Here is a 40,488-nt window from a genome sequence, read left to right as displayed (position 1 = left end):
AGCGCGCTTCCCTGACACGGAAGAGGTCACTGGTTCGATCCCAGTATCGCCCACGAGTTGCACGGGCCGTGTGTTCGCAGAAAGCGCGAACCGCGGCCCCTCGTCATATCTGCTCCGGGGGCCGAGCCCCCGGAAGCCCCGCATCACGGTGAGTGTGGCCCGTGGGTGGCTCGCGGTCACTGCTTCTGTGGTTTGCGGCTCTCGGGTGATGGTGTCGCCGGGGGTCAGCGGGTGGCTGCGGCCAGGAACATGGGGATTGCCAGCAGGAGCCGGTCGGTGGCGGCTCGGTGGTTCTGGTCGGCTGTCCACTGTTCGGCTTCGGCGGCGGTGATCGCGCCGGTGTCGTGGGCGGCGGTGGCGTGCTTGGCCAGCAGCAACCGCGCGGCGGCGTCAGTGCGGATCATGGTGTGCACCTCGAGCGTGACGTCGGTGAAGCCGCCGTCGAGCAGGAGGTTGCGGTAGGCGCGGGCGATCCGCGGGTGCGGGATCGTGTCGGCCCGCGCCGCGATGATCCGCCGGGTGAGCTCGCCCAGGCCGGAGTCGACGACCATGGTGTCCCAGTCCTGCCCGACCAGCACGATCCGCCCGCCCGGGGCCAGCACCCGCCGCGCCTCGGCGAGTGCCGACTCCGGATCGGGCAGGATGTGCAGGACCTTGTCGGCCCGATAACCGTGGGCCTCGCCGGCCGCCAGCGGCAGCTCAGCGGCGTCGGCGGCGCGGACGTCGGCCCCGGGGAACCGCTCGCGCGCCGCGGCCAGCATCACCGGGTCGAGGTCCACCCCGATCGCCCGGGCCCCGCGCTCGGCGAGTTCGGCCACCGCACGCCCGGTCCCGCATCCCACATCGAGCACCGTCGCGCCCGGGTTCAGCCCCAGCAGCTCGTAGCCGCGCTCCCGCAGCGCGACCGCGCCGGGCGTGCTCTCCGCCGCGTCGAGCGTCCGGATCAGCGTGGTGACATCGATGTGGTCACTGTGCGTCTTCATCATCCGCCCACTCTGCGACTTAAGGTCGACCTGAAGTCAACCGTCACGGAGGTGCGGTATGGAGTACACGATCGGCGAGCTGGCGGCCCGGTGCGGCGTGGCCACCCACGTGCTGCGCCACTGGGAGCAGGTGGGCCTGCTCGCCCCCGCGCGCCGGGTGGCGTCCCGCCGCGCCTACAGCGAGGCCGACCTCGCCCGGGTCGCTGAGATCCAGATCTGCAAGGACGCCGGCTTCACCCTCGACGAGATCCGCGACCTCTTCGCCGCACCCACCCTCGAGGAGCGCCGCGCCATCCTGCGCGCCCAGTTGACCCGGGTGCGGGAACACATCACCCGGTTGACCCTCTCCCGGACCCTTCTGGAGCACGGCCTGCGCTGCCGCCACGACGACCACCGGGCCTGCGCGCACTTCCAGGAGATGATCAGCGCCCGCCTCGGTGGCGTCCCCCTCACCGAAGCCCTCGACCATCCCTGAGCGGGCATGAGCCGCTCGTCGTCATGCTCAAGAGCGCCTATGACGCGTGGCGGGAGACCGAATTTCTTGCGCTGGTGGGTCAAGGAGCGTTGAGGACCCGGTGCTCGGACAGGTCGGGAAGGTATCTGGCTGCGGTGATGAAGTCGTTGTCATCGTGCAGGACCGTCAGACCGCCGACGGCGGCACAGGCGCAGATCAGGAGATCCACGCAGGACAGCGCTCGGTGTGCACCGGCTCGAAGCAGGCGGTACTGCGCCGAGTCCACCCATGACCATGCGCTCTTGGGTACCGTGACGTCGGGGTACAGGTCAGCGAACATCGCGGTCATTTCTTCGTACTCGTCCAGTCCGCGAGCCGAACGGCGGAACTCCGTGCGCTGCGGACGGCACGATCCGATGGCATGGTCCGAGATGACGTCAGCCCAGGCCTCGCGCAACGCATCGTCACGCAGGATCCGCCAGACCGCGGACGAGTCGATCAGATACTGAATCACTCGGTGGGTGCCTTACCGGCACGGTGCAGGTCCTGCCAACCTTCGTAGTCCCACCCCTGGGCAGCTGTCGCGTGATGATCGAGCGCCGCGATCCGCCGATGGCGGGCCGCGTACTCACGCAGAGCAAGGTTGACCGTTTCCTTCTTGGTCTTGGCCCCGGACAGCCGCATCGCCTCGGCGAGGGCCTCATCGTCCAGATCGATCTGAGTGATGGCCATCGGCATCCCCTTGTTGGTGATGTATGGACCTCTCAAACATTAGCAACATCACGGGGAGGCCGGAGCGGGGTTCAGGGGGCCAGGGCGTCGCGGAGGAAGGTGGCGGCGGCCAGGGCGTCGCGGAGGAAGGTGGCGGCCTGGGTGGTGGCGGCTCGGGCGGCGTGGGTGTCGCGCAGGGCCGCCAGGGTGGCGAAGTCGTGGATGGTCACCGCCGCGGCCAGGTTCCCGCCGGACGAGTCGCCGGCGATCGCGATCCGGCACGGGTCCAGCAGGTGGGCGGCGCCATCCTGCGCGCCCAGTTGGCCCGGGTGCGGGAACGCATCACCCGGTTGGCCCTCTCCCGGACCCTCCTGGAACACGGCCTGCGCTGCCGTCACGACGACCACCGGGCCTGCGCGCACTTAGCGCCTTTTCGGAACAAGCTTTTCGACGTACGGTATAACGTACAAGCCTGGAGGGTTCATGAAGGTCATCACTGCTTCAGATCTACGCGCCAACCTTGCGAACGTCTTCGACGCGATCGAGGACGACGCTGAACACCTGGTGGTCACTCGGAGCGGGCATGAGCCGCTCGTCGTCATGCTCAAGAGCGACTATGACGCGTGGCGGGAGACCGAATACCTGTCTCGTGGCGCCAATGGTCGTGAACTGCGTCGACGCATCGCGGACATGGAGGCAGGCGCGCAGGTCCAGCATGAGTTGGAGGACCTCGACGCCGGAGGCGTTGCGTGAAGCTCCTCTGGCACCCGCAGGCCTGGCAAGAGTACGTGAATCTGCAGGCGAGTGATCGAAAGATCCTTAAACGCGTCAACGCCCTCATCAGGGACATTCAGCGAGGTGGTGAGGGGGGTATCGGTAAGCCGGAACTCCTCAAGGGCGATCTGGCGGGCTGGGCGTCACGGCGCATCACCGAGGAACACCGGCTTGTGTACCGCGTCGTGGAGGCACGGGGGCAAGTAGAGATCCTGTCCTGTCGCTACCACTACGGCGACCGATAGCTGCTATGGGGCCGGCCAGGGCGTCGCGGAGGAAGGTGGCGGCCTGGGTGGTGGCGGCTCGGGCGGCGTGGGTGTCGCGCAGGGCCGCCAGGGTGGCGAAGTCGTGGATGGTGCCCTGGTAGCGGACCGCTGTCACCGGGACCCCGGCCGCGCGGAGCTTGGCGGCGTAGGCCTCGCCCTCGTCGCGCAGGACGTCCGCCTCGGCGACGATGACCAGGGCCGGGGGCAGGCCGGCGAGTTGTTCCGTGGTGGCCCGCAGCGGGGCCGCGGTGATCTCGGCCCGGGACGGGACGTCCGGGGCGTACTGGTCCCAGAACCAGGGCATGGTCTCGCGCCGCAGCCAGTGGCCCTCGGCGAACTGGTGGTACGAGTCGGTGTCGAACGTCGCGTCGGTGACCGGGTAGAGCAGGGCCTGCGCGGCCAGCGTCGGACCGGAGCGCTGCTTGGCCATGATGGTCACCGCCGCTGCCAGGTTCCCGCCGGACGAGTCGCCGGCGATCGCGATCCGGCACGGGTCCAGCAGGTGGGCGGCGCCGTGCACCGTCACCCACTCCAGCGTCGCGTAGATCTCCTCGACGGCGATCGGGTAGCGGGCCTCCGGGGCGCGGCTGTAGTCGACGAACACGATCGCGGCGCCGGACTGCACGGCCAGCTCCCGGACCAGGCGGTCGTGGGTGTCGGCGTCACCGGACACCCAGCCGCCGCCGTGGGCGTACAAAATAGCCGGAAGCGGACCTGTCGCGGCGGCCGGGCGAACGAGCCGGAGCCGGACCCGGCCGGACGGACCGCCGGTGATCGCGACGTCCGTGGTCGCGGCGACCGGCAGCGGCACGTCGTCGCCGGTCTGCGCCGCGGCGAAGGTCTTGCGGGCGAGCTCGATGCCGAGCTCGTGAAGGTACGGCGGCAGCGCGGTGTCCCGCGTGAACTGCTCGGCCGCGGGTTCCAGCACCGGCTTCGGATAGCTCATGACATCAGACTTCCGTCAGCGTCCCCCGCGCGTCGTCCGTCGAATGACTGCATCGCCGGCAGCTGCGTCCGGCGGGTCACTCCGAGGATCGGATATGCCCTGCTCAGATGGGTTCCGACGGTGCGCGCCGAGAGCCCGAGCCGGGCCGCGATCTGCGGGTTGGTCAGCCCCTGCGCGGCCAGCCCGACCACCTGACGCTGCTGCGGGGTGAGCCCGGCCGCCGGAGTGCCCGGCCGGGGCGGTGCGGCGGCCGCGGCCAGTTCCGCCTCGGCGCGGTCCCGCCAGGCGGCCAGCCCAGCCGCCGCGAACACGTCCCGGGCCGCGCGCAGCAGCGGACGGGACTCGGCGGGCCGCTGCCGCCGGCGCAGCCACTGTGCGTAGTCCATCCGGGTCAGCGCCCGCTCGAACGCCCACTGGTCGGTGCCCGGGTCGGCCAGCGCCAGCCGGAAGAACGTCTCGGCCGCCGGGTCCGGGCCGGCCAGCAGCGCCCGCGCCCGGTGCCAGACCGCGGTCAGGCGCGCCGAGCGCAAGGCCCGCACCCTCGGCTCGGCCGCCGCGACGAGCACGGCGATTTCTTCCGTACGATCGAGCCCCGCCGCGACGAGCGCCAGATCGGCAAGTGCCAGATCGGCGACCCGGTGGTGCGCCGGCCGGCCGTCCCGGTCGTAGTGCCGCCGCAGCCGGTGCCGGGCCAGGGCGTGCTGGCCACGGATCCCGGCGATCAGGCCCTGCGCGCGGTCCAGCCGCAGGTCGTGCAGCGCGTGCCGGCCCGGCTGCAGGGCGTCCCGGGCGTCGCCGAGACGGTCGGCGGCGTCCGGATCCTCCCGGAGCAGGGCCACCGCGGCCAGGGTGGCGAGCGCGCCGGCCGCGGTGTCCGACGTGGTCGTGCCGTGCCGGGCGGCGTCGCCGAACTCCAGGGTGCGCAGCGCCTCGGTCCGTGCCGCGTCCAGGTCTCCGGCGTCGAAGTGGGCCCAGGCGAGGGCGCCCAGCGCGATCGGGCGGATCAGGCCGCCGGGCGGGGCGAGCGCACCGGCCCGGGAGAGGTGGCCGACGGCCAGGGCGGTCTCGTGCCGGGCCACCGCGATCGTGCCGAGCAGGACGGCGCGCTCGTCGGGCGCCAGGTGGTCCGGCTGGTGCGGCCGCTGGTACGCGTTGATCAGCCGCTGCGCGTCACCGCCCGGGTCGGCGTCGTCGACCACCGCGCGCGCCCACACGGCGAGCGGGCCGGGTGCGCCCGGGATCAGGGCGCGTACCTCCTCCCGGATCTGGTCGTCGCCCCGCAGCCAGGCGACCCGGAGCAGCTGGCCGAGCCCGGTGGCGGCCAGCGAACGTGCCGGGGTCAGCTGCCGTTCCCAGGCCGGTTCGCCCGCCATCCGGGCCTGGTGGGCGGCGAGCCGGTGCCGGGCGTCGGCGAGCCCCGGTTCCGGGCTGCGGGCGGCGGCCAGCCCGAGCGCGTAGGCGGCGGCGCGCACCCGGCCGGCCCGGGTCAGGTCGGTGCCGGTGCGTTCCAGGTGCGCGGCGACGGACTCGTCGGGGGTGGGCTCGGCGCGGGCCAGGTGCCAGGCGCGGGCCGGATCGTCGTACCGGAGAAGGTCGGCGATCTCGCGCCGCGCGGCCCGGCGGCTGACCGAATCTGCCCGGTCGAGCACGGCGGCCCGGACCACCGGATGCCGGAAATGTCGCCCGGGGCGCAGCACGCCGCCGGTGATCAGTCCGGTCCAGAGCGCCGGGCTGATCGCGGCGGTCAGCGCCGCGGCGGTGTGCGGGCCCGGCGTCTCGGCGGCGACCGCGACCAGCAGCGCGGCCCGGAGGTGGCGCTCGTCGAGGGTGTCGACGGCCGGCGCGAGGGCGCGGCGCAGGCGGGGCGGGACCGGGAGCTCGGTGGCGGTCGGCGGGAGCTCGGCCGGCGGGGGGAGATGGCGGGCGAGTTCGGTGAGGGCGAGGGGGTTGCCGGCGGCCTGGGCGAGCAGCAGGCGGGCGGCGGGGTGGGCACGAGCGCCGGGGATGCCGGCGAGGAGGCGCTCGGCCTCGAGGCGGGTCAACCGTCCGATTCGGATCGTGACCGGGTTGCGGTCCGGCGCGGGGTCGGCGGTGGGTTGCGGTGGTGCCGCGGTTTGTCGGTCCGGCGCGGCCACTGCGGTGGGTTGCGGGAGTGCCGCGGCTTGTCGGTCCGGCGCGGCCACTGCGGTGGGTTGCGGGAGTGCCGCGGCTTTTCGGCCTGGCGCGGGGTCGGTGGTGGGCTGCGGTAGTGCCGCGGCCAGGAGGGGGATGTGGGTCTGTGCGGCGATCACGGTACGGGAGAGCGCGTCCAGGCGGTCCAGGTCGTCGACGCACCAGAGCTGTCGGCCCCGGGCGGCCAGGTGCTCGGCGAGCAGGGCGACCGCCTCGGGCAGCGGGGCTGGGGTCACGTCGGGGGCGTCCGCGCCGAACAGCCGGGCGAACGCGGCCGCGGCGGGCGGGGGGAGGGCGACGGTCTCCTGCTGTACCGGGTTGAGCAGGCGTTGCAGGCCGGCGCCGGGCAGGGACTCGTCGCCGGGCAGTGCGCGGACTGCGAGCACGGACATTCCGGTCGGCGCGTGCCGGCGGACGGCCTCGGCGAGGAGCGCGGAGCGGCCGGTGCCCCGTTCGCCGAGGACCAGGACCGAGCGGCCGTCGCACAGGGCGGCGGTGATCTCGGCCAGCTGTGCGGAACGCCCGATGAGGGGCACGGTCATGCCTGCCCGGCGACGCGGCCGGTCTCCTCGGCTGCGGTCATTTCCGGCGGTGCGCTGAAGGCGGCCTTTTCCGGCAGCGTGGTGAAGGCGGTCTTTTCCGGCGACGTGGCCTTTTCCGGCGACGTGGTCTTTTCCGGCAGCGTGGTGAAGGCGGTCCCTTCGGGTGGGGTGGTGAAGGCGGTGCGGAGGTAGTCGGTGATCTGGGTGATCGCGGTGCGGGCCGGTGAGGTCCAGCGCAGGGCGTCGAGCACCGCGAAGTCGTGGACCGCGCCGAGGTAGCGGGTGACCGTGACCGGCACACCGGCGGTCCGCAGGCGGTTGCCGAAGTCCTCGGACCGGTCCCGGGTCACGTCGGCCTCGGCGGTGATCAGCAGGGTCGGCGGGAGGCCGGTGGGGTCCGGGGTGCCGATCGGGTCGGCGAGGGCTTCACCGCGGGGGGCGTATTCGTGGCAGAGCCGCCGGACGTCGGCCAGGCGGAGGGCGGCGCCGGTGGCGAAGTCGGATGCGGAACGGTCGCCCGGTGCGGGACGGGCGATGGGGTAGAGCAGCACCTGGGCCACGAGCGGGGTGGGGCGGTCGAGCAGGGCCAGGGAGAGGGCCAGGGTGGCGCCCGCGCAGTCGCCGAGCAGGGCGATCCGGTGCGGGTCGCCGGGGATCGGGAGAGTGCCGGAGCGGATCGCGGCCAGGGTGGTGGCCAGTTGGGTGATCGCGACGGGGTAGCGGGCCTCGGGAACCCGGCTGTACTCCGGCATCACCACGATGGCGCCGGTCTCCCGGGACAGCGTGGTGGCCAGGCGGTGGTGACTGGACCAGCCGCCGAGGACCCAGCCGCCGCCGTGGGCGTACAAAATGATCGGTGCGGAGACCGCGCCGCGCGGGATCAACAGATGGACCGGCATGGCCTTGCGTCCGGTAGTGATCTCGATGACCCGGTGCTCGAGGTCGGCCGGGACCTCCGGCGGGGCCTGCATCAGGTCCAGCGCGAGGCGCGCGTCGTCCGGGCCCATCGCATAGAGGAACGGCGGGTGCAGGGCACCGTCCGCCAGCCGGCGAGTGGCATCGTCCATAACGGTCACGGGCACCTCATCGCGGTTGTGGATCATTGCTGGCGGTCCAGGGCGGTGACCAGGTCGCCGAGCTGGGTGCGGTTGGTGACGCCGAGCTGGGGGAAGAGCCGGTACAGGTGGGAGCCGACGGTGCGCGGGGACAGGAACAGGCGTTCGCCGATCTCGCGGTTGGTCAGCCCGTGCGCGGCCAGCCGGACGATCTGCTCCTGCTGGGCGGTCAGCGCGGCGAACCCGTCGCCCTCGGCCGGCGGCGCGGCGATCCGCAGGTCGGCGTGCACCCGGCTGGTCCAGGCCGCGGCGCGCAGCCGTTCGAACGTGTCCAGCGCGCCGACCAGCACGTCACGGGCCCGGGCCGGTTGCTGGGCGCGGCGCAGGCGGTCGGCGAACTCGACCGCGAGCACGGCCCGCTCGAACGGCCATCGATGCGTGCCGGGGTCGTCGAGCACCGCGGCGAGCCGCTCGGCGGAGGCGGCCGGATCCGGGATCAGGAGCGCGGCGGCCGCGGCGAGGCGGGCACGTCTGCGGCTGGTCAGCCAGGAATCGCCGGACGCCAGGAGCACCCGCTGGTAGATCGCCCGGGCCTCCGCCGGGTGGCCGGCGTGCCGGCCCGCGGTGATCAGATCCGGTAGCACCAGCATCTGCCACGGGTGCGGAATCTCTGCAGCGGCGCGGAGCGACAGGTAGGCCTCACGGTGGTTCCCGGCGGCCGCCGCGGCGACACCGCGGGCCCAGTGCAGGCGCAGTGCGAAGACCGGTTCGCGGTGCTCCGCATCGCCACCGGCCTGACCGAGAGCGATCGTCGTTGTCTCGGGAGTGCTGCGATCTCGGCCGAGGCCGATCACCGCGAGCTGGACCTGGGCGCCGATCCGGAGCACCGGGGCCTCGGCCATCACCGGGGAGGCGAGCAGCGGCACCAGCCACTGCTCCGCCTCGACCCAGCGGCCGGTGTCGATCAGTGCCCAGCAGGCGGCGCCGGGCGCGGCGAGGAATGCGCTGGCCGCGGTGCCGTCGATCGCGGCCTGCACCGCGGGCCCGAGCAGCCGCAGGGCGTGTTCCGGCTCGTCGCACAGCAGCGCTCCGGCGCCGGCCGACGCGGCCCGGCCGATCTCCGCGGGCGCGACAGGTTCGGGCACCGCCAGGATCGCCGCCCGGACGTCCTCGCCCGGCCGGGTCAGCGCCCGCGCCAGGAACCCGTCCCCGGAAGCGGCGGGCAGCGCGGCCCGCAGCGCGGCGAACAGCGGCCCGCGCCCGAGCAGAAACGCCGGAAAAGCGCTCGTCTCGACCAGCCCGCCCGGCACCGCACCGGCCGGCGGGGTGGCGTAGCCGGTGAGGGCTTCGGTGAGCAGGGCCGCGGCGTCGGGTACCCGGCCGTGCATGGTCAGGACCCAGGAGGTGAGGGAGGTCAGCGCGGCCCGCAGCTCCGGGTCCGGGTGGGGTGTCGCGCGGGCGCGGGCCAGGACGCCGGTGGCCCAGCGGATCCGGCCGACCGCCGCCGCGCGGCCGGCCGCCTCGAGCAGGACCGGGGCCCGGTCGGCGGGTGGGAGCAGGTCGGCGGCGCGTTCGAGCAGGCCGATGGCGGTCACCGCGGCCGCGCCGTTCAGCGGGCGGGCGGCGGCGATCAGTTCGGCGGCGAGGCCCGGGTCGGCGCCGTCGGCCGCCTCGGCCCGGTGCCACAGGGCGCGGCGCGGATCGGCGGTGACCTCGGCCAGCGTCCGGTGAGCCCGGCGGCGTGCGCCCGCACCGGCCGCGTCCAGCACCGCGAACTCGACGAGCGGATGCCGGAACCGGACCACCGCGTCGGTCACCGTGATCAGCCCGGCCGCCTCGGCGGGCTGCCAGTCCGCGGGGGTCAGCGAAGGCTCGGCCCGGGTCAGCACGGCGACGCTGCGCTCGCCGGCCGCCACCAGGGTCAGGGCCCGCCGCACGGTTTCCGGCAATTCCCGGACGCGACGAGCGAAGACCTGCGCGACGCCGCCCTCTTCACCTGCTCGGTCCTCCGGGAGGATCCCGCGGCCGTCGGTCGCGGTCGCCGCCACCGGGGTGGGGTCGGACAGGGCGCCGTACTCCCGCAGCGCCAGCGGATTGCCGGCCGCCCGCCGCAGGATCTCCCCGCGGGCCGAGCCGGTCGGTGCGCCCAGGCGGTCCAGCAGGTGGTCCGCCTCCCGGTCGGTCAGTGGGGGCACCGGGATCTGGCGCAGGAGTTCGGCGAGTTCGACCGGGAGGCGTTCGGTGCGGCTCGCGAACAGCGCCACCACCGGCAACTGCCGCCAGGTCAGCACCGAGGCCAGGGTGAGCAGCACGTCGAGGGTCTGCGGGTCGGACCGGTCCACGTCGTCGACCACCAGCACCAGCGGTCCGTCGCCGGCCAGCAGCGAGCAGGCGGCACAGACCGCGGAGCGCAACGCCAGCAGATCCACCGGTGCGGCCGGGGTCCGCGGGGTGAGGGCGGCGCGCAGGGCCCGGCGCTGCCCGCCCGGCAACTCGTCGAGATCGGCGCCGCCGAACAGCGCGCGGAGCACGGCGTACGGTTCCGCGCCCGCCTCGCCGGTCGCCCGGATCACCGGGAAACCCCGGTCCCCGGCGTACGAGACGAACCGCTCCACCAGCGTGGTCTTGCCGATCCCGGCGGCGCCCACGAGCAGCGCCCCGGTGCTCTCCGGCCGGTCCCGGTCCAGCAGCGTGAGCAACTCGGCCCACACCCCGGCCCGGCCGATCAGGCCCGGTGCGTCCCGGTCGAGATCCATCCCGCGTCCTCCCGGCCAGCCGACGATGGCCTGCCCAGTCTGCCCGCGCCCGCGGTGCGTCCCAAGCCGCAGTGACCCGTCCCACCAGGCCCGCAATCTGTGATTACCTGTCATATGAGCCGGTTCGACGTGGGGGTGACGGTTCACCAGGAACCCGGAGAACGGAGAAACCGATGCGTTACCTGATGCTCTCGAAGACCCAGGACAACCAGCCCGACGAGAAGCTCTTCACCGAGATGGCCGCGTTCATCGAGGAGATGACGGCGTCCGGGGTGCTGCTGGCCACCGGTGGCCTCGACGCGTCCGGCTTCAAGCTCACCTCGGCCGGTGACCAGGTGACGGTCACCGACGGCCCGTTCACCGAGGCCAAGGAGGCGATCGGCGGGTTCGCCCTGGTCGAGGTGCGCTCCCGGGAAGAGGCGATCGAAATCGGCCGCCGCTTCCTGGCGATCGTCGGTGACGGCGAGAGCCTGATCCACGAGGTCTTCAGCTGATCTGATGATCGACATCCGGGCCACGGTCGGCGTCGTCTGGAAGCAGGAGTCCGCGCGGATCATCGCGGCGCTCCTGCGGATGGTCCACGACGTCGGCCTGGCCGAGGAGCTCGCGCAGGACGCGCTGGTCGCGGCGATCGAGCAGTGGCCGGTCCAGGGCCTGCCGGACAACCCGGGCGCCTGGTTGACCACGATCGCCCGGCGCAAGGCCGTTGATCACCTGCGGCGTTCGAGCAGATTCGACGGTACGGACATGGAGCCGCCGGACAGCCCCGCGGCGTCGTCCGGTGACGACGTTCTGCGGCTGCTGTTCATCTCCTGTCACCCCGTACTGGAAAAGCCGGCCCGTGTGGCATTGACCCTGCGCGTGATCGGCGGCCTCAGCCCGGCCGAGATCGCGCGGGCCTTCCTGATCGGCGAATCGGCGATCGCGCAGCGGATCGCCGCGGCCAAACGCACCCTGGCCGATTCCGGCGTCGCTTACGGACTGCCGGACGGTCCCGAACTCGTCGGCCGGTTGTCGTCGGTGCTCGAGGTCGTGTACCTGATTTTCAACGAGGGTTACTCGGCCACGTCCGGCGACGACCTGATGCGTCCCGGCCTGTGCCTGGAGGCGCTGCGGCTGGGCCGGCTGCTCGCCACCTCGGCGCCGGACGATCCGGAGGTGCACGGGCTCGCCGCCCTGATGGAGATTCAGCAGTCCCGTGCGGCGACCCGGATCGGGCCCCGCGGCGAGCCGGTCCCGCTGCACGAACAGAACCGCGGGAAATGGGACCGCCTGCTGATCAACCGCGGTTTCGCGGCCATGTTGCGGGCCCGGTCGGCGGGTGCCGGGAAAGCGCCGGGACCCTACGTTCTGCAGGCGGCGATCGCGGTCTGTCACGCACAGGCGAGCACCGCCGCGGCAACCGACTGGGCCCGGATCGCGGTCCTCTACGACGCCTTGGCGCGACTGTCGCCGACCCCGGTGGTGCGACTGAACCGGGCGGTCGCGGTGGGGTTCGCCCGGGGTCCGGAGGCCGGGCTGGCCCTGGTCGACGAGCTGCGGGCCGACCCGGTGCTCCGTGACTACCACCTGCTGCCCGGGGTACGCGGGGACCTGCTGCTGCGGGTGGGCCGGGTGGCCGAGGCGCGCCGGGAGCTGGAACGTGCCGCGTCCCTGACCCGCAACGCCGCCGAACGTGACTTCCTCCGAGCCCGGGCGGAAGCGGCCGCCGACCGGCTCCGCCCCGACGTGCCTGCTTCTGACCAGTTTCGGTCTCGTGCGGACGCCGGGGAGGGGCCGCTGCTCGGCGCGGCGGTGGACGATTTCCTCGGCGGGTTGCGGCCGGTGACCGCTCAGGCGTACCGGAAATCGCTCTTCCGGATGCGCCGGGCCCTGGGCGAACGGACTCCGTTGACCACCCTCGATCCGGACGGCGTCGCCGCGGTCGTCGCCACGCTCTGGCCCGGCGCCGCGCCGCGTGGCTGGAACCGGCACCTGGCCGCGTTCCGCTCGTTCGCCGCGGCGGCCGGATTTCCGCAGCTCGCGAGCGGTCTGCGGAACCGGCCGGTGGAGCGTGCCGCCCGATCACCCGCGGACTCGGCCGGCGCGGACGATCCGTGGGACCGGGTGGATGTCGCGGTGCGGGAGCGGGTGCTGTGGCTGATGGTGCGGGAGTCGGTGGCGCCGATCGGTGCGGTGCTGGCGCTCGACGTCCAGGATCTCGATCTCGTGGCGCGCCGGGGGCCGGGGGTGAGCTGGGGTGAGCGGACGGCGGCCCGGTTACCGGAAGTGATCGCCGGGCGCACCCGGGGGCCGCTGTTCCTCTCCGACCGGCGCCCGGCCCCGGCCCGCCGGCCCGCGCCGGCCGATCTCTGCCCGGAGACCGGGCGGCGCCGGCTCTCCTACGAGCGCGCCGAATACCTGTACAAACAGGCCACCGGCCACACCCTCCGCACCCTGCGCCCCTGACCCACCCCGAGCGTGGGGATTTCGGGTGCGGAGCGCACCGCAACTCCCCACGCAAGGCCGAGAACCCTGTTGCGTGGGGACTTTGGGTGCGGAGCGCACCGTAAGTCCCCACGCAAGGCTGAGAACCCCGTTGCGTGGGGAGTTTGGGTGCGGAGCGCACCGTAACTTCACACGCTGGGGTGGGCGGGAGGGGACGCATCAGCCCGGATGCGGCGTCGCGGTCGGGAGGGAACAACCGCGTCGCGTTGAGCCACGGGACCGGGCAGTGCTTGTGGGGACCTTCAGGTCGTACCGAAAAAGGGTTTATCGGTAGGCGGCGTGGCCGGTGAGGGTGTGGCCGATGACCAGGGTGTGGATCTCGGAGGTGCCCTCGTAGGTGAGGACCGACTCGAGGTTGTTGGCGTGGCGCAGCGGTGAGTATTCCAGCGTGATGCCGCTGCCGCCGAGGATCGTGCGGCACTCGCGGGCGATCGACAGGGCCTTGCGGACGTTGTTGAGCTTGCCGACGCTGACCTGGTGCGGTTTGAGGGTGCCGGCGTCCTTCAGCCGGCCCAGGTGCAGTGCGAGCAGGGCGGCGGTGTTCAGGTCGACCGCCATGTTGGCCAGTTTTTCCTGGGTGAGCTGGAAGGCCGCGATCGGGCGGTCGAACTGGACGCGGGTCTTGGCATAGTCCAGGGTGCTGCTCAGCGCGTCCCGGGCAGCGCCGGTGGCACCGAAGATGATGCCGAAGCGGGCCTCGTTCAGGCAGCTCAGCGGGGCGCCGAGACTGCGGGCGCCGGGCAGCCGGGCGGAGTCGGGCAGGCGCACGCCGTCCAGGATCAGCTCGCCGGTGATCGACGCGCGCAGCGAGAGTTTCTGCTTGATGGTGCGGGTGGTGAAGCCGGGGGTGCCGCGCGGGATGAGGAAGCCGCGGATGCCGTCCTCGGTCTGCGCCCAGACGGTGGCGATGTCGGCGATGCTGCCGTTGGTGATCCACATCTTGGTGCCGGTGAGGATCCAGTCGTCGCCGTCGCGGACCGCCCGGGTGCGCATGTTGGCCGGGTCGCTGCCGAAGTCCGGCTCGGTCAGGCCGAAACAGCCGATCGCCTCGCCGGCCGCCATCCGGGGCAGCCACTCGAGTTTCTGCTCCTCCGAGCCGTACTTCCAGATCGAGAACATCGCCAGGGAACCCTGCACCGACACGAAACTGCGCAGGCCGGAGTCGCCGGCTTCGAGCTCCAGGCAGGCCAGGCCGTAGGCGACCGCGCTGGTGCCGGCACAGCCGTAGCCGTCCAGGTGCATGCCGAGCACCCCGAGTTTGCCCAGCTCCGGTGCGAGCTCGCGGGGGAACGTGCCCTCCTCGAACCACTCCGCGACATACGGCCGGACCCGGTCGGCGACGAAGCGCGCCACCGTCTCCTGGATCTGCCGTTCCTCGTCGCTCAGCAGGCCGGCGATGTCGAGCAACTCGAGCGGGTCGGTCATCGTCATGCGTCCTCCAAAGAAGCTTCCCCGGCAGTATGCCGCCTGCTGGGCACCCGATTCAGCGATGGTCCCCGGCGGGCGGCCGTGACTACGGTGATGGCCAGCATTTCCGGCACGGGGGCGATCACCGAGAGGACACGATGGCCGAGGCCAGCACGCTCGACCACCTGAGCCCGGGTGACCACGCCTGTCTGATCTTCGACGACGAGCCGCTGCGGGCTCGCAGCGTGGCGGCGTACGTCCGGGCCGGGCTGCGCGAGCACCACCGGATCCTCTACCACGGGCAGCGCGCCGACCGGCTGCCCGCGCTCCTCGCCGAGCAGGGCATGGACGTCACGAACGCCCTGGCCAGCGGGCAGTTGTCGCTCGTCGAGCCGGGCCCGGCCTACCTCAGCCTGGCGGCCTGGAAGGACGAGGCGACCGCGTCCCGCGCGGCGGGTTACCGGGGCATGCGGGGCATCGGCGACATGTCCTGGGCCAGCCGGCGCACCCTCGTCGACGAGCTGTTCTGGTACGAGTCCCGGGTCAACCGGATCTTCGCGGACGGCTACGCGATGGGTGTCTGCCTCTACGACCGCCGCCTGTTCAGCGAGCCGGAGCTGCGGCGGCTCACCCGTTCGCACCCGGCCACGATCACCCGGAACACCGACCCGGAACGGGTGCCGTTGCTGCGCGGGGTGCGTACCCAGCGGCCGCTCGGTCTGCGCCTGGAGGGTGAGGCCGACCTGTCCAACCGGCACGCGCTGCGGGCCATGATGGAGCACCTGATCGAGGACACCGTGATGGGCCGGATGCCGCTGGTGCTGGACCTGACCCGGCTGCGGTTCGCCGACTCGGCCGCCGCCCGGATCCTGCTCGCCCCGGCCGCGGCCGGCACGCACCGGCTGCGGATCGTCGGGCTGTCCCGGCCGGTCCGGCGGCTGCTGACCTTCCACTGGTCGGGGCCACCGGACCGGGTGTGGCTGGAGTGATGGCCGGCTACTGCTCGGTCAGGTCGGTGAGCGGGGTCGGCTGGTTGACGTTCGGCGGCGCGTTCCACTTCTGCAGCTCGGACTTGTTGCACACGGCGACCTTGACCTTGCTGGTTCCGTCGCCGTGGAAGTCGTTGGCGACGCCGCTGGCCTGGTCGGTGGGCTGCAGGCAGTAGCCCTTGTAGTCCTTGATCCGGTAGCTGGTGCCGTAGTCGCCGGTGTCATGGTAGACCGTCCAGGTCAGGGCCTGCTGGGCCTGGACCGCAGCGGTCGTGCAGTTCACCACGGTCACCCAGGACGTGCTGGTGGCGGTGCCCGGCGTCTTGAGGCAGTAGTTGTTGGCCGCGGTGCCGTTCTTGCTGTTGCTCGTGGCGTTGGTGTTGTTGACGATGATCGGCCCGGTCGCGGTGACCGCGGGGAAGACCGGTGTCGGGTGCACCCACTGCTGGTTGAAGTCGACGACGCCGCCCGGGTCCTGCTTGCAGAACCAGGCGATCATGTACGTCGCGGACATCGACTTGCCGGTCACGTCGAGGCACCGGCTGAACTGGGCGTAGTTGACCAGCTGGTTGGTGCTGTCACCGGCCATGCCCGCGCCGACCCCGGTCGCCGACCGGAAGATGCTCGTGGTGGCGCCGGCGGAGCAGCTGCCGAGGGTCACGCTCCGGGTCGTGGTCGATCCGGGTGACGTGACGTTCACGCAGGTGCCGCTCTCGGCCTTGCTCGCGGTGCTGGTGGAGTGGAACACCGAGTTGCCGTCCAGGCTCCACTGGAACGTGGTGGTCCGGACCGTCGGGCACGGCTGGAAGACCAGGGCGTTGCCGGACTTGTGGGTGTCGCCGGCGTAGAGACACATGCCGTCCGAGGCACCCGTGGTATCCGAGTTGATCAGCTTGAGATAGAGGTCCGGGGTGTAGCCGAACTGCTGCCGGCTGCTGCCGTCGCACGGCGCCATCAGGACCGCGGAGCCGGACACCGGCGCCTTGCTCGACCCGGAGTCCATGCACTGGTTGCCGAGGGTGGAACTGGAGATCCGGATCTGGCCGCCCGGGATGTTCGTGTTGCTGGTGGAGAAGACGTAGGTGGCGGTCAGGGTCCGCTTGACCGAGCCGTCGCCGCCGACCGACGTGACCACCGCGGTGGCGGGTACATCGGTGGTCGGGCAGGTGGTCAGGTCCTTGCCGTCCTGGTCGCGGTAGACGAGGGTGACCGCGTAGGTGAGCTTGGTGCCGGCGTCGCTCACCCCAGCGTCGCCGACCAGCGAGCAGGGCGGCAGGTTCTCCAGATACCCGTCCAGTTTGTCCGGGTCGGCGGCGGCGCGGACCCGGGCCATCATCATGTCCAGGCCGGCCTGGGCGGCGTTGAGCGCGGTGTTGCGCTCGGCCAGGTTCTGGGTGGACTTGATCTGGCGGAGCACGATCGGGACCATGATCGCCGAGAGCGACATCACGACCGTGATGACCAGCATCGCCATCGGCAGCGAGCCCTCGTCGTCCCGGCGTCGCCCTTCGCCGTCCCGGCGTTGCTCCTCGTCCCGGCGTCGCTCCTCGTCCCGGCGTTGCAGCGAGAGCTTCATGTGGTCGGCCTTCCCTTGCTGCAGTCGTTGGGCGTCAGCTTGCCGGGGTCGGTGAAGACGTTCGCGGCGTTGGTGTTCTGCGCGGTGAACAGCACGTCGAACGGCAGCGTGGTGGTGCCCACCTTGCCGGTGAACTGGAGCCGGACCTGACTGTGCGCGAGCTGGTAGTCGACGCCGACGCCGGAGACGCCCGGTGCGGCCGAGGCGTACGGCTGGGAGTTGACCGTGTAGACGGTGAACGGCGGGGTCGTGCCGGTCAGGGCCAGGTCGGTGGCGATCGTGGTCGGCGTTCCCGGCGTGGTGGCGGGCAGGGTCCAGCTCGCCGTGGTCAGCACGCCGCCCTTGTAGGCGAGCTGGCGGCACCCGCCGGAGGTGGCGTACTCGAGGTACCAGTTGCTGCCCACCTGGCCGGGGGTGTTGAGCCAGTTGGCGTACCGCAGCTCCTTGTCGAGCCGGCGGAAGCTGTTGCTCAGCTGGTCCCGGGCGACGGTGAGGGTGTCCACCCGGTTGACGTTGGCGTAGACCTCGATCAGCGCCCCGGTGACCATCACCAGCACCACCGACATCAGACCCATGCCGACCAGCAGCTCGATCAGGGTGAAACCACGATCGTCGGCGTCGTCGGCCGACCGCGGGCCGGTGCTCAGGGCGGGATCGTCGATCATGTGATCTTCCAGATGAGGGTGAGGACGCTGGTGGCGGTGACGGTGGTGGCCGTCGCGGTGACCGTGTAGGTGCCCACGGTGGTCGGCGTCCCTGAGATGACCCCGGTCAGCGCGTTGTAGGTCAGGCCGGCCGGCAGCCCGGTCACGGTGACCACCGGGCTCAGGCCGAGCAACCCGCCGTTGGTGGTCAGGGTCAGCGACGCGGCGGTGCCCTTGACGGTGCTCCGGTCGGCCGCGGTGAACACCGGTGCGGTGAAGACCAGCGAGGTGGTGGTGTTGACGATCAGGGCGATCTGCTGGCTCGCGCTGCCGCCGGCGCCGCCGATGCCGTCGGTCACGGTGATCGTCGGCAGGAACCGGCCGGAGACGGTCGGCTTGTCGTTGATGACACCGCTGCTTTTGTTGATCGTCACCCCGGCCGGCAGCCCGGTCGCGGTGTACGTGTAGTTCCCGTCGCCGCCCCCGCCGTTCGCGGTGAAGGTGACCTTCGAACCCAGGGTGATCGCCTGGTCGGCGAGCAGGTCCAGGGTGACGGCGGGGTACACCACGTGGGTGTACGTGCCGGTGCCGGCGACGCCGTTCTGATCCTTGACGGTCACCGTGGTCAGGTAGGTGCCGGCCGTGGTGGGCGTGCCGGTGATCGCCCCGGTGGAGGGGTTCACGGCCAGGCCGGGCGCCAAGGCGGTGCCGGTGTAGACGTACGGTGCGACCCCGTTCGCGGCGGTGGCCTGCAGGCTGACCGCGTCGCCGACGTGGTTGGCGGCGTTGGCGGGCATGGTCAGGGTGGGCGGCAGCACCACGGTGAAGGTGATCGGCTCGGTGTCGGTGCGGTTCAGCTTGTCGGTGACGGTCGTGGTGGTGACCGTGGTCCCGGCCGTGGTCGGGGTCCCGCTGATCACGCCGGCCGGGGTCATCGAGAGGCCGGCCGGGAGCTTGGCCAGCGTCCAGGTGTTCGGCAGCTGACCGCCGCGCGCCTCCAGCTGGGCGGTGGTGACGGTGCCCTTGTAGAAGGTGAGCGACGAGGTGAGGACGGTCGGCGACGGCCGGTGGATGTCGAAGTTCGGCTCCGAGGCGCGCGAGACCAGCGTCGTCATGACGTACTGGCAGGTGTTCGCTGGGTTGCCGGTGGTGCCGGGGCAGGAGTTGTCCGGCCAGCTGACCAGCACCACGGCGCGGAAGAACTTCAGGATCTTGGTGGTGTCGGCCGGCGCGCCGACGGTCAGCGGATAGACGCAGTCGGTGCTGCCGGTCAGGTAGACCTCGCAGGCGCCCACATAGATCATCCGGGTGAACGGCGTGCCCTCGATCGTGCTGACCTGGGCGATGGTGGAGAGCGGCGCGTCGGCGCCTTCGGTGGTCGCGGTGGTGTCGTCCTCGTCGTGTTGCACCTGCATGGTGGCCAGGTAGGGCTTGACCACGGCGGGTGCGGCCGCGAACTGCGCCTCGCCGGCCTGCTGGCCGTGCCCGCTCAGCAGCGAGCTGCCCTTGAGCCCGCGGACCTGCTCCATCGCGGTGTCGGCGAGCTGGATCGCGGCCTGCTTGGTCCGCTGTTTGTTCACGTACGTCAGGCTGCTGACGAAGAAGGGGGTGCTGGCGAGCAGCGTGACGGACAGGATGGCCAGCGAGACCAGGATCTCTATGAGGGTGAAGCCCTCGTCGCCGTCGCTGTCCAAGGCACGCTCCCGCTGCATTCCGTCCGCCGCGCCGGTCCGTCACGGCGGGACGCCGGGGCCCGGCGTCCAGATGTCGCTCGTGCAGATCATCGGCAGCGGAAGGGGAGCGTTTAGCACTTCGCCGCCCGGCACGGACATCCGTCGCGGACATCCGTGCCGGGCGGCGCGGGCTCAGCCGACCGGCACCGGCTCCGGCGACGGCGTCGCGGCCGGCGCGGCCACCGCCCGCGACCGTTCCGGCCGGCGGCGGGACTCCACCATCGTGTAGAGCACCGGGATCAGCACCAGGGTGAGCAGCGTCGAGGTGACCAGGCCGCCGATCACCACGACCGCCAGCGGCTGCGAGATGAACCCGCCCGACCCGGTGATCCCGAGCGCCATCGGCAGCAGCGCGAAGATCGTCGCGAGGGCGGTCATCAGGATCGGCCGCAGCCGGCGCAGGCCGCCCTCGACCACCGCCTCGGCGACCGGCAGGCCACGCTCCCGGTACTGGTTGATCAGGTCCATCAGCACGATCGCGTTGGTCACCACGATGCCGATCAGCATCAGCAGCCCGATCAGTGCCGCCACCCCCATCGGGGTGCCGGTGACCAGCAGCAACGCGATCGCGCCGACGAACGCGAACGGGATCGAGACCAGCAGCACGAAGGTCTGCCGGATGCTGCCGAAGACCGCCACCAGGATCAGGAACACCAGGCCGATCGCCACGGCGATCGCCAGGATCAGCTGGCTGAAGGCGTCGCCCTGCTGCGAGGTCACCCCACCCGTTTCGTACGTCGCCCCGGCCGGAAGCGCGAGCCCGCCGAGCGCCGACTGCACCGCCGAGCTGGCCGCCCCGGTGTCGTCACCGACCGGCGTGGCGGTGACCGTGTTGGTCCGGTCGCCGTCGATCCGCACCCGCTGCACCGGTCCGTCGACCTGGGTCACCGTGGCGACGCGGTCGAGTCGTACCGGGCCGGCCGGTGTCATCAGCGGCAGCGCCTTGACGGCGGCCAGGCTGTCCGGCTCGGTGGCCCCGGTCCGGACGACCACGTCGTGCTGGGCGCCGTCCAGGGTGACCCGGGTGACGGTGGCGCCCTGCACGGCGGTGCGCAGCGCCGAGACGATCGCCTGGTCACCGACGCCGTAGCGGGCGGCCTGCTCGCCCTTGGCCACGATGCTGATCTGCGGGGCGCTCTCGCTCAGGTCGCTGCTGACGTCCTTGACCTCGGTGACCGTCGCGAGCGCCTGCTGCACCTGCGTGGTGGCGGCGGTCAGGGTGGCGTCGTCAGCGGCGCGCACCGACACCTCGATGGCGCTGCCGCCGCCGAACCCGCCACCGCTGCCGACGCCGATCTCCCCGGCACCGGACAGCGCGGTCAGGCTCGCGGTGATGGCGTCGGCATCCGCGTCGCCGGCCAGGTTGACCGTGTACGAGACGGTGTTCGTCCCGTTCGACGCACCGAAGAAGCCACCCGACGACCCGATCGTCACCTGGTACGACGCCACCCCGGGCGTCGCGGCGAGCACCTTCTCCACCCGCTGTGCCGCCGCGTCCGTGCCGGCGAGATCGGTACCGGCCGGCAGCGTCTGGGTGACCCGCAGGCTGTCCTGGCCGGAGTCGCCGAGGAAGCTGGTCTTCAGCAGCCCGGCCATGCCGACCGTGGCGGCCAGCAGCGCGGCCGCCGCGCCCAGCACGGTCTTCCGGTGCCGCACCGACCAGTTGATCACCGGAAGGTAGATCCGGGGCAGCCGACCGGCCCGCTCCTGCGCCTCGACCCGGGCCCGGTGCTCCTCGGCGTCCCCGGTCACCACCGGCGCCTTCAGGAACCAGTACGCCAGCGCGGGCACCACGGTCAGCGAGACGATCAGCGAGGCCAGCATCGCCACGGTCACCGTGATCGCGAACGAGCCGAACAGCTCACCCACCATGCCGCTGACGAACGCGATCGGCAGGAACACCGCGACGGTGGTCAGCGTCGACGAGGTGACCGCCGAGGCGACCTCGCGGACCGCGCCGATGATCGCGTCCCGGCGGTCCTCGCCGTACCCGAGGTGCCGTTTGATGTTCTCCAGCACCACGATCGAGTCGTCGACCACCCGGCCCACCGCGATGGTCAGCCCGCCCAGCGTGAGGATGTTCAGCGAGTAGTCGCGCAGCCAGAGCACGGTCAGCGCGATCAGCAGGGAGAGCGGGATGGAGACCGCGGTGACCAGTGTCGACCGGCCGGAGCGCAGGAACAGCACGATCACCACGATGGCCATCAGCAGACCCAGCGCGCCCTCCTCGAGCAGGCCGTCGACGGAGTCCTTCACCTGCGGGCCGCTGTCCGAGACGACGGTCAGCGCGGCGCCGGCACCCAGCGACGCGACCAGCCCGGGCAGCTGTGCGCGGACGTCGTCGGAGATCGAGGACGACGAGCCGTCGTGGTCCATCGTGAGGGACATGCCCAGGCTGGGCCTGCCGTCCGTACGAGTGATCGATGTGACCTCGGCGTCCGCGACCGTGACCGCGGCGACGGTCTCGAGCTGCACGGGCCTCTTGCCGCCGGCCAGCCAGAGGGACTCGACCCGGTCGAGCGAGGTGATCGAGGCGCCGACCGCGAGGCTCAGGTTCTTCCCGCCCGCGGTGATCGAACCGGCCGACGACGTGCCGCCCAGCGTGCTCAGCGCCGTGATGATCGACTGCTCGGTCAGCCCGGCCCGGCGCAGTGCCGCGGCGTCCGGGGTGACCGTGACGATCCGGTCCCGGTTCCCGGAGACGGACACCTCGTTGACCCCGTCGATCGCCTGCAACGCCGGCACCACCGTCGAGGTCAGCTTCGCCGCGAGGGCGCGCAGATCGGTGCCGGACGTCGCGGCCAGGGTCATCGTCGGCATGTCGCCGGTGCTGCCGGTCAGCACCTGCGGGTCGACACCCTCCGGCAGCCGGGCCTTGGCCAGCGACTCCTGGATGTCGCCGGTCGCGGTGCCGATGTCGGTGTCGTAGCCGAAGGACAGGGTGACGGTCACCGAGCCCTGCCGCGAGGTCGAGGTCATCGTCTCGACCCCGGTCACGGCCTTGACCGCGTCCTCGATCGGCGCGGTGACCTGCTCCTCGACCACCTCCGGCGCGGCGCCCGGATAGGTGGCCAGCACGGTGACGGCCGGGAACGACAGGTCGGGCAGGAGCTGCTGTTTCAGCGAGGACGCCGCGTAGCCGCCGAGGGCGACCACCAGCAGGGTGACCAGGGCCACCAGCTTGCGGTTGGCGAGAGAGATCCGGGACAGATAAGACACCCAGGCAGTCTCGATGCCCGGACCGCTGCGGCGCGTCGTCCGCCGGTGGTCCGGGCGGCTACCACGGTTGCGGTAGTCGGCGCCTGCGGCTACTGCGTCCGCGGACTGCCGGGCCGGACCAGACCACTCTGGTACGCCACCACGACCAACTGCGCCCGATCCCGTACGCGTAACTTCGCCATTGCCCGGTTGACGTGGGTCTTCGCGGTCAGCGGGGAGAGGAACAGCCGCTCGGCGATCTCGTCGTTGGTGAGCCCGTGCGCGACGAGTACCAGCACCTCGCGTTCCCGCTGGGTCAGGTCGTCCAAGGCGGCCGGGGGCGGGCCGGTCTCCGGCTGGGTGAGCAGGTGGTCGAGCAGCCCGCGGGTGGCCTTGGGGGAGAGCAGCGCGTCGCCGGACGCGACCACCCGGACCGCGTTGATCAGCTCGTCCGGGCCGACGCCCTTGCCCAGGAACCCGCTGGCACCGGCCCGGACCGCGAGCATCACGTTGTCGTCGTTCTCGAATGTGGTGAGCACCAGGACCCGGACCCCGGCCAGGTCGTCGTCGGCGGCGATCCGGCGGGTCGCCTCGATCCCGTCCATCACCGGCATCCGGATGTCCATCAGGATCACGTCGGCGCGCTGGGTCCGGGCCAGGTCGACCGCCTCCCGGCCGTCCACCGCCTCGGCGACGATCTCGATGTCCGGCTCGGAGTCCAGGATCATCCGGTAGCCGGCGCGGATCAGCGGCTGGTCGTCGGCGAGCAGTACCCGGATCATCTCTGGCCCTCGATCGGTGCTGGTAGTTCGGCGTGAACCGTGAATCGGCCCTGGTCGTCGGCGCGGGCGTGCAGGGTGCCGTCGGCGGCGGCGGCGCGCTCCCGCATCCCGATGAGCCCGTAGCCGTCGCCTTCCCGGTGGTGGTCCGTCACCGTGTTGACCACGTCGATGCGGATGCCTTCCCGGGTGTAGGTCATCGTCAGTCTCGCGTGTCCGTCACCGTGTTTATGGGCGTTCGTCAGGGACTCCTGGATGATCCGGTACGCCGCCAGGTCCACCACGGCGGGCAGCTCCCGCTCCGCTCCGGCCCGTTCGAAGGCGACCTTCAGCCCGGCCGCCGCGACCGCGTCCAGCAGCTCGGGCAACCTCGCCAGCCCCCGGGTCGGCTCGGTGCCCGCCTCCGGGTCGTCGGACTGCCGCAGCACCCCGACGATCGCGGCCAGCTCCTTGAGCACGGTGTCACCGGCGTGCCGGATGTGGTCCAGCGCCGGGCGGACCTGGTCCGGCCGCCGGTCCAGCAGGTGACTGGCCGCGCCGGCCTGCACGTTGATCACGGCGATGTGGTGCGCGACCACGTCGTGCAGCTCCCGGGCGATCCGCAGCCGCTCCTGGATCACCCGGCTGCGGGCCTCCTCCTCGCGGGTCTGCTCGGCCCGGCGGGCGCGTTCCTCGACCTCGGCCAGGTACGCGTGCCGGTTGCGGGTGGCGTCGCCGAACGCGGTGGCCATCCCGATGAACGTGACCACCGGGATGGTCGCGGCGGTCAGCACCGGGTATCGCCCGGAGAGCACGTCACCCAGGTAGAGGGCGACCGCGCAGCCGGTGAAGAACAGCCAGGTCTCGCGCCGGGTGCTGCGGGTCGCCATGGTGTACGAACACATGCCGGCGGCCAGGATCAACAGCGGATGGCGGTCGGCGTTCGTCCAGGAGTGCGCGATGATCGCGCAGGTGGTGGCGACCAGGGCTTCCCGGGGCCACCTCCGGCGGACCGTCATGGCGATCGTCGCCACCGCCACACCGGCGACATCCGCCCAGTTCAACGACGGGATGTCGGTCCGGGAGGCGCGGGCCGTGTACGCGAAGGCGGTGACGATCACCAGCGCGACGGCGATCAGCGCGTCGGTGCGGACCGGGCGCCCGGCGAACCAGCGGCCCAGGATCATGCTCTGACCGTAGTTTCCTTCCCGTGGCGCCGCGTCGTCCTGCCGCGGTATTTCCGCCGGTAAGCGGTCAGGAAAGAAGAAGCACGGTGTGTGACCCGCCACTAACCTTTCCGCCATGGAGAAGACGCACGCAGCCGACAACCACGACCTCATCCGCGTGCACGGCGCGCGCGTGAACAACCTCAAGGACGTCAGCGTCGAGATCCCGAAGCGCCGGCTCACCGTCTTCACCGGCGTCTCCGGCTCCGGCAAGAGCTCGCTGGTGTTCGGCACCATCGCCGCCGAGTCGCAGCGGATGATCAACGAGACGTACAGCGCGTTCGTGCAGGGCTTCATGCCCAGCCAGGCCCGTCCGGACGTGGACGTGCTGGAGGGCCTGACCACGGCGATCCTGGTGGACCAGGAGCGGATGGGCTCCGACCCGCGTTCGACGGTCGGCACCGCCACCGACGCCAACGCCATGCTGCGGATCCTGTTCAGCCGGCTCGGGCAGCCGCACATCGGCTCGCCGCAGGCGTACTCGTTCAACGTCGCCTCGATCTCCGGCGCCGGCGCGGTGACCATGGAGAAGGCCGGCGTCACCACCAAGGAACGGCGCAGCTTCAGCATCACCGGCGGCATGTGCCCGCGGTGCGAGGGCCGCGGCGCGGTCACCGACTTCGACCTCACCGCCCTGTACGACGACAGCAAGTCGCTCAACGAGGGCGCGCTGACCATCCCCGGGTACAGCATGGACGGCTGGTTCGGCCGGATCTTCCGCGGCTGCGGGTACTTCGACCCGGACAAGCCGATCAGCAAGTACACCAAGAAGGAGCTCGCCGACCTGCTCCACAAGGAGCCCACGAAGATCAAGGTCGACGGCATCAACCTGACCTACTCCGGGATCATCCCGTCGATCCAGAAGTCCTTCCTGTCCAAGGACCGGGAGGCGATGCAGCCGCACATCCGGGCCTTCGTCGACCGGGCGATCACGTTCACCACCTGCCCGGAGTGCGACGGCACCCGGCTCAGCGCCGGCGCGCGCTCCTCGAAGATCCAGGGGAAGAGCATCGCCGACGCGTGCCAGATGCAGATCAGCGACCTGGCCGACTGGGTGCGCGGGCTGTCCGAGCCGACCGTCGCCCCGCTGCTCGGGAAACTCCAGCACACCCTGGACTCGTTCATCGAGATCGGGCTCGGCTACCTGTCCCTGGACCGGCCGGCCGGCACCCTCTCCGGCGGCGAGGCCCAGCGCACCAAGATGATCCGGCACCTCGGGTCGTCGCTGACCGACGTCACGTACGTCTTCGACGAGCCGACCATCGGCCTGCACCCGCACGACATCCAGCGGATGAACGAGCTGCTCCTGCAGTTGCGCGACAAGGGCAACACGGTCCTGGTGGTGGAGCACAAACCGGAGGCCATCGCGATCGCCGACCACGTCGTCGACCTCGGTCCGCGGGCCGGCTCGGCCGGTGGCGAGGTGGTCTTCGAGGGCACCCTGGACGGGTTGCGGGCCAGCGGCACGCTCACCGGGCGGCACCTCGACGACCGGGCCGCGCTCAAGGCCGACGTCCGCAAACCGTCCGGCCAGTTGGAGGTACGCGGTGCCGGCACCCACAACCTGAAGAACGTCGACGTGGACATCCCGCTCGGCGTGCTCTCGGTGATCACCGGGGTGGCCGGGTCCGGCAAGAGCTCGCTGATCCACGGCTCGGTGGCCGGCCGGGACGGCGTGGTGGCGGTCGACCAGGCCGCGATCAAGGGCTCGCGGCGGAGCAATCCGGCCACGTACACCGGCCTGCTGGAGCCGATCCGCAAACAGTTCGCCAAGGTCAACGGGGTGAAGCCGGCCCTGTTCAGCGCGAACTCCGAGGGCGCCTGCCCGAACTGCAACGGCGCCGGGGTGATCCTCACCGACCTGGGGATGATGGCCGGGGTGGCCACCACCTGCGAGGTGTGCGAGGGGCGGCGCTTCGACGCGTCGGTGCTGGACTACAAGCTGGCCGGCCGGGACATCAGCGAGGTGCTGGCGATGCCGGTCGCCGAGGCGGTGGAGTTCTTCGCGGCCGGCGACGCCAAGAACCCGGCCGCCCACAAGATCCTGGAGCGGCTCAACGACGTCGGGCTCGGCTACCTGACCCTCGGCCAGCCGCTGTCCACGCTCTCCGGCGGCGAACGGCAGCGGGTCAAGCTGGCCGTCCACATGGGGGAGAAGGGCGGCGTCTTCATCCTCGACGAGCCCACCACCGGCCTGCACCTGGCCGACGTGGAGCAGCTGCTCGCCCTGCTCGACCGCCTGGTCGACGCGGGCCGCACGGTGATCGTCATCGAGCACCACCAGGCCGTGATGGCCCACGCCGACTGGATCATCGACCTGGGCCCGGGGGCCGGCCACGACGGCGGCACCGTCGTCTTCGAGGGCACCCCCGCCGACCTGATCGCCGACCGCTCCACCCTCACCGGCCAGCACCTGGCCACCTACGTCACACCCTGACCGCCGGCCGATTTCCTATCGGAGATGGGTCGATAGGGTGGCCGGGACGAGAGGGGCACGCATGCGGGGGATTCTGGTCGAGCGGTTCGGCGGCCCGGAGGTGCTGGTCCCCGCGGACCTGCCCGAGCCGGTGCCGGGGCCCGGTCAGCTGCTGGTCGAGGTGTCCGCGGCCGGCGTGAACTACGCCGACACGCACCGCACCGACGGCAGCTACCGGGACGCGCCACGGCTGCCGTTCGTCCCCGGCACCGAGGTGGTCGGCCGCACGCCGGACGGCCGCCGGGTGCTCGCGCTGACCTTCGGTGGCGGCGGGTATGCCGAGCGCGCCGTCGTCGACGAGGCGGACACCGTCGACGTCCCGGACCAGGTCGACGACGCCACCGCCCTGTCCCTGCTGGTCCAGGGCCTGACCGCGTGGCACGTGCTGCGCTCCAGCGCCCGGCTGCTTCCCGGCGAGACCGTGCTGATCGGCGCCGCGTCCGGCGGGGTCGGTTCGATCGCGATCCGGCTGGCCCGCCACTTCGGCGCCGGCCGGATCGTCGCCGGCGGCTCCACACCGGAGAAACGCGAGCTCGCACTCACTCTGGGCGCGCACGTCGCGGTTTCCAACAACCCCATGGGGTACGCGGAGCGAGTCCGCGAGGCCACCGCCGGCCGGGGCGCCGACGTCATCCTGGAGTCCACCGGCGGCGCCGCGCTGACCGCCTCGATCGACGCGCTGGCCCCGTTCGGCCGCCTGGTCAGCTACGGCAACGCCTCCCGCGAGGGCCGGCCGCCGATCGACGCCGGTGTGCTCTCCGCGCGCAACCTCTCGGTCGCCGGCTTCTGGCTGCGTCCCGCCCTCGACCTGCCCGGCTTCTTCCGCGAACCGCTGACCGAACTGTTCGCGCTCGTCGCCTCCGGCGAGCTGAGCCTCCCGCCCGGGCCGGCCTACCCGCTGGCCGGCGCCCACCGCGCCCACGAGGACCTGCTCGCCCGCCGCACCACCGGCAAAGCCACCCTCCACCCCGCCGCGTCGAGTGTGTGAAGTTTCGGTGCGGTGCGCGCCGAAAGTCCCCACGCAGCGTTGGGTCGCGTCGAGTGTGTGAAGTTTCGGTGCGGAGCGCGCCGAAAGTCCCCACACAGCGTTTTCCCGGGCGGTGCATTGACTTGTTTCATTCTTTTCGGCAGTGTGGCCAGGTGCCATCGACGGCCGTCACAGCGCAGTGCGCGGACCGGCAGGAAAGCGCTGTCCGCAACGCCTCCCGGAAATCGGATCGACGATTAAATCTCATCACCCGGTCGTACCTTGCGAGAACCTTCGGATGATCTCTAACGTCGTCCGGTCCGGGAAAAGTTTAGGAAAGATTCCGGCCAGTTAACCGGGAGGGGTGCCGATGCGCGACGACGCTTTCCGCGCGTATTTCGAGCGGCATCACGCGTCGCTGTCGCGGCTGGCCTTCCTGATGACCGGGGAGGCGCAGGTCGCTGACGACCTCGCCGCCGACGCGCTCACCGAGGTGTGGCGGCACTGGGACCGGGTGCAGGCGGCCGACGACCCCGCCGCGTACGGGCACGGCATCGTGATGAACCTGGCCCGCGCGTGGGTGCGCCGCCGCGGCCGGGAAAGGCTGCTCACGCTCGGGCTGTCCGGGCGCGCCCCGGCCGGCAGTGACGTGCCGGCGGTCCTCGACGTCCGCAGCGCCCTGCGCAAGCTCCCGCATCGCCGCCGCGCCTGCGTAGTCTTGCGGTACGCGTTCGACATGTCCGAGCGCGACGTCGCCGCGACGCTGGGGATCTCCGTCGGCGCGGTGAAGAGCGCCACCTCGCGGGGTGCCAAACAGCTGGCCGACCTGCTGGGCGGGGCGGTCACCCGGATCGACGGTTGGGAGGCGGCCCGATGAGGCTCTCGGACGAGCAGCTGCGTGCTGCCCTGCAGGCCGAGGCGGCCGCCCACCAGCCCGATCGGGACGCGATGCTGGCCCGGATCACCTCGACCGCGATGAACGAGCCCGCCACCGCGCACCGGCACACCCGGCGGCGCAACGGCCCCCGGCTGCGGCTCGCGATCGTCGGCGCGCTGGTCGCGCTCACCGGCGGGGGAGGGTTCGCCGCACAGTGGGCGCTGGCCGGTGCCGACGGCGACGACACCGACCGGGCCATCCCGGTCGTCTCGGTGCCGGCCACGACCGCGCCTTCCGCTTCGAGCGCTCCGCCGACCGGCGCGCACCCGGTGAAGCCTTCGGCGACGGGTGGCGCGACCGGGAAGCCCGGCGGCACCGGAAAACCCGGCACCACCACGGAGCCCGGCACGCCTGCCTCGACCGGGGCGACGACCGTCCCGCCGACCACGGGGCCGACCAAGGGGCAGCCCGGGAACACCCGGGTCGAGCAGGGGCCGCTCTGGTCGGACGGCTCGATCGACCCGGACAGCGGCGACACCCAGGGCGCCGGGGTGATCACCCTGAAGACCGGGGAGAGGCTGACCGCGCTGACGGTGACCGTCCGGGTGGCCAGGACGACCGGGCTGACCTCGCGCGGCGGCGCCAAGTCGGTGCCCGGCGCGAGCGTGACCAGCAACGTCACCGAGCAGGCGAACGCGCTGCTCTACACGTTCACGCTCGCCCCGGCCGACGAGATCGCCCCGGGGACGTACACGTTCACCGCGAAGTACGGCTACCCCGCGGGCGGCCGGAACGCCGGCGGCGACACGTACGAGGCGGTCGCCACCACGGCGGGCGGCAAGTCCCTCGACGTCTACGGCAACTTCTACCCGGCGGGCTAGCTCGGGCTCGGGCGCCCCGGAGCCGCCGAGAACACGGTCGTCCGGGCGGAACAGGTGGCTTCCGCGTGCGCGCCCCGCTTCGTGTCCTCCGCCACGACCTTGCCGAGGGACGTGATCCGGCAGGTGATCATGGCGTCCGGGTCGGTGCTCGTGGTGCGGGCGGTGAGGGTCACGACCGGGATGCCGATGTCGGGTGTCCAGGGCCGGACGGTCTGGACGGCGGCGCATCAACGCTCCTGATGACAGTAATGATCATCAGTATCTTGACGCACCGCGTGACCTCGTGGGGGGCTCAGGGGTGTCATCCGGCACGGATGACACCCCTGAGAACCAGCCTGGGCCCGCGGGCGCGCCGCGGTCCGGTGCGGTCGCGGTGTCGCGCGAGACCAGCACGGGACGCGGCTCGTAGCCTGCGGACGGGACTCCCTATTCGTACTAAATATCTTTGGGGACCGGGACCGGAGCGACCCGCCAGATGCGGGCGGCGTAGTCGGCGATCGTGCGGTCGGCGGAGAAGAAGCCGCTGTGTGCGGTGTTCAGGATCGACAGCCGGGTCCAGCGTTCCGGGTCGCGCCAGGCCCGCTCGACCTCCTCCTGGCAGTCCAGGTAGGACCGGTAGTCGGCGAGGGTGAGGTATTCGTCCCAACCCAGCAGCGAGTCGGCGACCTCGCGGCCGACGCCCCCGAACGTGCCCGCGGTGATCGCGTCGATCGCGGCCTTGAGCTCGGCGTCGCGGTCGTAGTGTTCGCGCGGGTGGTAGCCGCTGATCTGGACCTCGGCGGCCTGGAACGCGTCGAGGCCGAAGAGGAAGAAGTTCTCCTCGCCGACCCGGGCGCGGATCTCGATGTTCGCGCCGTCGAGCGTGCCGATGGTGATCGCGCCGTTGAGGGCCAGCTTCATGTTGCCGGTGCCGCTGGCCTCCTTGCCGGCCAGCGAGATCTGCTCGCTCAGGTCGGCGGCCGGGATGATCCTCTCGGCCAGGGTGACGTTGTAGTTCTCCGCGAAGACCACCCTGAGGTGCGGGGCGACCACCGGGTCGGCGGCGATCGTGGCGCCGACCGCGTTGATCAGCCGGATGATGTTCTTGGCGGCGTGGTAGGCCGGTGCGGCCTTGCCGGCGAACAGCACGGTCCGGGGCACCCAGTCGCCGGCCGGGTTCGCCCGGATCCGGTGGTACATCGTGATCACGTGGAGCAGCTTGAGCTGCTGACGCTTGTACTCGTGGAACCGCTTGATCATCACGTCGGTGAGCGAGTCCGGGTCGCCGGCCGCCAGGTCGACCTTGTTGGCCCGCTTCACCGCCCGCCAGCGTTCCATGAACGACGCGTCGCCGGCGAGCCGCTCCAGCCCGGCCAGCCGGTCCAGGTCGTTGAGCCAGCCGTCGTCGCCGAGACCCTCGGTGATCAGGTCGGACAGGCGCGGGTTGGCCAGCTTCATGAACCGGCGGGGCGAGACGCCGTTGGTGACGTTCTGGAACTTGGCCGGCCAGAGGTCGGCGAAGTCCTGCAGCACGGTCTCCCGCAGCAGCTTGGAGTGCAGCTCGGCGACGCCGTTGACGGCCTCGGTGCCGACCACGGCGAGGTGGGCCATCCGGACCCGGCGCTCGCTGCCCTCCCCGATGATCGACATGCGGCGCAGCCGGTCGCTGTCGCCCGGGAAGCGGGCCTCGACCTCGCGCAGGAAGAACATGTTGATCAGGTAGATGATCTCCAGGTGCCGGGGGAGCAGGCGCTCGAACAGCGGCACCGGCCAGGTCTCCAGGGCCTCCGGGAGCAGCGTGTGACAGGTGTACGCGAACGTGCTCCGGGTGATCGACCAGGCCTTGTCCCAGTCCAGCCCGTACTCGTCGACGAGCAGCCGCATCAGCTCCGGGATGGCGATCGTCGGGTGCGTGTCGTTGAGCTGGATGACGGTCTTCTCGGCGAAGTCGTCCCAGCCCTCGTTGCGCAGCCGGAACCGCCGGATGATGTCCCGCAGCGAGCAGGAGACCAGGAAGTACTGCTGCTTGAGCCGCAGCTCCCGGCCCAGCTCGGTGCTGTCGTCCGGGTAGAGCACCTTGCTGATGTTCTCGGCGCGGACCGCCTCCTGCACCGCCTCGGCGTACTGGCCGGCGGAGAAGCGGGACAGGTCGAAGGACGCCTCGCTGCCCCGGGCCCGCCACAGCCGGACGATGTTGACCGTCTCGGTCCGGTAGCCGGGCACCAGCATGTGGCTGGGCTCGCCGAGGACGATCTCGCCGGGCACCCAGCTCTTGCGGGTCGGTGAGCCGGGGACCGGCTCGGTGTGGCCGTAGAAGCCGACGGTCTGCCGGTCGTCCGGGGCCGGGAACTCCCACGGGTTGCCCTGGAACGCCCAGTCGTCCGGCCGCTCGGCCTGCGCGCCACCCTCCAGCGACTGCCGGAAGATGCCGAAGTCGTAGCGGATGCCGTAGCCGACCGCCGGGATGTCCCGGGTGGCCATCGCGTCGACCAGGCAGGCGGCGAGCCGGCCCAGGCCGCCGTTGCCCAGGCCCGGCTCGACGTCGAGGTCCTCGATCTCCTCCAGCGTGCGGCCCAGCACCTTGAGCGACTGGGAGGCGAGTTCCCCGGTGCCGGAGTAGAGCAGGTTCTGCTCGAGCTGGGCGCCGAGCAGGTACTCCGCGGACAGGTAGTAGACCCAGCGGGGGTTGCTGGCGAAATGCGCGGCCGCGGTGCGGGCGCGGCGTTCGGCGAGGCGGTCGCGGACGGTCAGGGCGAGAGCTTCGTACGCGTCCCGCGGGCTGGCCGACTCGACCGTGGTGCCCCGCCGGTAGTAGAGGCTGCTCAGCAGGTCCTGTTGGAACTCGTCCGCGGTGGTGCCCAGTCGTCGCAGACCGATGCCTTGGCGAAGATCCATGCGTCCCATTGTGCCGTCACCACGTTTCCGGCGGCTGACGTTCGCCGTTCCGCGGTTCGCTGTTCCGCGGTTCTCCGTTCCGCGGTTCTCCGTTCCGTGGGGTGACGAAGCCCGCGGCCGTCGACTCGCGGGGGACGAGGCGGCACGGGCGGGCCCGCTGGCCGTGCGCCGGGGCGCCGTTGATCGCCGCCAGCAGCAGCTCGGCCGCGGTCCGGCCGATCCCCTCCAGGTCCATGTCCACGCTGGTCAGGGACGGGCGGCAGGCGTCGACCATGACGTCCCAGTTGTCGAAGCCGACCAGGGCCACGTCGCGCGGCACGTTCCGGCCGGCCTCCCGCAGGCCTTCCGCGACACCGCGGGCGATCTGGTCGTTGCCGCAGAGCACCGCGTCGAAGTCGATCCCGCCGGCGAGGAGCATCCCGGCCGCCTGTCGCCCCCACGCCTCGGTCCACTCGCCGTACAGGACCGGTGCGGCGAGTTCCCACTCCGCGGCCGCGGCGGCGGCGCGGACCTGCGCCGAGTGGTGGTGGTCCGGGCCGGTGACGTGCGCGATCCGCCGGCGGCCGGTGTCCAGCAGGTGCCGCACCGCACGGCGGGCGCCGTCCGCCTCGTCCGGGACCACCGAGCAGTCCTGCGGGTCGGTGGAGCTGATGAACGCGTAGACCACCGGCACCGGCAGATCGGCGCCGATCGGGGCCCGTGCCTGGGTCCGGCGGCCGGTCACGATGATCCCGTCGACCTTGCGGCCCAGCAGCGTCCGCAGGTAGTACTGCTCCCGGATCGGGTCGTCGCGGGCGTCGCAGAGGAACACCGACATCTGTCCCGCCCCGAGCGCGTCCTCCGCGCCGATCAGCAGCGGGATGCTGAACCGGCCGATGGTGTCCGTGGTGATCATGCCGACCGTGTACGTACGCCCGGTCTGCAGGCTGCGTGCGGCCGCGTTGACCACGAAGCCGAGCTGGTCGGCGGCCTGCTGGACGCGCAACCGGGTCTCCGGGCGCATGGCGCCGCGGCCGTTGAGCGCCTTCGAGGCCGTACCGGTGGAAACCCCCGCGAGTGCGGCCACTTCGCTGATCGTGGAGCCGCGTCGTTCGGTGCTCAGTGTTTCCTCCCAGGTTTCCTTCGCCTCGTGTAATGCGACGGTAACTTCCTATTGACAGGCCTGCAAGGTCATCCCTAGCGTCAAGGCAATCGTTTTCCTGAAAGTTTCCCTGAGGGGTAACACAGATGACTTTCCCGTCCGTCCGCCGGGGGCTCACCGCGGCGACCGCGCTCACTCTGACCGCTTGCCTGATCACCGCCTGCTCGTCCGACTCCGGCGGTGAGAAGACCCAGGCCGCCACCGAATACACCGTCTGGGATCCGTACCCGCAGTTCGACGCGAGCTCGGACTGGGTGAAGCTGCTGACCACCTGCGGCACCGACGCCGGTGTCACGGTCAAGCGCACCGGCTACGACACCACCGACCTGACCAACAAGGCGCTGCTCGCCGCCCAGCAGGACAACTCGCCGGACGTGCTGATCGTCGACAACCCGGTGGTCTCCACGCTCGCCGAGGCCGGGGTGCTGACCACCACCGACGAGGTCAAGACCGACACCTCGGCGATCTCGCCGAACCTGCTCGCGGCGGGCCAGCTCGGCGGCAAGACCTACGGCGTGCCGATCGGCGCGAACACCCTTGCGCTCTACTACAACAAGAAGGTCCTGGACGCGGCGAAGGTCGACCCGGCGACGGTCAAGGACTGGGCGTCGCTGACCGCGGCCCTGGACAAGGTGAAGGCGGCCGGCAAGAAGGGCATCACGTTCTCGGCGATCGGCACCGAGGAGGGCTCGTTCCAGTTCCTGCCGTGGTTCTGGGGCTCCGGCGCGAACCTCACCCAGCTCGACTCGGCGCAGGGCGTCGCGGCGCTGACGCTGTGGACCGACTGGGTGAAGAAGGGCCTGGCGCCGAACTCGGTCCTGAACAACACCCAGACCACCAGCTGGCAGGAGTTCGCCACCGGCGACTTCGCGTTCAGCGAGAACGGCACGTGGCAGCTGGCCAACGCGAAGAAGACCGGTTTCGAGTACGGCATCATCCCGATCCCGTCGCAGGCCGGCGGCACCGCACCGGCGCCGACCGGCGGGGAGTTCGTCACCGCCCCGGTCCAGTCGGACACCGCGAAGTACGCCACCACGCAGAAACTGATCGCGTGCCTGACCAGCGCGGACAACGCGCTCACCACGGACACCACGCTCTCCTACGTCGCCGCCACCGACGCGGTGCAGCAGAAGCAGGTCGCGGCGAACCCGGAGCTGAAGGTGTGGGTCGAAGCGGTCGCGGCCGCCAAGGGCCGGACCAGTGACGACCTCGGCACCAAGTACCCGAAGATCTCCCAGCCGCTGTGGACCGCGTTCCAGGCGGCGCTCTCCGGCTCCAAGCAACCGCAGCAGGCGCTCACCGACGCCCAGAGCGCGGCGGCCAAGTGACCTCGCACGCCGAGACGCTCGTCCGGACCCGGGGCTCCTCCCGGGTCCGGCGGGCTCGGGGGCAGTGGGCGGCGTGGGGCTTCCTCGCCCCCGTGGTGATCTATCTGCTCGCGTTCTACGCCTACCCGCTCTACCGCAACCTGGACCTGAGCCTGCGGCACTACACCGTACGGAGCTTCGTGCAGGGGAACGCGCCGTTCAGCGGCGCCGACAACTATCGGACGGTGTTCGACGACCCGACGTTCGGGCCGGCGCTGCTGCACACGCTGGTGTTCACGTTCGTCAGCATCGCGTTCCAGTTCGCCATCGGGCTGGCCCTCGCGGTCTTCTTCACTCAACACTTCCGGTTGTCGGCGACGCTGCGGGCGCTGTTCCTCGTACCGTGGCTGTTGCCTTTGATCGTGAGTGCGTCGACCTGGTCCTGGATGCTCAACAGTGACTCCGGGGTGGTGAATTTCGCTCTTCGCTTCTTCGGAGCGGACCCGATCAACTGGCTGACGTCGCCCGACTGGGCCCTGACCAGCGTGATCATCGCGAACGTCTGGATCGGGATCCCGTTCAACCTGGTCATCCTGTACAGCGGTCTGCAGGCGATCCCGGTGGACGTGTACGAGGCTGCCGCCCTGGACGGCGCGAGCGGCTGGCAGCGGTTCTGGCGGATCACCTTCCCGCTGCTGCGCCCGGTCTCGGCGATCACCCTGCTGCTCGGCCTGGTCTACACGCTCAAGGTCTTCGACCTGATCTGGATCATGACGAAGGGAGGGCCGACCGACGCGTCGACAACGCTCGCCACCTGGTCCTACCGGCTGTCGTTCGGCAACCTGCTGCCCGAGTTCGGGCCGGGTGCCGCAGTCGGCAACCTGCTGATCATCATCGCCCTGGTCTTCGGGCTGCTCTACATCCGCCGGGCGGCGTCGTGACCAGGCATGTCAAGACCGCCGTCGGCGTCGTCCTCACCGCGATCATGCTGTTCCCGGTCTACTGGATGATCAACGTGTCCTTCACCAAGGACACCGCCATGCGCGCCGACCCGCCGCACCTGTTCCCGTTCGACGGCACGCTCGAGGGTTACCGGGCGGTGCTCGACCAGCAGATGCCGTACCTCGGCACCAGCCTGCTGATCGGCCTCGGCACCGTCGTGCTCACTCTGCTGATCGCGGCGCCGGCCGGGTTCGCGCTGGCCAAGCTGCGGCCGCGCGGCACCGGCGCGCTCAACTTCGTGCTGCTGATCGCGCAGATGATCCCCGGGATCATCATGGCGATGGGCTTCTACGCCATCTACCTGCGGGCCGGCGTGCTCAACTCGGTGCCCGGGCTGATCCTGGCCGACTCCACCATCGCGGTGCCGTTCGGCGTGCTGATCTTCACGGCGTTCATGTCCGGCATCCCGGACGAGCTGATCAACGCGGCGCTGATCGACGGCGCGTCGCGATGGCGCACGTTCGTCTCGGTGATCCTGCCGATCTCCCGCAACGCGATCGTCACGGTCAGCCTGTTCGCGTTCCTCTGGGCCTGGTCCGACTTCGTCTTCGCCACCACGCTCGACGGCGGCGGCGACCACCAGCCGATCACGCTCGGCATCTACCACTACATCGGCAACAACAACCAGCAGTGGAACGCCATCATGGCCACCGCCGTGATCGCGTCCATCCCGGCGACGTTGCTACTCATCGTCGCCCAGCGCTACGTCGCCGCCGGCGTGACCGCCGGCGCCGTCAAGGATTGAGGACCACGAGTTATGGACGTCTCCCACGGCCCCGTCGTGCCCACCGCCCATGCCGTCTCCGCGCTGCGGCCGCTGCCGCGCGACGCCGTGAGCCTGCGGCCGGAGAGCCTGCTCGGCGGCTGGCAGGCCCGCAACGTCGCGGCGACCCTGCCGCACTGCGTGGACCAGCTCGACGCGTACGGGAACCTGGCCAACCTGCGCCGGGTCACCGGCGACGACGGCTCGTTCCGGGGCTTCTGGTTCGCGGACTCCGATGTCTACAAGACTCTCGAAGCGGCGTTCTGGGCCGGCTCCGCCGACGGGTTCGTCGCCGACGCCGCGGCGCTGCTGGAGAAGGCCCAGGACGAGGACGGATACCTCGACTCGTACTACCAGGTCGACAACCGGGACAAGCAGTGGAGCGAGCTGCACTTCAGCCACGAGATGTACTGCGCCGGGCACCTGTTCCAGGCCGCGGTCGCGGCCGCGCGGTCCGCCGCCGGCGATCCCGCGGCCCAGCAGGTGCTCCAGGTCGCCCGCCGGTTCGCCGACCTTTTGGTACGACGATTCGCCGCATCCCCGGACGTCGACGGGCACCCCGAGGTGGAGACCGCGCTCGTCGAGCTGTACCGGGTGACCGGGCACCGGCCGTACCTCGACCTGGCCGCCCACTTCGTCGAGAACCGTGGTCACGGTGTGCTGGGGGAGGGCCGGTTCGGGCCGCGCTACTTCCAGGACCACGCCGCGGTGAAAGCTGCCGAGGAGGTCACCGGTCACGTGGTCCGGCAGGTGTACCTGCTGGCCGGTGCGGTCGACGTGGCCGTGGAGACCGGCGACCTCGAGCTGCTCGCCGCCGCCGAACGGCTCTGGGACTCGGCGCTGGCGAGCCGCACCTACATCACCGGCGGCCAGGGCTCCCGGCACCGGGACGAGGCGTACGGCGACCCGTACGAGCTGCCGCCGGACCGCGCGTACGCGGAGTCGTGCGCGGCGATCGGCAGTTTCCAGTGGGCCTGGCGGCTGCTGCTGGCCACCGGCCGCCCCGGTTACGCCGACGAGATGGAACGCCTGCTCTACAACGGGATCGCCGGCAGCACCGGGGTGGACGGGGTCTCGTTCTTCTACTCCAACCCGCTGCAGCTGCGTACCGGGCACGACGGCTCGCACGAGGACGCGCCGTCCCAGCGGCTCTCCTGGTACTCGTGCGCCTGCTGCCCGCCGAACCTGGCCCGGCTGATGGCCTCGCTGGACAGCTACGCCGCCACCGGCGACCCGGCCGGGCTGCAACTGCACCTCTACACCGCGGGCACGTTCCGGGCCGGCGGGCACACCGTCGAGGTGCAGACCCGGTACCCGTGGGACGAGACGATCACGGTGACGATCACCGAGGTCGGTCCCGGCCCGTGGACGCTGTCGCTGCGGGTGCCGGCCTGGTGCGGTGACGCGCGGCTGACCGTCAACGGGGAACCGGTGGTGGCCGAGGCCGGGTACGTGCGGCTCACCCGTACCTGGCTGGTCGGCGACCGGGTCGAACTGATCCTGGTCATGCTGCCGCGCCTGATGGCCGCGCACCCGCGGGTCGACGCGGTCCGTGGCGCCGCCGCCGTGGTCCGCGGCCCGATCGTGCACTGCCTGGAGCACGCCGACGCCCCGGCCGGCGTCCCGTTCGAGGACCTGGAGCTGGACTCGTCCGCCCCGCTGCAGGTCAGCCGAGACCCCGACGGCCTCGCGCCGGTGCAGCTGCGGATCCCGCTGCGTGCCCGGCCCACCGACACCCCGCATCTGTACCGGCCCCTCCCGGCCCCGGCGCGCGTCACCCCACCGGTGATCGTGTCCGCCATCCCCTATTTCCTCTGGGCCAACCGGGAGCCGGGACCGATGCGGGTGTTCATCCCCCTATCCGAGAGGTAAAACCGTGCGCCGCTCTGTCGTACCCGTCCTCTTGCTGGTCCTCGCCGGGCTGGTCGTCCCCAGCCCGGCACAGGCCGCCGGCAACACCCTCACCGTCAACGTCGGCACGACCGTCCGTCCGGTCACGCACGTCGCGGCCGGCGGCCTCTACGCCGTCGACACGGGCAGTAAGCCGCCGCTGGATCAGATGTACCCGCTCCGCCTCAACCACCTCACCCAGCCGCCGCCCGGCACGCAGCAGCTCGGCAACGGCGCGACCACGCCGTGCTGTGACGGCGCGCTGGTGGCCGGCAAGGTGACGAGTGCCGGCGCGCAGCAGTTCTGGCGGCTGCCGGACATCTACCCGAACTTCCCGTACCGATGGGTCAGCTGGGCCGACTGGGAGTCCAAGGTCCGCACCATGGTGACCACCCGGACCGCCGCCACCGGCACCACCAACGTCGACGGTTACGAGCTGTGGAACGAGCCCGACTGGACCTGGAACACCAGCTCGGCCGGGACGTTCAACGCCGGCTGGACCCGGACGTTCCAGCTGATCCGCTCGCTGGACACGGTCACCCCGGTGGTCGGGCCGAGCTATTCGATCTACAACCACGACTGGATGGTCGCGTTCCTCACCAACGCGAAGAACACCGCCACGCTGCCCGACGTGATCGTCTGGCACGAACTCGACGATCACAGCTACAACAACGTCGCCGCGCACGTCAGTGACTACCGTGCGATCGAGACGTCGCTGGGCATCTCACCGCGTCCGATTTCGATCAATGAGTACGCGTCGCCGGCCCAGGTCGACATCCCCAGCGTCGCGGCGCACTACATGGCGGTCTTCGAGCGGTACGGCATCCGCGACGCCGAGCGCGCCTACTGGTACGAGGCCGGCACCCTGAACGGCCTGCTCTACAACAACGCGCCGACCGCGACGTACTGGGCCTACAAGTGGTACGGCGACATGGCCGGCAACGTCGTGCAGACCGTCCCGCAGTCCTGGCTGGACGGCGTCGCCGCGTACGACAGCACCCGCAGGATCGTCAACGTGGTCTTCGGCGGCGACAGCGGCGCGAACACCGTCAAGGTCAACGGCTTGGCGGCGCTCGGCTCCCAGGTCAGCGTCAAGCTCTCCCGTACCGGGACCACCGGCCGCACCACCGCCTCGTCCGCGACCACGGTCTCCACCGTCACGTACCCGGTGACGAACGGCAGCATCACCGTCGGAGTGTCCGGAATGGACGCCCTTGCCGCCTACCAGCTCCTGATCACCCCGACGTCCGGCGTGCCCACCTGGCAGCAGCGGTACGAGGCGGAGAACGCCACGGCGGTCAACGCCAACCGCTTCTCCTCGGCGTCGGCGTCCAACGGCGGTTACGTCGGCCAGATCGACGGCGCGGCCAACTCCCGCAACCAGTCCTTCGTCGACTTCCTGGTGAACGTGCCCACCGCCCGCGCGTACACGATGACCGTCGGCTACGCCAACGCCACCGGCGCGACCGCCACCCAGGGCCTCGCCTACAACGGCGGCGCCTGGCAGACCCTGAGCTACCCGCCGACCGCGGCATGGGGCGTCTTCGGCTCCACGGTCAGCGCGTCGGTCACCCTCAAAGCCGGCTGGAATGTGATCCGCCTGGCCAAGGGCGCCCCGAACCTCGCCACCACC

Annotated in this window: 32 protein-coding genes and 1 pseudogene; 15 read left to right on the top strand and 18 right to left on the bottom strand. The window is 71.4% G+C overall.

Going from position 1 to position 40,488, the window contains the following annotated elements:
* Positions 1 to 224 precede the first annotated feature (224 nt).
* Complete coding sequence (locus tag ADL15_RS49835) at positions 225 to 986, bottom strand: methyltransferase domain-containing protein (protein ID WP_083972680.1); 762 nt, start codon at positions 984 to 986, stop codon at positions 225 to 227.
* Between the two features lie 55 nt (positions 987 to 1,041).
* On the opposite strand from ADL15_RS49835, the gene ADL15_RS49830 reads away from it, so the two are divergent.
* Positions 1,042 to 1,458, top strand: coding sequence for a MerR family transcriptional regulator (locus ADL15_RS49830; protein ID WP_067708271.1), 417 nt, complete (start codon positions 1,042 to 1,044; stop codon positions 1,456 to 1,458).
* A 79-nt stretch (positions 1,459 to 1,537) separates the two neighbouring features.
* Here the strand turns inward: ADL15_RS49830 and ADL15_RS49825 are convergent, their stop codons facing one another.
* The 3 genes from ADL15_RS49825 to ADL15_RS49815 all read right to left on the bottom strand — a co-directional run bounded on the left by ADL15_RS49825 (position 1,538) and on the right by ADL15_RS49815 (position 2,546).
* A complete protein-coding gene (locus tag ADL15_RS49825; RefSeq protein ID WP_067708268.1) occupies positions 1,538 to 1,951 on the bottom strand; it encodes a PIN domain-containing protein in 414 nt (137 codons plus the stop codon).
* Entirely contained in the window at positions 1,948 to 2,169 is a 222-nt protein-coding gene (locus ADL15_RS49820) for a type II toxin-antitoxin system VapB family antitoxin (protein ID WP_067708278.1), read from the bottom strand. The genes ADL15_RS49825 and ADL15_RS49820 overlap by 4 nt, the downstream gene beginning before the upstream one ends.
* 71 nt (positions 2,170 to 2,240) lie before the next feature.
* A complete protein-coding gene (locus ADL15_RS49815; protein ID WP_198171361.1) occupies positions 2,241 to 2,546 on the bottom strand; it encodes an alpha/beta hydrolase fold domain-containing protein in 306 nt (101 codons plus the stop codon).
* 85 nt (positions 2,547 to 2,631) lie between these two features.
* Here ADL15_RS49815 and ADL15_RS49810 point away from each other — a divergent pair, with 85 nt between their 5' ends.
* Both ADL15_RS49810 and ADL15_RS52455 read left to right on the top strand, forming a co-directional pair.
* Positions 2,632 to 2,901 (top strand): type II toxin-antitoxin system Phd/YefM family antitoxin, encoded by a 270-nt coding sequence (locus ADL15_RS49810; RefSeq protein ID WP_067708263.1) that lies wholly within the window; start codon positions 2,632 to 2,634, stop codon positions 2,899 to 2,901.
* Positions 2,898 to 3,167 carry a Txe/YoeB family addiction module toxin gene (locus ADL15_RS52455; protein ID WP_083972679.1) on the top strand — a complete coding sequence of 90 codons (270 nt, stop codon included), beginning with the start codon at positions 2,898 to 2,900 and terminating at the stop codon, positions 3,165 to 3,167. Before ADL15_RS49810 ends, ADL15_RS52455 begins: the two co-directional genes overlap by 4 nt.
* Here ADL15_RS52455 and ADL15_RS49805 read toward each other — a convergent pair.
* The 4 genes from ADL15_RS49805 to ADL15_RS49790 are packed head-to-tail and all read right to left on the bottom strand — an operon-like array spanning position 3,076 to position 10,659.
* A complete protein-coding gene (locus tag ADL15_RS49805; RefSeq protein ID WP_083972678.1) occupies positions 3,076 to 4,134 on the bottom strand; it encodes an alpha/beta hydrolase in 1,059 nt (352 codons plus the stop codon). The two genes, ADL15_RS52455 and ADL15_RS49805, sit on opposite strands and share 92 nt — an antisense overlap.
* Positions 4,131 to 6,848 carry a helix-turn-helix transcriptional regulator gene (locus ADL15_RS49800; RefSeq protein ID WP_067708260.1) on the bottom strand — a complete coding sequence of 906 codons (2,718 nt, stop codon included), beginning with the start codon at positions 6,846 to 6,848 and terminating at the stop codon, positions 4,131 to 4,133. The genes ADL15_RS49805 and ADL15_RS49800 overlap by 4 nt, the downstream gene beginning before the upstream one ends.
* Positions 6,845 to 7,915: an alpha/beta hydrolase fold domain-containing protein gene (locus ADL15_RS49795; RefSeq protein WP_067708255.1), complete on the bottom strand. Its 1,071-nt coding sequence runs from the start codon at positions 7,913 to 7,915 to the stop codon at positions 6,845 to 6,847. The genes ADL15_RS49800 and ADL15_RS49795 overlap by 4 nt, the downstream gene beginning before the upstream one ends.
* Before the next feature lie 32 nt (positions 7,916 to 7,947).
* Positions 7,948 to 10,659: a helix-turn-helix transcriptional regulator gene (locus ADL15_RS49790; RefSeq protein ID WP_067708251.1), complete on the bottom strand. Its 2,712-nt coding sequence runs from the start codon at positions 10,657 to 10,659 to the stop codon at positions 7,948 to 7,950.
* Positions 10,660 to 10,832: 173 nt separating this feature from the next.
* Between ADL15_RS49790 and ADL15_RS49785 the strand changes: the two genes are divergently transcribed.
* Complete coding sequence (locus ADL15_RS49785; protein WP_067708248.1) at positions 10,833 to 11,153, top strand: YciI family protein; 321 nt, start codon at positions 10,833 to 10,835, stop codon at positions 11,151 to 11,153.
* A 4-nt stretch (positions 11,154 to 11,157) separates the two neighbouring features.
* Positions 11,158 to 13,107 carry an RNA polymerase sigma factor gene (locus ADL15_RS49780; RefSeq protein WP_067708245.1) on the top strand — a complete coding sequence of 650 codons (1,950 nt, stop codon included), beginning with the start codon at positions 11,158 to 11,160 and terminating at the stop codon, positions 13,105 to 13,107.
* Positions 13,108 to 13,410: 303 nt separating this feature from the next.
* Here the strand turns inward: ADL15_RS49780 and ADL15_RS49775 are convergent, their stop codons facing one another.
* On the bottom strand, positions 13,411 to 14,577 hold the full coding sequence (locus tag ADL15_RS49775) for an acyl-CoA dehydrogenase family protein (protein WP_067708242.1): 1,167 nt from the start codon (positions 14,575 to 14,577) through the stop codon (positions 13,411 to 13,413).
* Between the two features lie 134 nt (positions 14,578 to 14,711).
* On the opposite strand from ADL15_RS49775, the gene ADL15_RS49770 reads away from it, so the two are divergent.
* Positions 14,712 to 15,542 (top strand): MEDS domain-containing protein, encoded by an 831-nt coding sequence (locus tag ADL15_RS49770; RefSeq protein ID WP_067708241.1) that lies wholly within the window; start codon positions 14,712 to 14,714, stop codon positions 15,540 to 15,542.
* Positions 15,543 to 15,549: 7 nt separating this feature from the next.
* Here the strand turns inward: ADL15_RS49770 and ADL15_RS56790 are convergent, their stop codons facing one another.
* The 6 genes and pseudogenes from ADL15_RS56790 to ADL15_RS49740 all read right to left on the bottom strand — a co-directional run bounded on the left by ADL15_RS56790 (position 15,550) and on the right by ADL15_RS49740 (position 24,638).
* Positions 15,550 to 17,118 (bottom strand): ricin-type beta-trefoil lectin domain protein, encoded by a 1,569-nt coding sequence (locus tag ADL15_RS56790; protein WP_067708238.1) that lies wholly within the window; start codon positions 17,116 to 17,118, stop codon positions 15,550 to 15,552.
* Entirely contained in the window at positions 17,115 to 17,783 is a 669-nt protein-coding gene (locus ADL15_RS49760; RefSeq protein WP_067708235.1) for a PulJ/GspJ family protein, read from the bottom strand. Before ADL15_RS49760 ends, ADL15_RS56790 begins: the two co-directional genes overlap by 4 nt.
* Positions 17,780 to 19,456 (bottom strand): putative Ig domain-containing protein, encoded by a 1,677-nt coding sequence (locus ADL15_RS49755; RefSeq protein ID WP_198171360.1) that lies wholly within the window; start codon positions 19,454 to 19,456, stop codon positions 17,780 to 17,782. Before ADL15_RS49755 ends, ADL15_RS49760 begins: the two co-directional genes overlap by 4 nt.
* Positions 19,457 to 19,707: 251 nt before the next feature.
* Positions 19,708 to 22,714 (bottom strand): annotated as a pseudogene (locus ADL15_RS49750) (efflux RND transporter permease subunit); the annotation flags it as partial.
* Positions 22,715 to 22,803: 89 nt separating this feature from the next.
* The gene (locus tag ADL15_RS49745) at positions 22,804 to 23,475 is read right to left on the bottom strand and encodes a response regulator transcription factor (RefSeq protein ID WP_067708227.1); all 672 of its coding nucleotides are present in this window, start codon (positions 23,473 to 23,475) and stop codon (positions 22,804 to 22,806) included.
* Complete coding sequence (locus ADL15_RS49740; protein WP_067708224.1) at positions 23,472 to 24,638, bottom strand: sensor histidine kinase; 1,167 nt, start codon at positions 24,636 to 24,638, stop codon at positions 23,472 to 23,474. The genes ADL15_RS49745 and ADL15_RS49740 overlap by 4 nt, the downstream gene beginning before the upstream one ends.
* Positions 24,639 to 24,753: 115 nt before the next feature.
* Between ADL15_RS49740 and ADL15_RS49735 the strand changes: the two genes are divergently transcribed.
* The 4 genes from ADL15_RS49735 to ADL15_RS49720 all read left to right on the top strand — a co-directional run bounded on the left by ADL15_RS49735 (position 24,754) and on the right by ADL15_RS49720 (position 29,878).
* The gene (locus ADL15_RS49735) at positions 24,754 to 27,114 is read left to right on the top strand and encodes an ATP-binding cassette domain-containing protein (protein ID WP_067708222.1); all 2,361 of its coding nucleotides are present in this window, start codon (positions 24,754 to 24,756) and stop codon (positions 27,112 to 27,114) included.
* A 61-nt stretch (positions 27,115 to 27,175) separates the two neighbouring features.
* Complete coding sequence (locus ADL15_RS49730; protein ID WP_067708219.1) at positions 27,176 to 28,141, top strand: quinone oxidoreductase family protein; 966 nt, start codon at positions 27,176 to 27,178, stop codon at positions 28,139 to 28,141.
* Between the two features lie 349 nt (positions 28,142 to 28,490).
* Complete coding sequence (locus ADL15_RS49725; protein WP_067708216.1) at positions 28,491 to 28,997, top strand: SigE family RNA polymerase sigma factor; 507 nt, start codon at positions 28,491 to 28,493, stop codon at positions 28,995 to 28,997.
* Complete coding sequence (locus ADL15_RS49720) at positions 28,994 to 29,878, top strand: hypothetical protein (RefSeq protein ID WP_067708213.1); 885 nt, start codon at positions 28,994 to 28,996, stop codon at positions 29,876 to 29,878. Before ADL15_RS49725 ends, ADL15_RS49720 begins: the two co-directional genes overlap by 4 nt.
* Here ADL15_RS49720 and ADL15_RS53825 read toward each other — a convergent pair.
* The 3 genes from ADL15_RS53825 to ADL15_RS49710 all read right to left on the bottom strand — a co-directional run bounded on the left by ADL15_RS53825 (position 29,875) and on the right by ADL15_RS49710 (position 33,818).
* Complete coding sequence (locus tag ADL15_RS53825) at positions 29,875 to 30,051, bottom strand: hypothetical protein (RefSeq protein WP_157442103.1); 177 nt, start codon at positions 30,049 to 30,051, stop codon at positions 29,875 to 29,877. The two genes, ADL15_RS49720 and ADL15_RS53825, sit on opposite strands and share 4 nt — an antisense overlap.
* A gap of 262 nt (positions 30,052 to 30,313) precedes the next feature.
* A complete protein-coding gene (locus ADL15_RS49715) occupies positions 30,314 to 32,752 on the bottom strand; it encodes a glycogen/starch/alpha-glucan phosphorylase (RefSeq protein WP_067708211.1) in 2,439 nt (812 codons plus the stop codon).
* A 16-nt stretch (positions 32,753 to 32,768) separates the two neighbouring features.
* Entirely contained in the window at positions 32,769 to 33,818 is a 1,050-nt protein-coding gene (locus ADL15_RS49710) for a LacI family DNA-binding transcriptional regulator (RefSeq protein WP_232345121.1), read from the bottom strand.
* A 161-nt stretch (positions 33,819 to 33,979) separates the two neighbouring features.
* Here ADL15_RS49710 and ADL15_RS49705 point away from each other — a divergent pair, with 161 nt between their 5' ends.
* The 5 genes from ADL15_RS49705 to ADL15_RS49685 form a co-directional block, all read left to right on the top strand.
* Complete coding sequence (locus ADL15_RS49705) at positions 33,980 to 35,221, top strand: sugar ABC transporter substrate-binding protein (RefSeq protein ID WP_067708208.1); 1,242 nt, start codon at positions 33,980 to 33,982, stop codon at positions 35,219 to 35,221.
* The gene (locus ADL15_RS49700; protein ID WP_067708206.1) at positions 35,218 to 36,141 is read left to right on the top strand and encodes a carbohydrate ABC transporter permease; all 924 of its coding nucleotides are present in this window, start codon (positions 35,218 to 35,220) and stop codon (positions 36,139 to 36,141) included. The genes ADL15_RS49705 and ADL15_RS49700 overlap by 4 nt, the downstream gene beginning before the upstream one ends.
* The gene (locus ADL15_RS49695; RefSeq protein ID WP_198171359.1) at positions 36,138 to 36,947 is read left to right on the top strand and encodes a carbohydrate ABC transporter permease; all 810 of its coding nucleotides are present in this window, start codon (positions 36,138 to 36,140) and stop codon (positions 36,945 to 36,947) included. The genes ADL15_RS49700 and ADL15_RS49695 overlap by 4 nt, the downstream gene beginning before the upstream one ends.
* A 12-nt stretch (positions 36,948 to 36,959) precedes the next feature.
* On the top strand, positions 36,960 to 38,837 hold the full coding sequence (locus ADL15_RS49690) for a glycoside hydrolase family 127 protein (RefSeq protein ID WP_067708203.1): 1,878 nt from the start codon (positions 36,960 to 36,962) through the stop codon (positions 38,835 to 38,837).
* Between the two features lie 4 nt (positions 38,838 to 38,841).
* Positions 38,842 to 40,488: carbohydrate-binding protein (locus ADL15_RS49685; protein ID WP_067708274.1), on the top strand; the 1,647-nt coding region annotated here is incomplete at its 3' end.

It is taken from the genome of Actinoplanes awajinensis subsp. mycoplanecinus (genome assembly GCF_001509495.1).
GTDB classification, from domain to species: domain Bacteria; phylum Actinomycetota; class Actinomycetes; order Mycobacteriales; family Micromonosporaceae; genus Actinoplanes; species Actinoplanes palleronii.
This window is presented reverse-complemented; position numbering and strand designations above follow the sequence as displayed.

What these genes read in the sequence shown, in the direction of transcription:
- ADL15_RS49835 (WP_083972680.1), bottom strand. Translation starts at nt 986, where the DNA reads ATGATGAAGACGCACAGTGACCACATCGATGTCACCACGCTGATCCGG.
- ADL15_RS49830 (WP_067708271.1), top strand. Translation starts at nt 1,042, where the DNA reads ATGGAGTACACGATCGGCGAGCTGGCGGCCCGGTGCGGCGTGGCCACC.
- ADL15_RS49820 (WP_067708278.1), bottom strand. Translation starts at nt 2,169, where the DNA reads ATGGCCATCACTCAGATCGATCTGGACGATGAGGCCCTCGCCGAGGCG.
- ADL15_RS49810 (WP_067708263.1), top strand. Translation starts at nt 2,632, where the DNA reads ATGAAGGTCATCACTGCTTCAGATCTACGCGCCAACCTTGCGAACGTC.
- ADL15_RS49805 (WP_083972678.1), bottom strand. Translation starts at nt 4,134, where the DNA reads ATGAGCTATCCGAAGCCGGTGCTGGAACCCGCGGCCGAGCAGTTCACG.
- ADL15_RS49800 (WP_067708260.1), bottom strand. Translation starts at nt 6,848, where the DNA reads ATGACCGTGCCCCTCATCGGGCGTTCCGCACAGCTGGCCGAGATCACC.
- ADL15_RS49795 (WP_067708255.1), bottom strand. Translation starts at nt 7,915, where the DNA reads ATGGACGATGCCACTCGCCGGCTGGCGGACGGTGCCCTGCACCCGCCG.
- ADL15_RS49790 (WP_067708251.1), bottom strand. Translation starts at nt 10,659, where the DNA reads ATGGATCTCGACCGGGACGCACCGGGCCTGATCGGCCGGGCCGGGGTG.
- ADL15_RS49785 (WP_067708248.1), top strand. Translation starts at nt 10,833, where the DNA reads ATGCGTTACCTGATGCTCTCGAAGACCCAGGACAACCAGCCCGACGAG.
- ADL15_RS49780 (WP_067708245.1), top strand. Translation starts at nt 11,158, where the DNA reads ATGATCGACATCCGGGCCACGGTCGGCGTCGTCTGGAAGCAGGAGTCC.
- ADL15_RS49775 (WP_067708242.1), bottom strand. Translation starts at nt 14,577, where the DNA reads ATGACGATGACCGACCCGCTCGAGTTGCTCGACATCGCCGGCCTGCTG.
- ADL15_RS49770 (WP_067708241.1), top strand. Translation starts at nt 14,712, where the DNA reads ATGGCCGAGGCCAGCACGCTCGACCACCTGAGCCCGGGTGACCACGCC.
- ADL15_RS56790 (WP_067708238.1), bottom strand. Translation starts at nt 17,118, where the DNA reads ATGAAGCTCTCGCTGCAACGCCGGGACGAGGAGCGACGCCGGGACGAG.
- ADL15_RS49760 (WP_067708235.1), bottom strand. Translation starts at nt 17,783, where the DNA reads ATGATCGACGATCCCGCCCTGAGCACCGGCCCGCGGTCGGCCGACGAC.
- ADL15_RS49745 (WP_067708227.1), bottom strand. Translation starts at nt 23,475, where the DNA reads ATGATCCGGGTACTGCTCGCCGACGACCAGCCGCTGATCCGCGCCGGC.
- ADL15_RS49740 (WP_067708224.1), bottom strand. Translation starts at nt 24,638, where the DNA reads ATGATCCTGGGCCGCTGGTTCGCCGGGCGCCCGGTCCGCACCGACGCG.
- ADL15_RS49735 (WP_067708222.1), top strand. Translation starts at nt 24,754, where the DNA reads ATGGAGAAGACGCACGCAGCCGACAACCACGACCTCATCCGCGTGCAC.
- ADL15_RS49730 (WP_067708219.1), top strand. Translation starts at nt 27,176, where the DNA reads ATGCGGGGGATTCTGGTCGAGCGGTTCGGCGGCCCGGAGGTGCTGGTC.
- ADL15_RS49725 (WP_067708216.1), top strand. Translation starts at nt 28,491, where the DNA reads ATGCGCGACGACGCTTTCCGCGCGTATTTCGAGCGGCATCACGCGTCG.
- ADL15_RS49720 (WP_067708213.1), top strand. Translation starts at nt 28,994, where the DNA reads ATGAGGCTCTCGGACGAGCAGCTGCGTGCTGCCCTGCAGGCCGAGGCG.
- ADL15_RS49715 (WP_067708211.1), bottom strand. Translation starts at nt 32,752, where the DNA reads ATGGATCTTCGCCAAGGCATCGGTCTGCGACGACTGGGCACCACCGCG.
- ADL15_RS49705 (WP_067708208.1), top strand. Translation starts at nt 33,980, where the DNA reads ATGACTTTCCCGTCCGTCCGCCGGGGGCTCACCGCGGCGACCGCGCTC.
- ADL15_RS49690 (WP_067708203.1), top strand. Translation starts at nt 36,960, where the DNA reads ATGGACGTCTCCCACGGCCCCGTCGTGCCCACCGCCCATGCCGTCTCC.